The sequence below is a fragment of the Micropruina sp. genome, assembly GCF_047606365.1.
In the GTDB taxonomy this organism is placed as follows: domain Bacteria; phylum Actinomycetota; class Actinomycetes; order Propionibacteriales; family Propionibacteriaceae; genus Micropruina.
Window position 1 is genome coordinate 1 of record NZ_JASGEN010000129.1, and the last position, 57,495, is coordinate 57,495.

A 57,495-nucleotide genomic window follows, 5' to 3' on the forward strand; every position below is an offset into this window, starting at 1 on the left:
CGGCGGTCTTGCGCCCGCCGTCCACCACCAGCCCGGCGACGAGCAGCAGGGCGACCACGGTCACCAGCACGAACACCGAGAGCGCCTGGCCGCGCTCGTCGCGTCCGTTGCCTCGCATGTCGTTCAGTGTGCACCGAGCGGCACCCGGGTGGGTGGTTGTCCACAGGCTTCGCGGCAGATTGTCGCCCACACCTCGGCGGCGGCGGTCCGTTAGGCTGACTCTCACATCTCGCCTGCCAGAAAGGCCCAATTCATGGTTCAGAAGGTTGCCCTGCTCACCGCCGGTGGATTCGCCCCCTGCCTGTCCTCGGCCATCGGTGGCTTGATCCAGCGCTACACCGAGGTGGCGCCCGAGGTCGAGATCATCGCCTATCGCTACGGCTATCAGGGGCTGCTGACCGGCGACTTCCTCGAGGTCACCCCCGAGGTCCGCGCGAAGGCCCACCTGTTGCACCTCTACGGCGGTTCGCCGATCGGCAACTCGCGGGTCAAGCTGACCAACGCCAAGGACCTGGTCAAGCGCGGACTCGTGGCCGAGGGCGTCGATCCGCTCAAGGTGGCCGCCGACCGGCTGGTCGCCGACGGGGTCGACGTGCTGCACACCATCGGCGGCGACGACACCAACACCACCGCCGCCGACCTGGCCGCCTACCTGGCCAGCAACGACTACGGCCTCACCGTGGTGGGCCTGCCCAAGACCATCGACAACGACGTGGTGCCGATTCGGCAGTCGCTCGGCGCCGACACGGCCGCCGAGATGGGCGCCCGGTTCTCCCGTAACGTGCTGGCCGAGCACAACGCGGGCACCCGGCTGCTGATCGTGCACGAGGTGATGGGCCGCAACTGTGGCTGGCTCACCGCCGCCACCGCCCGCAAGTACCGCGAATGGCTGACCGCCGCCGAATGGCTGCCCGAGATCGGCCTCGACTCCAAGGCCTGGGACGTGCACGCGGTGTTCGTCCCCGAGGCCGAGATCGACCTGCAGGCGGAGGCCGCCCGGCTCAAGGAAGTGATGGACACCGTCGGTTGCGTGAACATCTTCGTCTCCGAGGGCGCCGGCGTGGAGAGCATCGTCGCCGAGATGGAGAAGGCCGGCCAGGAGGTGCCGCGCGACGCGTTCGGCCACATCCGGCTCGACAAGGTGAACCCGGGGGCCTGGTTCGGCCAGCAGTTCGCCGAGATGCTGGGCGCCGAGAAGACCCTGGTGCAGAAGTCCGGCTACTACGCCCGTTCGGCCGCCGCCAACCAGTTCGACCTCGACCTGATCCATTCCATGACCGACCTCGCGGTCGCCTCGGCGCTGCGTGGCCAGCCCGGGGTGATCGGTCACGACGAAGAGAACGACGACGTGCTCAGCGCCATCGCCTTCGACCGGATCAAGGGCGGCAAGCCGTTCGACATCGGCCAGGACTGGTACCTGCAGCTGCTGTCCGAGATCGGTCAGCCCGAGCCCGTGGCGGCGCCGCCCGCGGCCCACTGACGCGATTCTCCACCCGCACATTCCCGATGCCCCCAATTCTTCGGGGGCATCGGTGCGTTCAGGACACATTCCCTACTGGTTCGCGCAACGTTCACCTGGCCACCTCTTGAGCTCCGAATCGATTCTGAAATAGGCTGCCGCGCGTCCGAATCGATTCGTATCGCCAGCGACGGCAAACGGATCGTCCGATCGTCATGGAGGCCGATATGACCGGGGCGCAGCCGGGCTCGTCCAGCCCAGCAGTTCTCACCACCAGTGGTTTCGACGAGGTCGACACCCCGCAACTACGCAAATTCCAGCGCCGGGTCACCCTGCTTTCGGCCGGCGGCACCTTCCTCGACGGCTTCGACCTGACCGTCATCGCGGTCGCGCTGCCGATGATCAAGGAAGAGTGGCACATCACCGCTCTCGATCAGAGCCTGATCGTGTCGTCGGCGATCATCGGTTCGCTGATCGGAGCCAGCTGGCTGGGCAACCTGACCGACAAATACGGCCGCAAGGCGATGTACGTGGTCGACCTGCTCGCCTTCGTCGTATTCGCGACGCTCACCGCGTTCGCCTGGGACATCTGGCCGCTGATCATCTTCCGGTTCCTGCTCGGCGTCGGGATCGGCGCCGACTATCCGATCTCAGCCACCCTGGTGTCGGAATTCAGCTCCAACAAGCGCCGCGGCATGCACGGCACCTCACTGGCCGGCATGTGGTTCGTCGGCGCCGTGGCCGCCTACATCTTCGGTCTGCTGCTCGCGCCGCTGGGTGACTTCGCCTGGCGCGCGCTGCTGCTGCTCGGCGCCGTGTTCGCGCTGGTCGTCTTCATCTTCCGGGTGAAGCTGCCCGAGTCGCCGCGCTGGCTGGTGGCGCACGGACGCGAGGCCGACGCCCGCGAGGTGCTTCGCAAGGTCACCGGTGTCGAGGTCGACCCGAACATCTCGCTGGAGAAGCCGCCGGTCATTCCGGTGCGCGACCTGTTCAAGGGCGAGTTGGGACGCCGCACCTTCTTCGTCTGCGGGTTCTGGTTCTGCTACGCGACCGCGTACTACGGCATCTCGATGTACACCCCGACGATCCTGGCCCCGTTCACCGGCAACGACCGCACCTTGACCATCATCGGCAGCGGCCTGGTTGCCGTGCTCGGCCTGGTCGGCTCGATCATCGGCATGAACGTCGTCGACCGCTGGGGACGCCGTCCGCTGATCATCACCAGCTTCGCCGGCCTGACCGCGTCCCTGGTCATCCTGGCACTGAACACCGACCCCGGTCTGGGCTTCCTGATCGTCATGTTCAGCACCGCGGTGCTGTTCTCCAACGCCGGTGGCGGCATCCTCAACTTCGTCTACCCGACCGAGTTGTTCCCCACCTCGATCCGGGCCAGCGCGGCCGGTCTGGCCACCTCGGTCAGCCGCATCGGCTCGATCATGGGCGTGCTGGTCTTCCCCAACTTCGTGGCTCTGTGGGGCGCGAACGCCGCGCTCTGGTTCTTCGCCGTGATCGGCCTGGCCGGGCTGGTGATCTGCATCGCGCTCGCACCGGAAACCCTGCACCGGAGCCTGGAGGAACTCGACCCGACCAATGCCAAGGCTGCGAAGAATGCCTGACCAGGGTTGGACGACGTCGGCTCGGATCGAGCGCGTCGGCGAGTACGACGGAGGTTACGTTCCGCTGCGCCCGGCACCGGGGGAAGCACACCGCGATCGCACCGAGTTCGGCACCGGTGAGGGCTGGGGCGGGTCGACGCGGCTGCTCAGCCTGCTGCACATCACCGACTTCCAGTTGGCCGACCTGCTCTCCCCCAGCCGCACCGAGTTCCTGCAACGCTTCGACGGTGAACCGCGCTGGCAGCGGATGCTGCCGGCGTACCGTCCGCAGGAGTTCCTGGAGCTGCAGGCGCTGGCGGCCGTCGCCGCCACCGCGCGACAGGCGTCCGAGCAGTGCGCGGTGGACGTGCTGGTCACCACCGGCGACAACACCGACTCGGCGCAACGCAATGAGGTCGAGGCCTACCTGACCGCGCTCGACGGTGGCGAGATCCGGCCGGACGACCTGGGCGTCGGTCACCCGGCCAGCCCGACCGGCGGCACCGACGACAGCTTCTGGCATCCCGAACCGGGCAGCACGGACGCCTGGAGCGCCCGCGGCCTGCCCGACGTCCCGGGTGCCCTGGACGCGGCACGCACGCCGTTCGTCAGTGCCGGGGTGGGCGTGCCGTGGTTGAGCGTGTACGGCAACCACGATTGCCTATTGCAGGGCCGGACGCCGTTCCCGCCCGACTACGACGCCTTCCTGACCGGCCCTGCCAAGCCGGTGCTCCCACCGTCGGACTACCTGCCCGACAGCGACGCGATGGTCGACTACATGGCCGATCCGTGGGTGGTCAGCACCGGCACCCGCGCTCCGATCGAGCGCGACGAGCGGCGCGGCAGCGTCACCAAGACCGAGCATGTCGCGGCACATTTCCGGCAGGGCGCCGACCCGGACGGGCACGGCTACACCATGGACAATGTGGCCTCCGGCACCGCGTACTACGTCTGGGACGGCGTGCCCGGCGTCCGGCTGATCAGCCTCGACACCACCAACCCGTACGGCGACGTCAACGGCTGCGTGGACGACGTCCAGTTCGGTTGGCTGGCGGACCGGCTGGCCGAGGTCGGGCCCGATTCGGACGATCCGCGGCTGGTGCTGCTGCTGTCCCACCACGGTCTCGACACCATGGACAACGCCACCGGTCCGGACGACGCGGGGCTTCACCTCGCCGGCGACGTCCGGGCGCTGCTGCACCAGCACCCGCAGGTGGTGGCGTGGCTGTCCGGGCATGTCCACGTGAACCGGGTGGTGGCCCGTCCTGCGGCCACCGGTGGCGGATTCTGGGAGGTGATCACCAGCGCCATCGCCGAATGGCCGGTGCAGTTGCGGCATCTCGCCCTCGACGTCACCGAGCAGGGTGCGGTGATCACGGCCACCATGATCGACTCACTGGCGCCGGTGGACTGGGACCTCACCACGGCCGGCCTGGCCGGACTGCACCGCGAGGTGGCCGCCAACGATCCGGGCAGCGTCGGCGGCATCCATGCCGAAGGCACCCCGGACGACCGCAACGTCGTGCTGCGGGTGCCGCTGCCGTCCGAACTGACCCGGGCGCTGCGCGGAGACTGAGCGTTGACCATCGCTGGTCGAGCTCGTCGAGACCTCGGTCGAACCGGCCCTGGCAAGGGTTTCGACAAGCTCGGCCAACGGTGCCGCGTCGGTCGGTACAGTGGTGTTCTCATCCGCGGCGACGAGGCACCACGATGACCAAGCCGAACCCTGACCGGGTCACTTTGAAGATGGTGGCGCAGGCCGCGGACGTCTCGGTCTCCCAGACCAGCATGGCGCTCAACGACCGTCCCGGGGTGGCACCCGAGACGCGGGCACGCGTGGTCGCCGCCGCCCTCGAACTCGGCTACGTGCCCGATCCGATCGCGCGGGAGTTGCGCACCGGACGCAGTGCCGTCTTCGCCCTGGTGGTGCGCAACGTGGCCAATCCGTACTTCAACGACGTGCTGTCGGGGATGCAGGCGGCCGCCCTCGAGCACGGCGTCGCGGTGATGATGATGGACTCCGACTACTCCGAGGACCACGAGCGGCGGCACATCCGCTACCTGCTGTCGCGGCGGGTCTCCGGGCTGGCCATCGCACCGGTCGGTGTGGCGGCGGCCGTCGACGAGTGGCGGGCCGCGCAACCCGAGGCTCCGGTGGTGCTGCTGAACTCGAGCGTGCAACCCGACGCCGGGATGGACCATGTCGCCCCCGATCCGGCTGCTGTCGACCTGGCCTTCGATCACCTGTGGGAGCTGGGCCACCGCCGGATCGGCTTCCTCACCGCGCCGTACAGCCTGATGTCCGACGGTGATCGACTGGAGCGCTACCTCGCCCGCTGCCGGCAGAACGGCATCGCGCCGCTCACCCTGCACACCGAGTTGCGCGGCGCCGCCATCACCACGCGGCTGCTCGACGCCCTCGCCGACCCGCTGGAGCGGCCGAGCGCGGTGATCGCCAACTCGGACTGGTCGGCGCATTCGGTGTACCGCGCCGCCCGCGACTGCGGTCTGGAGATCGGGCGTGACCTGTCGGTGGTCGGCCACGACGACCTGACCAGTTCCGAGTTCCTGGCACCCGCACTGACCACCGTGCGCCTGGACCGGCGCGCGGTCGGCGCCGAAGCCGTCCGTCACCTGCGGGGTGAACGCGCCGGGGACTATCTGGCCCCCGTCGAGCTGGTGGTGCGCGACTCCAGTGGTCCACCCCGCTGACCACGGCGTGGTGCCCACCGGTACGTCATCCCGGCGAACGCCGGGATCTCCGTCGCCTGCCCCAGCTTGTCGAGACCCCCACCACCGTTGGTCGAGCTTGTCGAGACCCCCACCGTTGGTCGAGCTTGTCGAGACCCCGCGTAAAGGTTTCGACAAGCTCAACCAGCGGGTGACTACGGCAGGGGCAGCTCGAGTGCTTCGTGCAGGGCGCGCTGCCCGGTGTGCAGTGATTCCTCACGAAGATCCAGTTCCAGCGCGATCAGCGCCAGGTAGCCGTCGGCCGGTTCACCGGCCTGGCTGGCCCGGACGGCCTCGGTGGCCAGGTAGGTCTCGGCGACCACCGTGTCCTGGTGCTCACCGAACGACTCGGTGACCTGTTCCCAGGCCTCGGCCAGGGTGCGGGCGTCGTCGCCGAAGGCAGGTATCAGCGCCTCCGAGCAGTAGCGTGCGGCCTTCGCGGCCTTCCGCACCTCGTGCCAGCGGTGGGCGTCGTCGTCGATCTCTGCGGCCCGCTCGGTGAGCCGTCCGACCCGATCGACGGCGCCGGCCAGCAGGTCCGGCAGCACCTCGGCACCCTCGCCACGCGCGGATTTGCGCACCGGCGGGTCGGCGAGGAAAGCGGCGAGCGCGTCGCGGAGCGCTGTGTAGCGGTCGGTCGCCATCGACTCCACCAGCGAGGCGTGGGCACGGGCATGGGTCTCATCCAGCGAGGCCGCCAGCCGGTCGGCGATGGGCCCGTAGGCCGGGTCGACGGGCAGGGTGGCGAGCGCGGCCAGCAGTCGTTCCTTGAGCACCTCGGCGTCGCGCGGCGCACCCAGATGGTCGGCGTGCCAGGCCAGTTCGTTGCGCAGCGCCCGCAACGGCGGACGTCGGAACAGTGGCGCGAAGGTGCGCAGTGCGCTGCGCGAACGCCGCGTCGCGACGCGGCTGCGGTGCACCGCGTCCGGGGCGTCGACCCGGACGTCGTCGGCGCGACCGGCGATCACGTCGCCCTGGATGCGTAGATAGTCGAGGACGACGTCGGAGGCTGTTGTCACTGGTTGCTCGCGTTCTCTTCGGTGCGGACGACGCCCAGGTCGTCGACGACCTCGCGCTGCTCGGGTTGCTGAGGGGGGCCCTGCCGACGACGTCGGCGGGGTTGCCGGGGTGCGGCCTCTTCGTCGGGGCCGAGGGCCGAGCCGAGCAGGATCGGGGTGACCGCCGCGAAGGCCCAGACGGCAAGCGCGGACGGCGACCGCAACGCGAGCGCGATCGGCACCGTGTCGCCCGGCTTCGCGGCAGCCAGCCGCTCGTCGAACGGGACGCCGCCGAGAATCTCGCCGAGCTGCCAGCAGATCAGTCCGGCCAGCAGCCCCAGGCCGGCGGCCAGGAAGGCGCACGGCCAGCCGATGCCTTTGAACCGGCGCCAGCTCGCAATGCCCAGCCCCGCGCCGACCACCACCCCGATCACGGTGTACCAGGCGTCTCCGGCGAAGAACTCGGTGAGGGCCCGCTCACTGACCGTGGCCGAGCCGTCCGGTTGCACGACGTAGGCCGGCAGGTGCACCACCAGCCGCCACAGCACGGCCCCGGCGACGCCGGCGATCACCGCGATGCCAGCCATGATGGCGGCCGCGGTGCGGTCGTCGCGGCGCGCCGCAACCGCCACCTGGCCGGTGGGAGTCGGAGTCGGCGCGGCACTCACCCGGCACAGCCTAGTGGGAGGCCGCCGGCACTCACACGCTGACGCACGACGGTCCGAGCAGCGCCTTCAGGTCGGCCATCAGCGGCGGGGAGGGCAGCACCCGCAAGGTCTCCTCCAGCTTCCACACCGTGGTCCGGTTCGACGTGGTGAGCCGCACCCGCACCTCGGTGGTGCCCGGATGGCTGGTCAGCACCGTGCGCAACTGCTGCACAACCACCGGGGTGCAGCGTGCCGCCGGCAGTGAGATCACCACCGGCCCGGACGGCCCTTCCGAGACGTCCGGGAAGCTCACCTCGGTGGCGCGGATCTCGACGCCCTCGTCCTTGCCGACCACCCTGCCCTTGATCCGGACGATGGTGTCGGTGGCCAGCTGCAACGCCACCGTGTTGTACACCTTCGGGAACAGCAGCACCTCGACCGAGGCGTCCAGGTCCTCGACCGACAGGATGGCCCACAGGTCGCCGTTCTTGGTCTGCTTGCGGGTGACCTGGGTGATCATGCCGGCGATGGTGGTCTGGATGTCGCGCGGGCCGTCCTCGGCCATGATCTGGCCCACCGAATGGTCACGGTTGGCCAGCAGCACATGTTCCAGGCCGAGCAGCGGATGGTCCGACACGTACAGGCCGAGCATCTCGCGTTCGAAGGCGAGCCGGATCCGCTTCTCCCATTCCTCGACGTCGGGCACCGGGGAACTGACCAGCGCCTCTCCCCCGCCGAAGTCGCCGAACAGGTCGTCCTGGCCGTTGGCCTGGTTGCGCTTCAGGTCGATGACCTCGTCGACCTTCTGCTCGTAGCACTCCATCAGCGCGCGGCGGGTGTGCCCCAGCGAGTCGAAGGCGCCGGCCTTGATCAGCGATTCGATCACCCGCTTGTTGCACACCACCAGCGGCACGTTGTCCAGGAACTCGTTGAAGTCGGACGCCTTGCCGTTGGTTTCGCGGCCCTCGACGATGCCCTTCACCACGTTGTCGCCGACGTTGCGGATGGCGCCGAGACCGTAGCGGATGTCGTTGCCGACCGGGGTGAACATGCCGTCGGACTCGTTGACGTCGGGCGGCAGCACCTTGATGCCCATCCGGCGGCATTCGGCCAGGTAGATGGCCGATTTGTCCTTGTCGTCCTTCACCGACTGCAGCAGCGCCGCCATGTATTCGGCCGGGTAGTTGGCCTTCAGATAGGCCGTCCAGTACGAGATCAGCCCGTAGGCGGCGGTGTGCGCCTTGTTGAAGGCGTAGTCGGAGAACGGCACCAGGATGTCCCACAGCGATTTGATCGCCGAGGCGGAGAATCCGTTGGCCTGCATGCCGGATTCGAAGTTGACGAATTCGGCGTCCAGCACCTCTTTCTTCTTCTTGCCCATCGCCCGGCGCAGCTGGTCGGCCGCACCCAGGGTGTAGTTGGCCACCTTCACCGCGATCTGCTGGACCTGCTCCTGGTAGACGATCAGGCCGTAGGTGAGGTCGAGGATCTCGGCCAGCGGTTCGGCCAGTTCGGGATGGATCGCGGTGATCGGCTGCTTGCCGGTCTTGCGCAGCGCGTAGTTGGTGTGGCTGTTGGCACCCATCGGACCGGGCCGGTACAGCGCGAGCGCCGCGGAGATGTCCTCGAAGTTGTCCGGCTGCATCTGACGCAGCAGGACGCGCATGCCGGAGCCGTCCAGCTGGAAGATGCCGAGGGTGTCGCCGGAGGCCAGCAGTTGGTAGGTCTTGGCGTCGGTCGGGTCCTTGCTCAGCTCGTCCAGGTCGAGGTCGATGCCCTGGTTCGCCTTCACGTTGGCGATCGCGTCGTCCAGGATGGTCAGGTTGCGCAGGCCCAGGAAGTCCATCTTGACCAGGCCGAGCGACTCACAGCTCGGGTAGTCGAACTGGGTGATGATCTGACCGTCGGACTCCCGCTTCATGATCGGGATGACGTCGAGCAGCGGCGCCGACGACATGATCACGCCGGCGGCATGGACGCCCCACTGCCGCTTCAGGCCCTCGATGCCCATCGCCGTGTCGACGACCTCTTTGACCTCGGGCTCGGACTCGTACATGGCCCGGAACTCGCCGCCCTCGGCGTAGCGGGCGTGCTGCGGGTTGAACACCTCGGGCAGCGGGACGTCCTTGCCCATCACCGGCGGAGTGTAGGCCTTGGTGATCCGCTCGCCCAGGCCGAACGGCTTGCCCAGCACCCGGCCGGCGTCCTTGATCGCCTGCTTGGCCTTGATGGTGCCGTAGGTGACGATCTGGCAGACGTGGTCGTCGCCGTACCGCTCGGTGACGTAACGGATCACCTCACCCCGCCGACGCTCGTCGAAGTCGATGTCGAAGTCGGGCATCGAGGGACGTTCGGGGTTCAGGAAGCGTTCGAAGATCAGTCCGTGCGGCACCGGGTCGAGGTCGGTGATCCGCAGCGCGTAGGCGCACATCGAACCGGCACCGGAACCACGGCCCGGGCCCACCCGGATGCCGTTGTTCTTGGCCCAGTTGATGAAGTCGGCGACCACCAGGAAGTAGCCGGCGTAACCCTTGCCGATGATGACTTCCTGCTCGAACTCGGCCTGGTCGGTGGCGTAGTCCGGGACGCCTTCGGGGAAGCGGCGCTCCAGCCCGCGGCGCACCTCTTTGGCGAACCAGGACTCCTCGGTCTCGCCGGCGGGCACCGGGAAGCGGGCCATGTAGGTGCCGGTGCCCTCGTCGAAGTGCGTCTCGCAGCGTTCGGCGATGGCCAGCGTGTTGTCGCAGGCCTCAGGCAGCTCACGCCAGATCTCGCGCATCTCGGCCGGGCTCTTCAGGTAGTAGCCGTTGCCGTCGAATTTGAACCGGTTCGGGGTGTCCCGGTTCGAGCCGGACGACACACACAGCAGGGTGTCGTGGGCTTCGGCGTCATTCGCGTGCACGTAGTGCAGGTCGTTGGTGGCGACCAGCGGCAGCTTCAGGTCCTTCGCCAGCCGCAGCAGGTCGTGCCGGACGCGGCGCTCGATGTCGAGGCCGTGGTCCATCAGTTCGCAGTAGAAGTTCCCGGCGCCGAAGATGTCGCGGAACTCGGCGGCCGACTCGACGGCCTGCTTGTACTGGCCGAGCCGCAGGTAGGTCTGCACCTCACCGGACGGGCAGCCGGTGGTGGCCAGCAGGCCTTTGGCGTAGCGGTGCAGCAGTTCCCGGTCGGCGCGCGGCTTGTAGAAGAACCCCTCCAGCGAACTGAGCGAGCTCAGCCGGAACAGGTTGTGCATGCCGTCGGAGTTCTGCGCCCACATCGTCATGTGGGTGTAGGCTCCCTTGGACGCGACGTCGTCACCGGTGCCGTCACCGAACTGGACGCGCTTGCGCTCGCTGCGGTGCGTCTTCGGGGTCAGGTACGCCTCGAGCCCGATGATCGGCTTCACCGCACTGCCCTTGGCCGCCTTGTACCACTCGTAGGCGCCGAACAGGTTGCCGTGGTCGGTGACCGCCAGGGCGGGCATGCCCATCTGTTCGCAGCCCTTGACCAGGTCTTTCAGCCGCGCGGCGCCGTCCAGCATCGAGTACTCGGAATGGCAGTGCAGATGCACGAACCCATCGGCCATCGGCGGTTTCGACCTCCATGAGTCAGGTGGTGGACCGGGCGGATCGCCAGGGGGAAGTCCAGCGGAGAGCCCTACCCTAACCCCGCCCGCCGACGGTTCTCGGCGACACCCGGATCGGACGCCGTCCGCTCGGCGTGTCGCCCCGGCCGTCCAGCACTCCGACGTCGCGACCAGTCAACCCCGCCATCGTCATCCCGGACTTGATCCGGGATCTCTCCCGCCTGAGATCCCGGGTCGGAGCCCGGGATGACGTGAATGGATCAGCGCTTCCTTCGGGAACGGCCTTGGGTGGCGGGCGTACCGGAGGCGGTGACGAAGAAGGTCAGTCGCCAACGACGGCCGCCGTGGCGGCGGCGACCAGCCGCAGATTGTGCGGCAGGGCGCCGTCGAATCCGGGCGTGGACATCGTCATGATCACCGTGTCCAACCGGGGGTTGTTCACGAATTTCGTGCTGAAGAACCCCTGCCAGGAGTAGGCACCCGGACCGCCCAGGTAGTGCAGCGAACCCGCCGGCGCGTTCTCACCGGCCTGGATATCTAGCATGTAACCCCACTTGTTCTGGGTCAGCTGCCAGTTGCTCAGCTCGCCGATCTGATTGCTGGTCATCAGTCGCACCGACGCCGGACTGAGCACCCGGACGCCGTCCAGCTCGCCGTTGTTGAGCAGCATCTGGGCGAACCGGAAGTAGTCGGCGGTGGTGCCGTGCAGGCCACCGGCGCCGCTGAACAACGTCTTGTGCTCACTGAACGTGTACTGCGGACCGAGCTTGCCCAGGCCGAGTGGTGAGGCTTCGGTCTGCTTCTCGTCGCGGCCCGCCCAGTAGACGGCGGCGATCCGGTGCCAGACGTCCTCGGGCGGGAAGAACCAGATTTCGCGCATACCCAGCGGTTCGAAGATGTTCTTGGTCAGGTAGCTGTTGAAGTCCATCCCGGAGACCACCTCGACCAGCCGGCAGAGCACGTCGACGCTGTTGTTGGAGTAGTCGAACATGGTGCCCGGGTCGGCGATCAGCGGCAGCGAGGCGATCAGTTCGGTGTTCGCCTGCAGCGTGGTGGGTGGGGTGTTCAGGTCGTCGACCAGCCCGGCCTCGTGGTACAGCTTCGGCACCACCCCGTAGATCGGCGGTTCGAACATGCGGTACCACCAGGTGTTGGTCATGCCGCCGGTCATCGTCAGCAGATCGTGCGGGGTCAGCTCACGACTCGCGGTGCGCAACTGGGTGACCTGCCAGTCCTTGACCACGGCCACCTTCGGGTCGGCGAACTCGGGTAGATGCACCGAGAGCGGTTCGTGCAGGGCGATCAGCCCACGCTCAAACAGCTGCATGACCGCGGCCGCCGCGACCACCTTCGACATCGAGGCCAGCCGGAAGATGCTGTCGGTCGCCATCGGCACCTCTTCGTCGGCCTTGCCGAAGGCCTTGAAGTAGCAGACCTTGCCATGCCGGGCGACCAGCACCACCGATCCCTGATAGGCGTTCTGGGCCAGGAATCTGTCCTGCAGAGCGTCGATGTTGCGGAGAGTGGCGCTGGAGACGCCGACCTCTTCGGGATCCACCTGGGTGTAGGGCGCGGCGGTCATCGGCCGTCCTTCCTAGTCGTCCCCGAGCCGTTCGACGGTTCACCACGGTGTGAACCCGGCCGGGAGGCTTCGATCGAAGCCTAGGGCAGCTCGTCGTGAGGGAAGCACTGATCCTTCACGTCGTCCCGGGCCTCGACCCGGGATCTCCGGCGGGGAGAGATCCCGGATCAAGCCCGGGATGACGATGGGGAGGCCTCGATCAGCGCGCCCCCTAGCGGGCCGGCCAGAGATCGACGACGAAGCGCTCGATGCCACGCAGGGTGGTGCCGTGCCGCTCGTAGTAGTCCATCGCGTAGTCGTCGAGGGACAGTCCCCGGGTGCTCCGGTAGCCGACCGCGACCCGCACCAGATAGCGCCCGCCCTTCACCTCGGGCAGCGTCACCGTCTTCTTTCCGGGAGTGCCGTCGAGGCTCCACACCCGCAATTCGCGGTCGTGAATGGTGACCGGCCAGACCCCCAATGTCTCCATCGGCACATCGCTGGGGCTCTCCACCGGCGGCGGCTCGGCGAGATAGGCACTGACCTGGACCTCGGGCGCATGAAGGTCGGACGCCGATTCGAGCTCGATCCGGTCGGGCTGAATGCGCACCGGCCCGTCCTGCTCCTGCTCTTCGTCGTAGTCGGCCTCGTCAGTGGCGATCAGGATCGCCCGGTAGCCGGCGCCCACTTTCCGCTCGATCAACCGGGCGGCCGGGCCTACCGACTCCCCCGACGACGGCTCGTGACCGTCGCGCTCGGAATCGGTCTGCGGGGAAGCCGGCCAGAGCTCGACGACGAATCGTTCCCAGCCGGCCAACGCCCGGCCGTTCTGCTCGCGATGGGGCCGGATCCGTTCCTCCAGCCCACCCGGGCCGAGGTCGGGATAGACGGCGACCACCCGCATCAAGTACCGGCCGCCCTTCGCCTTGGGCAACCGGAGCGGCCGGCCCCGTCCGCTGTCCGCGGCGTCGCTCCACACCTCGACGCGGCGACGCCCGAATCGCACCGGCCAGGTGCCCAGCGGAACCACCGTCTCCGCACCCGGGATCTCGACCGCCGGCGGTTCGGCCGTGTAGGCGCTCAGCTGAATCTCCGGCCGGTGATCCGGCGCGGCCGACACCAGGCCCACTCTGCCGCGCTGGATCCGGACGCGGCCCCGGTCGCGTCCCCAGGCGTCGCGTCCCGCCGCACTCGCCTCGGCGATCTCGATCGGTCCGTGCCCGGCACTCACCCGCTGCTCGACCACCTGGTCGAACCGCCCGTCCGGCTCGTCCGGTTCCCGATAGCCCACCGGACGGATCGGGCCGGGCTCGAACGACAGTGCCCAGCTGCTCGGCACCGGGGCGGCGAAGGGGTCGGGCCACACGTCCACCACGAACCGCTCCAGGCCGGACGGCTGCTCGCCGTGCCGTTTGCGGTACCCGGCGATCCAGCGCTTCAGCGGCTCGCCGCCGAGATCCCGATAGCCCACCCACACCCGCATCAGATACCGGCCTCCCGGCGAGGGCGGGAGTTCCAGCGGCGGTGCGTCGCCGCAAGCGAGTTCGCCGCCCCACACCTCGACCGTGCGCCGGGGAAAGATGACCAGCCAGGTTCCCAGCACCGTCGAGGGTCCGTCCGGCCCGTCGTCGATCGGCGGCGGACCAGCCTCGTAAGCGCTGAGCCGCACCTCGGGGCGGTGATGGCGGGCGGCGGACACCAGGCCGACCCGGCCACGCTGCACGCGCACCGGTCCGGTGTTCTCGCCCCAGTCGTCGCGGAAGGCCGCCTCCCGGTCCTGGGCGAGTTCGATGATCCCTTTGCGAACGCTCACGCCCCGCTCGACCGTGCGGCTCACCAGCTCCGGCGGTGGCCCGACATCGATGGCCGGATCGGCCGACGGCACCCCGGACACCGTGATCCAGCCGATCTCGAGTGCGTCACCGCCCGCGTGCTGGCCCATCGGTCACACGGCATCCAGCGCCTGGCGCAGATCGGCCCACAGATCCTCGACGTCCTCGAGCCCGACCGAGAGCCGGAGCAGGTTCTCCGGGACCGAGACCGGTTCGGACGGGATCCGCCGCCGGCGCTCGATCAACGATTCGACGCCGCCGAGGCTGGTCGCCGGCACCCACAGCCGGACGGCCTCGACCACCGCCTGGGCGGCGGCTTCGCCACCGGCGATCTCGATCGCCAGCATGGCGCCGAATCCTCGCATCTGGGCTTGTGCCACCGCGTGGCCGGGGTCGTCCGGCAAGCCCGGATAGCGCACCCGGGAGACCGCCGGATGCGCCGCCAAGCGCTCCGCCAGAACGCCTGCGCTGGCCTGGGCCCGGTCCAACCGCACCGGCAGCGTGCGCAGCCCGCGCAGTGCCAGCCAGGTCTCCATGGGGCCGGGAATGGAGCCCTGCACGGTGCGGTACTGCCGCACTCGACCGGCCAGCTCGGCGTCGGCGGCGATCACCACGCCCAGTAGCACATCGGAATGCCCCGACAGGTATTTGGTGGCCGAGTGCATCACCACATCGGCGCCCAGGGCGAGCGGGTTCTGCAGCATCGGCGTGGCGAAAGTGTTGTCCACCCCCACCCGGACGCCGACCTCCCGGGCTGCCGTGCACAAAGCCCGCAGGTCGGCGATCTGCAGCAGCGGGTTCGTCGGCGACTCCAGCAGCAACCAGTCCGCACCGGGCAGCGCCGCCACCACCGCGGCGGTGTCCGAGGCGTCCACGGTGGTCAGCTGCAGGCGTCCGGACGCCGCCCGCTCGGACGCCAGCGCCAGCATGGTGTTGTAGCAGGTGTCGGCCATCACCAGCCGGCCGCCGTCAGGTATCAACTCCAGGATCGCCGTCCCCGCCGCCATCCCCGAAGGGAAGGCGACTGCTCCGTCGGGCGCACCCTCCAGGGCTCCGACGGCCTCTTCGAAGAGCTTCCAGGTGGCGTTGTCCCCGCGGGCATACATCGACTCGCCGTACCCGTAGGGGCCCCACGACACGTAGGTCGAGGAGAACTCGATGTCGGGACTGACCGGGGTGCCCGGCGCCCGGCCGGGTCGTCCGGTGACGACGGCGAGGGTGTCGCGGCTGAGGGCTTCGTGCGCCATCGAGAACTCCTTCGATCGGTGCCCAGAGACTATCGCCGGCGGATCGTCCGACTCACGTCGTCCGACTCACAGCAGCCCGGTGGCCACGGAATGTGGACAGCAAGAAGTGACAGAAAGGGTTGCCGCGGACTCGCCGCCATGGTTGCATTCTTGCTGGACAAAGCGGAGAAGGGAACAAAATATGCAGCAGGTGAGTCTGATCGGCGTACCGACCGATATCGGTGCGTCCACGATCGGATGCCGGATGGGACCGCAGGGTCTGCGGGTGGCCGGCATCACGGCCGCGTTGGAAGCGTTCGGATGCGATGTGCGCGACGTCGGCGACCTCGCCGGACCCGACAACCCGCAGCAGCCTCCGGTGAACGGCTACCGTCACCTGCCCGAGGTGGTTGAGTGGAACAAGGCGCTCTACGACGCCATGTCCGCCGAGCTGGCCGATGGCCGGATGCCGATCGTGCTGGGCGGCGACCACTGCCTGGGCATCGGCTCGATCGCCGCCATCGCCGATCACTGCCGCCGGGTCGGCAAGAAGCTTCGGGTGATCTGGGTGGACGCCCACGCCGACTTCAACACCGCCGAGCTGACCCCGTCGGGCAACATCCACGGCATGCCGGTCGCCTGCCTCACCGGCCACGGCCCCGAGGAGCTGACCCGGATCGGTGAACGCTACCCGGCCATGGATCCGAGCGAGATCCGGCAGATCGGCCTGCGCAGCGTCGACCCGGGCGAGAAGCTGTTCCTGCGCGAGCAGGGCATCGAGGTGTTCGACATGCGCTACCTCGACGAGATCGGTATGCGCCGCACGATGGAGCGCGCGCTGGAGGGCGTCGACGAGAACACCCACGTGCACCTGTCCCTCGACCTGGACTTCGTCGACCCGACGATCGCGCCGGGGGTCGGCACGCCGGTGGTCGGCGGGCCCACGTACCGCGAGGTGTCGCTGTGCATGGAGATGCTGGCCGACAGCGGCCAGCTGGCCTCGATCGACCTGGTCGAGGTGAACCCGGCGCTCGACGTCCGCAACGCCACCGCCCAGCTGGCGGTCGATCTGGTCGAGTCGCTGTTCGGCAAGAGCACCCTGCTCAGGATCCACGAGGGCGACCCGGCCTGAGGTCGAAGGAAGCCATGGTCGATGCGAAGTTTCGCCGGTCGAGCTTGCCGAGACCTCGGGCTACACGGTCCCGATAAGGGGTTTCGACAAGCTCAACCCGCGGCGGTTGCGGCGAGCGCAGACCGGTGACGCGGAGCTAAGGTCGGGGACGTGGACGTCCGGCTGACTGAGGCTGAGTGGCGACCCCGCGCCGATCGGCATGATCAGCGGGTCGCCGCCTGGACCGAGCCGCATCTGCGTCGCCGGTCGCGCAACGAACGCCACCCGGTCGAGGACTTCCTCTGGGAGTACTACTCCTACTCCCCCAAAGCGCTGCGCACCTGGCATCCCGGGTCGGGCGTCGTGCTCGCCGGCGATGTCGCCCGGTTCGGCGCCGTCCGGGGTTTCATGGTGGACGGCGACACGGCCTTCATCGACCCCGCTCTGGCCCACCGCCGAGCTGACCAGGTGCGCTGGATTCGCGACCTGATGACCGCGACGCAGAGCCGTCCGGCTCGGCTGGGCTGCTTCGGGCTGCACGAGTGGGCGATGGTCTATCGGCTGGATTCCGGCGACCTGCGGCATAACCAGGTTCCACTGCGGCTCGGCGCGGCAGGCACGGACGCCGTGGTCGAGAGCCACCGGATCAGCTGCAGCCACTACGACGCCTACCGCTTCTTCACCCCGGACGCCGCACCCCGCAACACGCTGCGTCCGACGCTGGACGACCGGATGCGCAACGAGCAGCCGGGCTGTCTGCACGCCCAGATGGACGTCTACAAGTGGGCGCACAAGCTGGCCCCGTTCACGCCGGCCGACTGGTCGCGGACTGTTTCGAGCTGGCCCGGGAGATCCGCGAGTTGGATATGCGCGCCTCGCCCTACGACCTGACCGACTGGGGCTACTCCCCCGTCACCATCGAGACAGCCGCCGGCAAGGCTGAGTACATCGAAGCCCAGCGCGATTTCGGTGACCGGGCGAGCGCCCTGCGCCAGCAGCTGATCGCCGTCTGTGATCGGGTGCTCGCCGCGGTCAACCCGTAGCTGCGAACGGGGCCGTCGAGTACTCAAGGATGCGCTGATCAAAGCACCTCCAACCGTCATCCCGGACTTGATCCGGGATCTCTCCCGCCGGAGATCCCGGGTCGAAGCCCGGTCTGACGTGAATAATCAGCGCTTCTGCAATCCGGCACTCCCACCCGGATGTGGCGCTAGCGGCGGGCGTCGTCCACCGGTGGCAGATCAAGACTCAGCAAGACTCTGTCGGCAGTGAGCAAGGTGGCGCGCTCGACTCGTGCTTGAGCAAGGATCAGTCGGTCGAACGGGTCATGGCGGACCAACTCGCTGAACACGTCGAGCGCAGCCGCATGATCGATGTCCAGCGCCAGCGGCGTAAGACCCGATCGCTCCAGCTGTCGAGCGACGTCGTCAGGCACATCAAGGCGCCCGAGCATCTTCTTGATGGTGATCTCGGCAATGGAAACCGCTGAGAATGCCACTGCCTCAGCTTCCTCGATCGCCTGCCGGGCCAGCTTGCCTACGCGCTCGGGCGCGTACAACAGCCACAGCGCCACCTGGGTGTCGAGCAGAATCAACGGTCGACCCCCAGATCGCTGCTCCACAATGCGCGCACTTCGGCGTCCGATTCCTCGAATGCGGCATCATCGATGATGACCTGCCCGGCCCCGGCACCGAAGACGATGTCTGGGCGACGGATCGCCACCAACTCCACCAGCGGCTTGCCGGCACGTGCGATGGTGATGCGCTCCCCAGCCTGGGCTCGCTCCACCAGACGTGACAGATGCGTCTTTGCTTCCTGAATGTTCACCGTGGCCATCTACTGATGGTAGCTGACCAGACCAGACCAGACTGCATGCATCCGTTGGTACAGGGTCTCAACAAGCTCGACCGACGGGAACTCGACAAGCTCGGCAGACGGCAACCCCGGCAACCCCGAGCCGACCAGCTCGGCCGGGATGAGGCAGCTTGCCTCAGTCCTCCACCGCATCGGACGCCGCGAGGGCGGCGGGCGACGGCCCCTTGATGTAGCTGGCGGCGCTGATCGTGCCGCCACGAGACACGTTGGTGTCGGCGGCCGGGGCGATGTCGGTGTTCTGGCAGCTCACCCCGAGCCAGCTGCCGTCGGCCAGTTTCACCAAGGTGGCGCTGATCACACCGCGGCGAGGATCGACCGGCTCGCCCTCGGGGTCGACCTGACCGGTGATCTGCCAGCGGGCGATCACCACGGCGGCATCGTCGCCCAGGAAGCGCTGATGTACCTCGATCAGGTCCAGTTCGGCGTCGGCGAACGCGGTGGTGAAACCGAAACGCTGGGCCTTGACGATGGAGTGCCGTCCGGTCCAGCGCAGACCGACCACGTTGATGAAGTCGGCATCCTCGACGAACAGCCGTCCGATCGCGTCGGCGTCCTTGGCGTCCCAGGCCTTCACGAACGCCTTGATCAGGTCCATCGGCGCCTCGAGCGGCGGATCCGCCGGCGAGCGGTCGGGGAACGGCAGGTAGCTCAGCTCATGGGCACGCTTGAGAATCTTCTTCAGCTTCTTGGCCACCTGGCCTCCTCATCCGACGGGGGAAGGTAAGCCTTGCGGGCAGTGCCCGGCCCGGTCAAGGCGGGGCGGACGCGTGGGCCGCTGAGAGAAGCGCTGATCACCCACGTCGTCCCGGGCTCTCAGGCGGGAGAGATCCCGGATCAAGCCCGGGATGACGAGGGAGGTGCTTTGATCAGCGCTTCCTCAGACCATCAGCTGTCGCTCGGTGGGCAGGATCGGCTTCGGCAGCCGGGAGCTGCCCTGCAGGTAGGCGTCCACGCCGTTGGCGCAGGAACGGCCCTCGGCGATCGCCCAGACGATCAGCGACTGGCCGCGTCCGGCGTCGCCGCAGGCGAAGACCCGGGGCACCGAGGTGGCGTAGTTCTCGTCACGCGCCACGTTCCCGCGTGGATCGAGATCGACACCCAACTGCTCCACCAGGCCGGCCTTCTCCGGCCCGACGAAGCCCATTGCCAGCAGCACCAGCTCGGCCGGGATCTCCCGTTCGGTGCCCGGCACCGGCTCGAACCGGCCGTTGTTGAAGGCCACCTCGGAGAGTCGCAGCTTCGCCACGTTGCCGTCGGCGTCGCCGACGAACTCGCTGGTCGACACCGAGTAGACCCGCTCGCCGTCCTCCTCGTGGGCCGAGGAGACCCGGAAGATCATCGGGTAGGTCGGCCACGGCTGGTTCGCCGGCCGCTGCTCCGGCGGCATCGGCAGGATCTCCAGCTGGGTCACCGACGCCGCACCCTGACGGATGGACGTGCCCAGGCAGTCGGCACCGGTGTCGCCACCGCCGATGATCACCACATGCTTGCCGGTCGCGGTGATCTGGTCGGGCACCTCGGTGCCCAGCGCGACCCGGTTGGCCTGCGGCAGGAACTCCATCGCCTGATGGATGCCGTTCAGTTCGCGGCCGGGCACCGGCAGGTCGCGGGCGACCGTCGAGCCGATCGCCAGCACCACCGCGTCGAACCGATCGAGCAGCTGCTCACCGGTCAACTCGCCCTCGCCACCGATCCGGCGGCCGGTCTTGAACACCGTGCCCTCCAGCCGCATCTGCCGCAGCCGGCGGTCCAGGACGGCCTTCTCCATCTTGAACTCGGGGATGCCGTAGCGCAGCAGGCCGCCGATGGCGTCCGCCCGCTCGTAGACGACCACCGTGTGACCGGCGCGGGTGAGCTGCTGTGCCGCGGCCAGCCCGGACGGGCCCGAGCCGATCACGGCAACCGTCTTGCCGGTGTGCCACTCCGGGGTGACCGCGGTCACCCGGCGATCACTCCAGGCCCGGTCGATGATCGCCACCTCGACGTTCTTGATGGTGACCGGGTCGCGGTTGATGCCGACCACGCACGCCGTCTCACACGGTGCCGGGCAGAGCCGTCCGGTGAACTCGGGAAAGTTGTTGGTGGCGTGCAGCCGGTCGGTCGCGCCGCGCCAGTCGTCACGCCAGACCAGGTCGTTCCATTCCGGGATCAGGTTGCCCAGCGGGCAGCCCTGATGGCAGAACGGGATGCCGCAGTCCATGCAGCGTCCGGCCTGCTTGGTGATGATCGGCAGGACGGCCTTGCCGGGCGAACCCGGGTAGACCTCGTTCCAGTCGTGCACCCGTTCGGCCACCGGACGGCGCTCGGCGACTTCGCGGGGGGTGGTCATGAAACCTCGGGGGTCAGCCATGTGCGGCCTCCATCATCATCGCGGTGGTTGCCTCTTCGTCCAGTCCGGCCTGCTCGGCCTCGACCCGGGCGGCGACCACCCGGGCGTAGTCGCGCGGCATCACGGTGGTGAACCTGGTAGCCAGGTCGTCCAACGCCAGTAGCCGTTCAGCCACCGCCGATCCGGTCTCTTCGACGTGCTTCACCAGCAACTGCCGGATCCTGGTCACGTCACCATCGGTGGGATCGAGCGGGTCGACCATCTCGGTGTTCAGCCGATCGCGGTCCAGGTCGAGCACGTACGCCACGCCGCCCGACATGCCGGCCGCGAAGTTCCGTCCGGTGCGGCCCAGGATCAGCGCCTCACCGCCGGTCATGTACTCGCAGCCGTGGTCGCCGACGCCTTCGACGACGGCGGTGGCACCCGAGTTGCGGACGCAGAACCGCTCGCCGACCTGGCCGCGGATGAACAGTTCACCCGAGGTGGCGCCGTAGCCGATCACGTTGCCGGCGATGATGTGCTCTTCGGCGACGAAGGCGACCCCGTCGGCGGGCCGCACGGTGAGCCGTCCGCCCGAGAGTCCCTTGCCGAAGTAGTCGTTGGCGTCGCCGACGAGCCGCAGCGTGACGCCGGCCGGCAGGAAGGCGCCGAAGCTCTGCCCGGCGGTGCCGCGCAGGGTCAGGTCGATGGTGTTCTCGGGCAGCCCCTTGCCGCGGGTCGCCTTGGTCACCTCGTGACCGAGGATGGTGCCGACCGTGCGGTCCACGTTGCGCACCGCCAGATCGGCCCGGACGAGTTCACCCTTGGTCAGCGCCGGCTGGGCCAACTCGATCAGCTTGGTGTCGAGCTTGGCGTCCAGGCCGTGGTCCTGCACGGTGATCCGGTGCAGCGGCTGGTCGGTGTCGACCCAGTGCAGGATCGGCTCCAGGTCGAGGCCCTGCGCCTTCCAGTGGTCGATCGCCCGGCGGGCCTGCAGCACCTCGACGTGGCCCACCGCCTCCTCGATGGAGCGGAAGCCCAGCGAGGCGAGGATCTCGCGCACCTCTTCGGCGATGAACTCGAAGAAGTTGACCACGAACTCCGGCTTGCCGCTGAACTTCGCCCGCAACTCCGGGTTCTGGGTGGCGACGCCGACCGGGCAGGTGTCCAGGTGGCAGACCCGCATCATGATGCAGCCCGACACCACCAGCGGTGCGGTGGCGAAGCCGAACTCCTCGGCGCCGAGCAGGGCGCCGATCACCACGTCGCGGCCGGTCTTGAGCTGGCCGTCCACCTGCACCACGATCCGGTCCCGCAGGCCGTTGATCAGCAGGGTCTGCTGGGTTTCGGCCAGGCCGAGCTCCCAGGGTCCGCCGGCGTGCTTGAGCGAGGTCAGCGGCGCCGCGCCGGTGCCGCCGTCGTGGCCCGAGATCAGCACCACGTCGGCCTTCGCCTTCGAGACGCCGGCCGCGACCGTGCCGACGCCGACCTCGGCGACCAGCTTCACGTGCACCCGGGCGACCGGGTTGGCGCACTTCAGGTCGTGGATCAGCTGCTTGAGGTCCTCGATCGAGTAGATGTCGTGGTGCGGCGGCGGGCTGATCAGGCCGACACCCGGGGTCGAGTGCCGGGTGCTGGCCACCCACGGGTACACCTTCTGGCCGGGCAGCTGGCCGCCCTCGCCGGGCTTGGCGCCCTGGGCCATCTTGATCTGGATGTCGGTGGCGTTGGTCAGGTAGTCGGAGGTGACCCCGAACCGTCCGGACGCCACCTGCTTGATCGCCGAGCGGCGCTCGGGATCGTAGAGCCGGTCGACGTCCTCGCCGCCCTCACCGGTGTTGGACTTCGCGCCCAGCCGGTTCATCGCGATGGCCAGGTTCTCGTGCGCCTCGCGCGAGATCGAGCCGTACGACATGGCGCCGGTGGAGAACCGCTTGACGATCTCGCTGACCGGCTCGACCTGATCGATCGGCACCGGCTTGCGGTCGGACGCGAACTCGAGCAGCCCGCGCAGCGTCATCAGCCGCTCGGCCTGGTCGTTCACCCGCTCGGTGTAGGCCTTGAAGATGTCGTAGCGCTTCGACCGGGTGGCGTGCTGCAGCCGGAACACGGTTTCGGGGTCGAACAGGTGGGGTTCGCCCTCGCGCCGCCACTGGTATTCACCGCCGACGTTCAGGGTGCGGTGCGGCAGGGTGATCCGGTCGCGGGGGTACGCCTGGGCGTGCCGTGCGGCGATGCCCTGGGCGATCTCGTTCAGCCCGATGCCCTCGACCCGGCTCGGGGTGCCGGTGAAGTAGCTGTCGACGAACTCGGAGCTGAGCCCGAGCGCCTCGAAGATCTGCGCACCGGTGTAGGAGGCGATGGTCGAGACGCCCATCTTCGACATCACCTTCAGGACGCCCTTGCCGAGCGCCTTGCGGACGTTGGCGACCGCCTTGTCGGGGTCGACCTTGACCAGCCACTCGCGACGGGCCAGGTCCTCGGCCGACTCGAAGGCCAGGTACGGGTTGACCGCCGCCGCGCCATAGCCGATCAGCAACGCCAGGTGGTGCACCTCGCGGACGTCGCCGGCCTCGACGATCAGGCCGACATGGCTGCGCTTCTTCTCGCGCACCAAGTGGTGGTGGACGGCCGCGGTGAGCAGCAGCGACGGGATCGGCGCCAGGTCGGCGTTGGAATGCCGGTCGGACAGGATGATCGTCCGGCAGCCGCGTTCGATCGAGTTGGTGACCTCCTGGCAGAGCTCGTCCAGGGCGGCCTTGAGACCCTCGGCACCCTCCTCGACCGGGTAGAGCCCGCGCACCACGTGGGTGTCGTAAGCGGGCATGGTGCCGTCGCGGTTGATCCGGACCAGCTTGGCCAGCTGGTCGGAGTCGAGCACCGGGTAGCCAATCACGATCTGCTTGCAGGAATCCGGACCGGGCTCCAGCAGGTTGCCCTCGGGTCCGAACGTCGAGCTGAGCGAGGTGACCAGCTCTTCGCGGATGGCGTCCAGCGGCGGGTTGGTGACCTGGGCGAACAGCTGCGCGAAGTAGTCGAAGATCAGCCGTGGCCGCTTGCTGAGCACCGCCAGCGGCGTGTCGGTGCCCATCGAGCCGATCGGTTCGGCGCCGTTGTTCGCCATCGGCGCCAGGATCAGCTTCAGCTCCTCGTGGGTGTAGCCGAACATCTGCTGCCGGCGCAGCACCGAGGCGGCGCTGTGCACCACGTGCTGGCGCTCGGGCAGGTCCTCGAGGTCGACCCGACCCTGCTCGAGCCATTCCTGGTACGGGTGGGCGGCGGCCAGCGACGACTTGATCTCGGCGTCGTCGATCAGCCGGTGCTCGGCCAGGTCGACCAGCAGCATCCGGCCGGGCTGCAGGCGTCCCTTGGCGATCACCGACTCCTGCGGCAGATCGAGCACACCGGCCTCCGAGGCGAAGACCACCAGGCCGTCGTCGGTCACCCAGTAGCGGCCCGGACGCAGACCGTTGCGGTCCAGCGTGGCGCCGATCAGCGAGCCGTCGGTGAAGCAGACCGCGGCCGGGCCGTCCCAGGGCTCCATCAGCGAGGAGTGGAACGAATAGAAGGCTCGGCGAGCCGGATCCATCTCGGCGTTGTTCTCCCAGGGTTCCGGGATCATCATCATCACCGCGTGCGGCAGCGAGCGCCCGCCCAGATGCAGCAACTCCAGCACCTCGTCGAACGACGCCGAGTCGGAGCCGCCCGGGGTGCAGATCGGGAAGAGCCGCTCCAGGTCGCCCGGGATCAGGTCGCTGGCCAGCAGCGCCTCACGCGCCCGCATCCAGTTGCGGTTGCCCTTGACAGTGTTGATCTCGCCGTTGTGGGCAATCAGCCGGTACGGATGGCTGAGCTCCCAGGCGGGGAAGGTGTTGGTGGAGAACCGCGAGTGCACCAGCGCGAGCGCCGAGGCGATCCGCTCGTCGGTCAGGTCGGGGAACACCTCGGCCAGCTGCTGGGTGGTCAGCATGCCCTTGTAGACCGTGGTCCGGGCGGACAACGAGGCGAAGTAGATGTCGGCCTCGTTGCGGGCACGCTGCCGCAACGGGTAGGCCAGCCGGTCGAGGTCGATACCGGTCTCACCGCCGGGTGAGGACAGGAAGAGCTGCTCGAAGACCGGCATCGCCTCACGCGAGATCGGGCTCAGCGTGGAGTCGTCGGTGGGCACCGCACGCCAGCCGAGGACGTCCAGGCCCTCCTCGATGGCGATGTACTCGATGGTGCGCTTGGCGCCGGCCCGCTTGACCGGCGAGGTGGGCAGGAACGCCATGCCCATCGCGTAGCTGCCGGCTTCCGGCAGCTCGAAGTCTGCGACGGCGCGCAGGAAGGCGTCCGGAACCTGCAGCAACATGCCGGCACCGTCGCCCGCGGCCGCGTCCGCGCCGGTAGCGCCGCGATGATCAAGATTCTCCAGCGCGGTCAGGCCCTTGGCCACGATGTCGTGGCTGGCCTCGCCGCTGAGCTGGGCAACGAAGGCGACGCCACAGGCGTCATGCTCGAAGGATGGGTCGTAAAGACCCTGAGCGGGTCTCGCGGGCATCGATGTTTCGGCCATACGGCGTTCTCCTCATCATTCCGGGTGCGCAGGCTCGCAGCCGGGGTGCGAAAAAGAACGTCCGCCGCCCGGCGTCGACGCTGCACGCCTGCGCAGCATACAGACGCCAACGTTTCGGCAAGGTTACGGACGCTTGCATCTTGGACGAGCAAGCGCTGACGTTCGCCGACGGGCCTGGCCGTCAAGTTTGTCGCCTCGAGGCTGAAATGACCATCAGAACGACAAATCTTCACATCACCGTCACATCCGGCGACTGCCTCGACGCCGCCGCACAACCCGCCTACCCTGTCTGCATGACAGCCCTGGAATGGCAGTCGGTGACCGACGCCAACGAGGCTTCCTTCACGGTCGATCTACCGGCCGGCTGGAGCCACGACGTCCGGCTGCTGCGGGTCGGACCAGCGCTGCGACGGGTGGTGCGGGCGGTCTCCCCCGACAGTTCACTGCGGTTGAGCCTGCACGATCCGGATCTGCCGGACTTCTACGAACCGTGGTCGGGCATGTTCGTCCAGCAGGGCGTGCAACAGTTGGCCGGCTACGTCAGTGCCGAGGTGTTCCTGCCGCAGTATCTGAGCCAGCGGTTCGGCGCGGCGCCCGGGCTCCGCGTCGACCCCGTCCACGCCGAACCGGAGTTGGTCGAAGCGACGCAACGACGGGCCGTCGAGTACGGAGTCCAGGTGCGGTGCACAGGCGCCTCGGCACGGTTCGGTTTCACCGATCAGGGACGTGCCGTCGAGGCTCTCGCGATCGCTTCGACGAACTCGTTCGGCCCCAGTTGGATGGCCGACGTGTGCATCCTCTTCGCCACCGGCGGCGAGCCCGACCCGGCGCTGCTGCACCGGGCCATGTACTCGGAGCGGACCAGCCAGCAGTGGCAGGCCGGGCAGAATCAGTTGTTCGCGAACCAGCAGGCGATCAACGCCCAGCAGAGCGCGATGTGGACCAACCTCAACCAGACCATGCACAACCAGCGGATGGGCGACATCGCCGCGGCAGGTGCGGCCAACACGGCGATCCACGAGCAGCGGGTCGCGATGGGCGAGGCGAGCACCGCTGCCTTCCTGGATCGGCTGAATCAGCCCGTCGCCGGCGGCGGGACCGAATCGCCCGGGCTGGACGCGCAGCACTCGTGGGTCAACATGATGCGCGAGGAGGAGACGGTGCGCACGGCGTCCGGCGAGGACGTCCAGGTCGACGCGGGCGCCGACCGCTACTTCATGGACGAGCGCAACCGGCGCTGGGTGGGCACGTCCGGATCGGTGGACGCCAACGACTTCCGGGCCGCCGGACTGAACCCCGACGACTTCCAGGAGGGTCAGATCCGCCGCTGACGCAAGCGGCGCTGGTCGAGCTTGCCGGAGGAGACCGCTGGTCGAGCTTGTCGAGACCCTTCCGCAGCAACAGATCCTCAGCTGCTCGGAGAGCCCTTGCTCTCCGAAGCCGGCACCTCGGCGTCCGACTCATCAACCGCGGCGTCAACCCCATCCTCCGCGGCCGCCTCGGTGCCGTCCGCCGGCGGATTCCCGCCGGCCGGGGCGTCCAGCGACACCGACTCCTCGCGTCCGGGACGGTTCTTCACCAGCCAGATCAGCAGCGAGACGCCGATCAGGCAGATCAGCGCGGCGACGGCCTGGTTGAACCGGATCGGGCCGAAGGTGTCGTAGGAGAAGTCCAGTCGGATGCCTTCGGTGAAGAAACGGCCGAATCCGTACATCGCGATGTAGAGGGCGAACACCTTGCCGCGGCCGAGACGGAAACGCCGATCGGCCCAGATCAGGGTGAAAGCAACCAGCAGGTTCCACAGTGATTCGTAGGCGAACGTGGGCTGGAAGGTGGCGTACTGCTCGAAGCCGGGGACGCGGTGCGCCGGGTCGATCTCCAACCCCCAGGGCAGGTCGGTGGGCAGACCGTACAACTCCTGGTTGAACCAGTTGCCGAACCGGCCGAGGGCCTGACCGACCGCGATTCCCGGCGCCAGCGAGTCGGCCAACGAGCTGAACCGGACGTTGTAGCGTCGGCACATCAGCCAGGCGGCGAGCGCGCCGCCGCCGATGGCGCCGTAGATGGCGATGCCGCCCTCCCAGATCCGCAGCGCGCTCCAGGGGTCGATGCCGGGCGCGAAGTAGTCGCCCAGGTGAGTCAGCACGTGGTAGATCCGGGCGCCGACGATGCCCACCGGGATGGCGACCAGCACGATCGTCTCGAACTGCTCGGGCTTGCCGCCGCGAGCCTGCCAGCGCCGGTTGCCGATCATCCAGGCAGCGACCATGCCGGCGATCAGGCACAGCGCGTAGATGTGCAGGAAGAACGGGCCGATCTGCCAGCCGCTGATCGGCGGGGACGGGATGGACAAAAGCACGCGCCCATCCTGCCTCATCGGCGGAACCCCACGGTGCGGGCCGGTGGGTGGACCGGCCGCGGGTGACCCGGGCGGGCGGGAGCCGGCTCAGCCGGTGCGTTCCAGCAGCACCAGGGTGACCGGATAGCCGGGATCGACGGTCAGGGTCCGGACGGGGTGGAAGCCGAGGCGCGCGAAGGCGGCCTCGGTCTCGGGCAGTCGCCAGCCCTTGTCGGCGAAGATCCAGACGCGCTGCACCGAGTTCAGCCGGTCGGCGATCTTGCGGACCGGTCGTGACGGCTGCTTCAACTCCTCCGCACGCCATCCGTCACCGGTGTCGGCACCCACGTTGTTGAGTTGTCGGACCGCGTCCGGGAACGACCAGGACAGCGCGTGCCGGTCGTACCGGACGATGTACAGCCCGTCACCGGGCCGGCTGTTCTCGGCGAGCACGGCGATGGCGGCCGCCACGGTCGGTTTCGCCTCCGGCAGCCGCGAGGTCACCAGCGGTGGCAGGCAGGCGACCGCGTAGACGACGAGCGCAGCGGTCAGCCGCCGTCCGGACAGTCGGCTCAGCAGCAGGCCGATCACCAGGGCGAGCGCCGGCACCGAGAAGGCCAGATAGCGCGGATGGTAGACGGCGGCGAAGGCGCCCACGGTGCAGAGGATCACGCTCGGCAGCACCAGCCAGCCGAGCACCCACACCACCGGTGCCCGCAGCGCGGGCTCCTTCCACAACCGGACGGCGTGGCCGACGGCGACCAGGGACAACCCGACCCCCACCCAGGCCAGCCAGTCGACCTGGCCCCAGAAGGCGTCCGCGATGATCTGTGGCGGGCCGTAGTGATAGTCCTCGAGCCAGGACACCTGAGCGGCCTGTCCGCTGACCCTGAGCAGCAGCGGCACCGTCAGCGCGGCGGCTACCACGGTCGACACACAGGCCACCAGCCGGGCCCTCGCCGGTAACCAGATCAGCATCACCGCGAGCACCACATAGGCCAGCGCGGCATAGAGGAACACGTAGATGCTGGCCGCCGCCAGTACCGCGTAGCAGACCCACCACAGGTAGCCCTGCCGCCGTGTCGCGAGCCGGAACGCGAGCATCGCCGCGGTGACCAGCGCCGCGGCGAGCGCGTAGGAGCGGGCTTCGGACGCCGCACCGGTGAGTGCCGGCAGCAGCGCGTAGCCGAGCCCGGCCCACAACGCGGTGGCACGATCGAACAGTTCGGCACCGAGCAGGGTCATCAGAGCGGCACTGACCGCGAGGGCCAGCACCGAGAGCATCCGCAGGCTCAGAATTGATTCGCCGAACTGATGCTGCCAGACCCGGATCAGCAGGTAGTAGCTGCCGTGCACTGCGTCGATTCGGTCGAGCATCGACCACAGCTCGGGCAGGGTGCGCTCGTTCGCCATGTGGGTGGCGGCCTCGTCCCGCCAAGGCCGCGGCACACCGACGGCGATGGCGTTGAGGACGAAAGCGAGCAGGCCGATGAACCCCGCGAGACGCCGGGTGGGCGGGCCGAAACGCTCCGGGCGGAGGGCGCTCGGGGATGATCGGTCCGTGGTCAGGGGTGGGTGGCCGACGGTCACCCTCGCGACTCTAGTTCGCCCGCACCAACCCGGGCCCTCGCGCACGCCGGGGACGGTTCTTCCGCATGCGAAATTCGAACGTCGAAGAACCGTCCCCCGATGTCCGAGGTTCGGACAGCCCCGACCAACACGGCCCCCGTTCAGCCCTGGGTGGAGGCGAACCGGTCGAAGTCGTCCTTGTAGGTGCCGATCGAAGTGCCCTGGGTCCAGACCAGGCGGCCCTTGCGGGCCTGATCGAAACCGATCACCTGGGTGGAGTGGGTGACCTCGTAGCCGCCGTCCGGGGTCTTGGTGGTGCCCTCGATGACGACGCCCATAGTGGCGGCGATCTTCTTGATCTCGTCCAGTGAGCCGGTCAGCCCGATGAAGGTCGGGTCGAACCGGGCCAGGTAGGCCTTCAGCACCTCGGGGGTGTCGCGGGCCGGGTCGGTGGTGATCAGCAGCACCTGGATCTTGCCGCGAGTCTCCGGGCTGACCCGGTTCAGGGCGCTGGCCAGGTCGGACAGCGTCGTCTTGCAGATGTCCGGGCAGTTCGTGTAGCCGAAGAACACCACCACGACCGGCTTGTCGCTGCCGGTGCGCAGCCCGAACTTCTGGCCCGTCGAATCGGTGAGGGTGGCGTCCGGCATGGTGTACGGCTCGGTCAGTTCGGCGCCGCCGTACAGCGTCGCGGTCGGACTACCCACCGGACGGACGACCGCCGCCGGCCCGCCGCAGGCCGCCAGAGCGACCGCGGCGATGCCTGCGACGATCAGCCGCGCCAGCCGTTTCATCGCCGGACGCCGGCCACCAGGTCGGTGAGCAGGGTGCGCAAGCCGTCGAAGTCGCCGGGGGTTCCGGCATCGTCGGCGGCCACCATCAGCTTCACGAACGCCGAGCCGACGATCGCCGCATCGGCGAAGGCCGCGACGTCCGCCGCCTGGTCGCCGTTGGAGATGCCGAGGCCGACGCCGACGAGGGTGTCGGGGGCGAGTGCACGAATCCGGGCGACCAGCTCCGGGGCCGCCGACGACGAGGCCGTCCGGGTGCCGGTGACCCCCATCACGGCGGTGGCGTACATCCAGCCCCGGCAGGCGTTCGCGGTGGCCACGATGCGCTCGTCGGTGGACGACGGCGAGACCAGAAAGATCCGGTCCAGGCCGTGCGCGTCGGACGCCTCGAACCAGTCGGACGCCTCGTCCGGCACCAGGTCGGGGGTGATCAGCCCCGCTCCCCCGGCGGCCGCCAGGTCGCGGGCGAAGGCGTCCACGCCGTAGCGGTCGACCAGGTTCCAGTAGGTCATCACCACCGGGGTGGTGCCGGTGTTGGCGACCGTCTCGACGGCGGCGAAGACGTCCTTGGTCCGGACGCCACGGGCCAGCGCCCGGGTGCCGGCCCGCTGGATCACCACCCCGTCCATCACCGGATCGGAGTACGGCAGGCCGATCTCGATCAGGTCGGCGCCGGGCTGGTCGCCCTCGCCGCACAGGGTGCGCAGCACGTCCAGTGAGCCGGGGACGTCGGGAAAACCGACCGGGTAGTAGGCGACCAGTGCCTTGCGGCCCTGTTCGGCGGCGGCCTGAAAGGTCCGCCCGGAGATGCCCGCGCTCACTGTTCCCCTCCCACGCTGGCGTCCGCCGAGCCGTCCAGTCCGAACCACTTGATCGCGGTGTCCACGTCCTTGTCGCCACGACCCGAGACGCAAACCACGATGATCGGCTGGGCGTCGGGGTACTTGGCGGCGACCCGCTTGCCCAGCCGGATCGTCCCGGCCAGGGCGTGCGCGGACTCGATGGCCGGCATGATCCCCTCGGTCTGGGTGAGCAGCTTGAAGGCCTCCATGGCCTCGGTGTCGGTCACCGGCTCGTAGGTCGCCCGTCCGGTCTTGGCGAGCCACGAGTGCTCGGGGCCGACGCCGGGGTAGTCCAGGCCGGCCGAGATCGAATGCGACTCCAGGGTCTGGCCGTCCTCGTTCTGCAAAATGTAGGTGCGCATGCCGTGCAGCACGCCCACCGAGCCGCCGTAGATGGCGGACGCGTGCCGTCCGGTCTCCACGCCGTCACCGCCGGCCTCGAACCCGTACAGCGCGACGGTCGGGTCGTCGATGAAGTCGGCGAACATGCCCATCGCGTTCGAGCCGCCGCCAACACACGCGGTGACCGCGTCGGGCAGCCGTCCGTACCGTTCGAGGACCTGGGCCTTGGCCTCGGTGGAGATCACCCGCTGCAGTTCGCGGACCATCTTCGGGAACGGGTGCGGGCCGGCCACCGTGCCGATCAGATAGTGGGTGTTGTCGACGCTGGCGACCCAGTCGCGCATTGCGTCGTTCATCGCGTCTTTCAGCGTCTGGCTACCGGATTCGACGGCGATCACCTCGGCGCCGAGCAACTGCATTCGGGCCACGTTGAGCGCTTGCCGGTCGGTGTCGACCTTGCCCATGTAGACCCGGCACTCCAGGCCGAGCAGGGCGGCGGCGGTTGCGGTGGCGACACCATGCTGGCCGGCGCCGGTCTCGGCGATCACCCGGGTCTTGCCCATCCGCTTGGTCAGCAGCGCCTGGCCCAGCACATTGTTGATCTTGTGCGAACCGGTGTGGTTCAGGTCTTCGCGCTTGAGCAGCACGATCGCGTTGCCGCAGTGTTCGGCGAACCGCTTCGCCTCGGTGAGCGGGGTGGGGCGTCCGGAATAGTTGCGGCGCAGATCGTCCAACTCGCGCCAGAAGGTCTCGTCACCCATCGCCTTGTCGAACTCAGCCTCCAGTTGGGCGAGTGCGGCGTACAGCGCCTCGGGGACGTACTTGCCCCCGAAGATGTCGTAATGCCCCGCGGCATCGGGTAGCGACACGATCAATCCTCGGTTCTTGATGGGTGTGGACGCCCCACTCTACGCATCCGGCGCCGGTCCGGTCGCCACCCTCTCGACCGGCGACCCTTGATCTGCCGGCGGCGTCCTCCCCCGAGCTGACGTCGCCCCCGTTCGGGGTGATCGCCTCTGTTTGAACGGGTGCGATCACGCCAAAAGAGGGCAGTGTCCTCACGGCGTGCTGTCGAGGTCGTCGAGGAAGTCACGCTGGCCCTGGGTTTCAGGCACCCGGACGCCGCGGGCGCGGCCGATCGTCGCCCAGGCCTCGGCCGGTCGGACGCCCTCGAGTCGCAACACAACGGCGGCCAGCAGCGAGGAGCGCCCGATGCCGGCCCGGCAATGGATCGCCACCCCCTTGCCGGCCAGCAGGTCGTCGCGAAGTTCGCGCGCCACAGTCAGTGCAGCGTCGCGTTTCGGGACACCGAAATCGGACGTCGGCAGCTGCACGAACCGGACGCCGGCCCGTCCGGCGAGGACGCCCTCGTCCGCCAAACCGAGGACGGCGGCCTCACGTTCGTCGAGCAGGCTGACCAGAGTGCTGACACCCGCTCCGCTCAGTGCCGCGATCTGCTCCCCCAGCCGGTCGTCGCCCTCCGGCGCCGCCATCGTCCACAGCCGTCCGGGCCCACTGCGCGAGATCGGATACAGCCGGGGTGTGCTCACCACCACCTCACTCTCCCCCACCGCAGCCAACGACGGTCAGCGCTGGGAACGTCCGCGCGCCCGACGGGATGCCGGGTTCACGACGATCTCCGTCAATCGAGGCAGAACTCGTTGCCCTCCACGTCCTGCATCACCAGGCACGACTCGTCGTCCTCATCGGCGGGCAGCAGATAGAGGCGCTTCCCACCGAGCGCGACCAAGCGCGCGCACTCCGCCTCGAGCGCCGCCACCCGCTCGTCCCCGACGAGCCCGCTGCCGACCCGCACGTCAAGATGCAGCCGGTTCTTCACGACCTTGCCCTCGGGAACCCGTTGGAAGAACAACCGCGGACCGGCACCCGACGGATCGGTGCAGGCGAACCAGGCGCCCCGCTTCTCAGCCGGCAACGTCCGATCGAACTCGGCCCAGCTGGCGAATCCCTCCGGCGCCGGAGGCGGAACGTAGCCCAGCACCTCACACCAGAAGCGACCCACCCGCTCGGGATCCGCGCAGTCGAAGGTGACCTGCACCTGCCTGACCGATGCCATCGGGCCACGATAGCGCTGCCGCACGTCGTGCTCAGTCGCACTCGACCTCACCGTTGACCACCTTGCAGGTCTGTCGATCCGCGGTGCGCTGGATGTCGGCCGGGATCGCGTTCACGAGCCTGCGCTGCACGCCCGTGCTGAGCTCGAACTGCTCCCCGACGAACGGCACCAGCCGCATGAAGCTGCGCTCACCGATGACGTCGCCGGTTTCGGGGTTGATGACCAACTCGTTGTGGCTACCGAAGATGTCGTTGCGCCCGATCGCCACGCCACTGCGGCCGTCCGCTAGCTTCACTTGGCGGTCGGTGACGGTCGTGCCCGGAATGGTCTTCAGCACGTTGTAGAGGGTTGCTCGCAGGTCGGCGGGCACCACACCCGAACGCAACACGTCAGCGATGTAGATGAACGCTTCGTCATCGTGGTTGCTGCCATGGCCCTCGGTGTCGGCGTACAGCCGGGCGCGCAGCCTGTCGACGTCACGAGGCAGGCTCGCGAACCAGGACGGCGAGGGCTCGCTCCACCAGGCGGGTTTCTGCTCCGGGCTGAGGTTCGTCGTCCAACTGAAGCCACGGCCGCGGCCCCCGCGATCCTGCGTTGGACCGGACACCTGCCGAATGGTGGACGCCGGTCGTCGCACGAACCAGCTTGGCCGTCGGCCGTCGACCGCGACGTAGTCGATGTGAGTGGTCCTGACCAGATATGTCCGTTCGACCTGGCCATCACCACCGTCGTACAGGTTGGTACCGATGCGGGTGATCTCCCAGAACTGGCCGGGCTTGGCGGGTGGATCGGACGCATGGATCGCCGCCTGGCCGAGCACATCCGCGGCCTGGGCAGCGCCGACGCTCGCCGTGATCGACTGGTAGCCCAGCCCGCTCGCCACCAGCGCCGCGCACGCCGCAAGCAGCATCCGGACACGGCGACGCCGGGGCAGCGGAAGTGGCGCGACATCCATCGCCTCCGTCATCGCGGCATCCAGCAGTCGACGACGTGCGTCGGCATCGTAGGGGCCCACCTCGGCGGCCGGGTCGGCGGCCCGGAGCCTGTCTTCGAACAGCATGGTCATCGGTTCCTCCTCAGTGCCGCGGCGAGCACTGCTCGGCCGGTGTGGGAACGGGATCGGGGACGGTGTCGCGCAGTTGCGTGAGGTACAGCTCCTGTGCACGCCGCCGGGCTCGCATCAGTCGGGTCCGCGCCGCCCCTGGGGTGATCTCGAGCACCACGGCGATCTCGGACGGGGTGAGTTCGTCCCAGACGGTCAGCCGAAGGATCTCGGCCTCGGTCGCCGGTAGCTCGCCCAGCACAGCCTCCACCAGCACCCGCGCCTCATCCTCGGCGGATGGGGCTGCGTCCGGCAGCGTCTGGTTTCGGACCGACGCATGGAGAGCGGTTCTGCGCGTCGTGTTGCGGAGGTGATGCATGACGGCGTGCCGAGCGGTCTGGAACAACCAGGCGAGCGCCGGTTCCGGGACCGCATCACGTCGGCGCCAAGCTGTGGTGAAAACCACTGAGACCACATCATCGGCAGCGTCCTCACCCACCCGGCGGGTGGCGAACGCCCTCAAACGCCGGCTATGCAGGTCGAAGAGCTGCTCGAGCCAGGCCCGATCGCGGTCTCCGGTGATGCGTCTCATGCCCTGTAGTTCCCGCCCAGGCTGTCCGCGTCACAGCCTGATTGTGGGTGGACCGAAAAGAACCGTCCCCGAAGATGCGAATCTCGCACGTCCGGGGACGGTTCTGCGACGTTCGAAATTCGAATGCGGAAGAACCGTCCCCGGGCGTTCGAGAGTGACCAAAGGAACCGACCTTGGTGACCAAGAGAACCGTCCCCGGTGACCGAACCATCCCCGGTGACCGAAGGAACCGTCCCCCGGGATTCAGGAGCCGGCGGCGATGAAGTCGGCGACGGCGGTGCGGGGGTCGCCGTGCTTGACCAGAGCCTCGCCGACCAGGATGACGTCGGCACCGGCGTCGGAGACGCGGCGGACGTCGTCGACCGACAGGATCCCGGATTCGGCGACCTTCACCACGTTGCCGGGGATCAGGCCGACCAGACGCTCGAACTGGGCGAGGTCGACGTCAAGGGTCTGCAGGTTGCGGTTGTTGACCCCGATCAGGGACGCCCCGGCGTCGACTGCCCGGCGGGTCTCGTCGGGGGTGTGCACCTCGACCAGTGCGGTCAGGCCCAGCGATTTCGCGGTGGCCATCAGCGCGGCCAACTCGTCGTCGGTCAGCGACGCCACGATCAGCAGTGCCAGGTCAGCACCGGCGGCACGCGCCTCCCACAGCTGGTAGTCGGTGACGATGAAGTCCTTGCGCAGCAGCGGGGTGTCGACGGCGGCCCGGACGGCCTCCAGGTCGGCCAGCGAACCATTGAACCGGCGCCGTTCGGTGAGCACTGAGATCGCGGACGCTCCACCCGCGGCGTACTGCGCGGCCAGCGCGGCCGGATCGGGAATGTCGGCCAACGCACCCTTGCTGGGGCTGGACCGCTTCACCTCGGCGATCACTGCCAACGGCGCGGCCCGGAAGGCCGGCATCGGGTCGCGGGTGCCGCTCATGGTGGCCACCACCGCGGCCAACTCGTCAAGGCTGCGGCGCGCGCGACGTTCGTCGAGATCCTCGCGAACGCCGGCGACGATCTCGTCCAGCACACCCATCGTCAGGCCTGGCCCAGACCCATCTTGCTCATGATGCCGCCGACGACGGCGCCGGCGAGGATGACCGCCACCGACACCCAGACGAAGATCCAGTTGGGGCCCATCAGGAAGGCGATGGTGCCGAGCAGGAAGCCGACACCGGAGATGATGCTGCCGGTCCAGGCCGCGGGCGTGCGGCCGTGGTGATAGTGCTTGCCGCCTTCGGCCATGGTGCTCTCCTGCGTCCCTCGGATGTGGTGCGCCCTATTCTGGCCGCTTCGCCGCCTCTTCGCCACCCTCGCCACGCACGGAACCCGTAGTGGGGTCCTCTCCGGCGTCCAGCGCCTTCCAGGCATCGAGTGCCGGGTCGGGCGTCGCTTTGACCCGTGCCGCCGGACGTCCGGCGAACTGCAGCAGGACCGCACCGGCCGCCGCGAGCACACAGCCGGCGAGGTAGACCCAGCGCCACGGCGTCGCCACCAGGGTGAAGGCATCGCCCAGCGTGCTGCCCGGCAGCGTCGGCACGACGGCGTTGACCGCCACCATCACCCCACCGACCGCCAGCAACGCGACGATGCCCAGCACGATCCGCCGCGCCACCGGCCGCAGCCAGTTACCCAGGAACGCACCGGCGGCAGCGGCGAGGATCACGGCCAGCGCGGCACCCGAGGTGGCCTGGGTCCCGCTGACCGACGTCCGCTCCCCCGCCGACCACCACGGCTGGGTGGTGCCTAGTAGCGCGGCAGCGCAGCCGAGCCACAGGACGACGTTCGCCCATCTGCGCATATGTCAGTCCCGGTCGAGCCGGCGCAGTCGATGCGCGCCCTCGATGGCTCTGATCACGGCCGCCGCCTTGTTGCGCACCTCGAGCTCCTCGTTGCGTGGAATCGAGTCGGCGACGATGCCCGCGCCGGCCTGGACGTGGGCCACCCCGCCGGCCAGCACCGCCGTCCGGATGGCGATCGCCACATCTGAGTTGCCGGCGAAGTCGAAATAGCCGACGCCGCCGCCGTACAGGCCGCGCCGCGACACCTCCAGCTCGTCGATGATCTCCATCGCCCGCACCTTCGGTGCCCCGGACAGGGTGCCTGCCGGGAAACAGGACAGCGTCACATCGAGCGCGCTGCGGCCCGGCGACAGCTCGCCGACCACGGCGGCTTCGAGATGCATGATGTGGCTGTAGCGCCGCACCTTCATGAACTCGACCACCTCGACCGATCCCGGACGGCACACCCGGCCCAGATCGTTGCGGCCCAGGTCGACCAGCATCAGATGCTCGGCGCGCTCCTTCGGGTCGGCCAGCAGTTCGGCCTCCATCGCGGCGTCCTCGGTCGCCGAACTGCCCCGGGGCCGGGAGCCGGCGATCGGGTGCGTTTCGGCGCGTCCGTTGCTGACGGTGACCAGCGCCTCGGGGCTGGAGCCCACCACGGCCAGGCCCGGCAACCGCAGCAGATACAGGTACGGGCTGGGGTTGGTGCGGCGCAGGATGCGGTAGACGTCGAGCGCATCGGCGTCGGTGTCGATGTCGAATCGCTGACTGGGCACGATCTGGAAGGCCTCACCGGCCTTGATCTCCTCGACGGCTGCCAGTACCGCCGCCTCGTACTCCTCCGGAGTCCGCTGCCGCCGGATCTCCGGAGCGGACGCGTCCGGGTCGACCACCGCGACCGCAGGGGTCAACGGCTCCGACAGCTGCGCCGCCATCGCCAGCACCCGGTCGCGGGCGTCGGCCCAGGCGGCGTCTGCCCGCTCGGCCGAATCGTCGAAGTTGAACGCGTTCGCCAGCAGCCACACCTCGCCGGTGTGGTGGTCGAGGATGGCCATGTCGCTGACCATCATCATCACCAACTCGGGCAATTCGAGGTCGTCGGGGTTGCCGTCGGGCAGCACCTCGAGGCGCCGGACGACGTCATAGGCCAGATAGCCGACCATGCCGGACGTCAGCGGCGGCAGGTTCTCGTCGGCCGGCGTGTGCAGGATCTGCAGGGTCTCGGCGAGCACCTGCAGCGGATCGCCGCCGGTCGGCAGTCCTTCGAGGGGGCGTCCGGTCCAGTGCGCCTCGCCGCCGGACTCGGTCAGCGTGGCCACCGAATGGACGCCGACGAACGACCAGCGCGACCACATGCCGTTGTCGGCCGACTCGAGCAGGAAGGTGTGATCGCGATCGCCGCACAGCCGGTGGTACAGCCCGACCGCGGTCAGGTCGTCGGCGAGCAGCCGGGTGTAGACCGAAATGACCCGGCGTTCACGGGCCAACTCCAGAAACTCGTCCAGGTCGGGGGTGACGGGCAGGTCGGTCATCGGCCCTCCTCGCTCAACAGGGTGCGGTCGGTGAAGCAGGTCCGGGTGCCGGTGTGGCAGGCGGGGCCGGTCTGGTCGACGAGCACCAGTAGGGTGTCGCCGTCGCAGTCCAGCGACACCTGCCGGACGTGCTGGGTGTTGCCCGAGGTCTCGCCCTTCACCCAGTACTCATTGCGGCTGCGCGACCAGTAGGTGCCGCGTCGGGTGGCCAGGGTGCGGGCCAGCGCTTCGTCGTCCATCCAGGCCAGCATCAGCACCTCGCGGGAGGTGGCGTCCTGGACGACGGCGGGCACCAGTTGGTCGGCATTCCGCTTGAGCCGTGCGGCGACGGCAGGGTCGAGACTCACCGGCTCATTGTGTCAGGGCCTGCGGATGATCCGCCCTGGGGCCCAAGCCGCGCAGGGCCGCGCAGCACCCACGTAGACACGCACTAGTCTGAGCGAATGCCAGCCGTGAACGAGCGAGCCCGGGTCGAACGAGCCCACACCTGCGACGCCCTGCTGGCGGTGGGGCCAACCGCCCCCACCCTGTGCGAGGGCTGGGCGGCCAACGATCTGCTCGCCCACCTGATCATCCGCGACGGTGAAGTCTCCAACGCCATCGGTGCCGTCATTCCGGCATTCGCCGACCGCTATGAGGCACGGGTGGCCGAGTTGAAGAGCAGCGACTACGCCCAAGTCGTCGAGAAGCTGCGCCAAGGTCCGCCGCGCGGATCGCTGTTCGCGATTCCGGCCATGGACGCGGTCGCCAACTCGACCGAGTTCCTGATCCACGGCATGGACGTCCGGCGCGCTAACGACCTGCCCGAACCGGCCCGTGACGAGGAGTTTCAGTCCTGGGCATGGTCACAACTGACCCGCGTTGGCAAGCTGATGCTGCGCCGTCCCCCGGTCGCGCTCGCCCTGGAATGGTCCGGACGCCCCGAGCGCGTCGTCCGGGCAGGTTCCGGCAATCGCGTGGTCACCGTGATCGGCGAACCGAGCGAACTGCTGCTCTACGCGTTCGGACGCCGGGCCGCGGCCGACGTCCGCTACGTCGGGTTGGAATCGGCTGTCGAGGAAGCGCGCCGCTGAAGCATGGCGCACGTAGTGGGTGAACTAGCCGACAACCTTCGAATTCTGCACTGGTGTTCGTTGTTCTCTGCACCTACAGGCGTGCTGTGTAGTGACGTCAGGATCAATCTTGGAGCGGCTCGCCGACAACCATCTCATATACTTCTCGGAGATCCCCAGTAAGACTCTCCACGCGATCCAGGCCCTCCATATCAAGTCCCCGAACCACGCCCGGATCCTCCCTGACGTCTCGATAGGTTCGCTCACCCTGCAGGATAATCCATCCTCGAACATCCTCAAATACATCATCTGAAACGAAGCCCAAGCGCGCATTGGCCGCATCCCAGATCGCTGGCTCAGATAGCGCCCGATTGAGTTCCGTCCACCAAGCGCCGAACACCAGCATCGACGATTCCCGAAAAGTCGCGACATGCGCCACTAGGGTTCGACACAGATCCTCCATCGACTCAACATCCACAACACTGCGCGCGGCATCTACCATCCTCCAGCAATCTGCGACACTACGAACATCGGGGAGAGCCTCGAGTGGATCAATAGCGGCTAGATCTGCCGCATAGATTTGAAGTGGCGGGCGCAGTGCCGGTGACGACAGTTGGATCCGACCATCGGCCAGCCAGGAGTACTCGACGCCTGGCTCAAATTGAGCAAACGCTTCAGCGCCCCCTTTCACTGCCTGCCAGTGGCCGAGGGATACGCGCCCACCACCTCTAACAACAGCCCGCATGGTGCCACCCCTCACACTTCCTCGATAGTCAAGACGAAGCCACCGATGGTGCCCCTGACGACGAACGACAGCCGTCTGGAACGACAATTGATAGCCCTCCGCTTTCCAATGCCGGCTCAAAGCCCTTCCGAGCTCCCGCAGGTCGGATTGACCCTCGCCCGCTCGGATCTCTAGTGCGGACACAAAATCGGCGGCAACCCGAGCGGCAAGATCAGCATTGTCCAAGGTGCTCGCGCCTTTACATGAGACCAAATAGGCCCGCCCCTGCTCGCAGGGCGATACCTCGCTGACCTTATTTCCGGGAATTAGTTCAAGCACTGGCCAGGAATCGGCTATCCGTCGTTCAAGCAGCACAGGTGCCGCGAGTTCACACAGCACGCGGGCGGCCTTAGCATATGCATCGACGTCGCGGTTTCGATGCCATCGATCGCCTGCGCCGGACCGCGGTATACACGAGAGCGCAAGCAGCGGCACGATCGGCACTGGGCCTTGGAAGCAGCAATGTGCACTCAATTCTGGAATAGTCTCATCGATCGCCACACAAAGCCAGCGCCTCAACGCCAAATCCAAAGCGTCGTCATCTGCGATCAAATGCACATCCAGCGGAACATAGACACGTAGCTCGCAGACGATACTCCCACCGACAGCGTGCCGACGAATGCGCCAGGGTTTCTCGCCCCACGAGAACTGAATCTCAAACCGATACACAGTTCCCGGAGCAGTAGCCGCGGAAGCGACAAAGCCTTCAAAATCGACATCCAGGCGATCGCGGGACTGTTCCAAACGACGACGAATTGTATTGAATTTCCTGAACCGATGCCATACTCCATCGATCTGCCTCCCGCGCATCTCGGGGATCTCGAAGAACAGACCGTCGTATTCACCCATTGAAAGCCTACTTCCCGGACACCTGGCGTGACTTCAGAGTTCGGACCTGGATGGATGAGGAATTACTTCCTCGGGCTATCCGAAGGCCGACGCAGGCAAGCCATACCGCGATCTCCATCACGACACCGGACACGTCCCAGATGTCACCGTCGCGACCCGGCAACAGCCAGGCCCGCACGAGTTCGCTGATCACCGCGTGGGCGGCGAACACCAGGGCCGGCCACCAGTTCCGGACCACCAGGTCAGGGTACGCGCCACCGGTTGACGGAGTGCGGTGACATTCCCGAGACCGCTCTGCGCAAGCCCGTCCGGCCTACTCGGAGCCAAGGTCGACACTTCCCCGCACCGCCTTGTCGGACATTTCGGAGTAGCGAACGCCGAACAACTGACCGGCCCACAGACAGTCCAGCCCACCAGTTTGATCTGAGGTCGCCTCAGGAACATGCGTGCAATCCAGCGCCAAGACTTCCTGCTTGAGCTTTGCGAAGGATGGGTGGGTCCACTCGACATAGGCGCTATCGCCGCTGTCACAGCCGACATATCCAGTCAATACAACTCCGGGAACTCGTCGCGCTAACTCATCCGCCCCCTGCAGGAGCGCCGTCTTCTCCTGACCATCACAGCCTCGCTCGCGTCCTTCTCCGGTCAAGGAACAGCCCGCCAACATGGTCAGACCAACACACATCCCTGCGGCCGCAAATCCAACGATTTGGCGGCTCATTTCAACGCTCCGAGGCGCCACTTGACCGAGCTAATTTCCTCGTGCCATCCGGAGGCCGGCGCAGGACCAAGGCAAGCCATGCCGCGGTCGCCACCACTACGCCGGACACGTCGGCGGCCACGTCCCAGATGTCACCGTCGCGACCCGGCAACAGCCAGGCTTGGACGAGTTCGCTGATCACCGCGTGGGCCGCGAACACCACGGCCGGCCACCAATGCCGAATCACCAGCATGGCCAGCAGGGTGGGCGCGGCGAAGCCGAAGAAGTGCAGCACCTTGTCGGAGTTTGGGAACCATTCCGAGGCACCCGGCTCACCCGGTGTGTACAACCCGTACAGGTGGGCGATGAGCGCCAACACCAGCGCAACGACCAGAGCGATCCGTAGCCATCGCGGGCCGGACGGCGCGCTCGCGCGGACGCCCGCGGATGCGTCGGGACGTGTGACGGGATTCGACCGGGTGGGCACCGGCCCAGTGTGCCAGGGTCGCCGACGGCCACCCGTCCCGGCCTGACCGAAAACGGCGGACTGGCGAAGCCCAACGCGCAACGCTGAAAGAATCGACTCATGCGCGTCTACAACTTCTCTGCCGGCCCCGCCATGCTTCCCGAGCCCGTTCTGCAGCGGGCCAAGGACGAGTTGCTCGACTGGGACGGTTCCGGGATGTCGGTGATGGAGGTGTCGCACCGCAGCAAGGAGTTCATTGCCTGCGCCGAGCACGCTGAAGCCACCCTGCGCGCCGTCATGGGCATTCCGGACAACTACAAGGTGCTGTTCCTGCAGGGCGGCGCGATGGGACAGTTCGCCGCCGTCCCGCTGAACCTCGCGGCGGACGGCGATGCCGCCGACTACCTGAACACCGGCGACTGGTCGGCCAAGGCGATTGCCGAGGCCAACAAGTACGTCACAGCGCGGGTGATCGCCGACGAGAAGCCGGACAACTACATCCGGGTGCCGGCCGAGGGCTCCTTCCAGGTGAACGGTGACGCCGCCTACCTGCACTACACGCCGAACGAAACCATCCGCGGCGTCGAGTTCGGCTACATCCCGGACGCCGGCGGCGTCCCGCTGGTCGCCGACCTGAGCTCGACGATCCTGTCCCGCCCGATCGACGTGTCGAAGTTCGGCCTGATCTATGCCGGCGCCCAGAAGAACATGGGGCCGTCCGGCATGTGCGTGGTGATCGTCCGTGACGACCTGCTGGAGCGTGCCCGGCCCAGCACACCGTCGGTGTGGAACTACGCCAAGATGGCCGCCAACGGCTCGATGCTGAACACCCCGCCGACCTTCGGCTGGTACCTGCTCGGCCTGGTCTACGAGTGGGTGCAGGCCCAGGGCGGGCTGCCCGCGATGTCTGAGCGCAACAAGGCGAAGGCCGACGCGCTGTACGGCTTCATCGACGGCTCCGACTTCTACAGCAACCCCGTCCAGCCCGACAGCCGGTCGTGGATGAACGTGCCGTTCCTGGTCGCCAAGCCCGAACTGGAGAAGACCTTTGTCGCCCAAGCAGCGCAGGCCGGTCTCACGAACCTGGCCGGCCACCGAAGCGTCGGTGGTATGCGGGCTAGCATCTACAACGCCATGCCCCTGGAGGGTGTCCTGGCACTCGTCGACTTCATGAAGGAGTTCGAGCGCGCCAACGGCTGACGCTCACAGATCACCATGCCTTTTCGCATTCGTACCCTGAACGCAATCAGCCAGGCGGGCCTGTCGCGGCTGCCCGGCGACCGCTACCTGGTCGGTCACGACATCACCCAGCCGGACGCCCTGCTGCTGCGGTCGGCGAGCCTGCACAACCAGCCGATCGACCCCTCCGTGCTCGCCGTCGCACGGGCCGGTGCCGGCACCAACAACATTCCGATCGCCGAATACTCCAAGCACGGAATCCCGGTGTTCAACACCCCCGGCGCCAACGCCAACGCGGTGAAGGAGCTTGTGGTGGCCGGGTTGTTCCTGGCCGCCCGCAACATCGTGGACGCCGCCGCCTTCGCCCACCGGCTCGAAGGTGACCACGCCACCATGGACAAGCTGGTCGAGGCCGGCAAGAAGAACTACGTCGGCTTCGAGCTGCCCGGACGAGTGCTCGGCGTGATCGGTCTCGGCGCCGTCGGCGTCGAGGTGGCCAACGTGGCGATCTCGCTGGGCATGCATGTGCTCGGCTACGACCCGGGCATCACCGTGCAGCACGCCTGGGCGTTGTCGTCCGAGGTCGAGCACGTCACCTCGCTCGACGACCTGTTGCGGCGCTCGGACATCGTCACCCTGCACGTCCCGCTGGTGGCCGGCACCAAGGGCCTGATCGGCGCTGAGCAGTTCGCCGCGATGAAGACCTCCGCGGTGCTGCTCAACTTCGCCCGCGGTCCGATCGTGGACGAGCCGAGCCTGCTGGCCGCGTTGGAAGCCAACCAGATCCGCGGCTACGTGTGCGACTTCCCCACCCCGACGCTGAACAAGCGGCCGCGGGTGGTCACCCTGCCGCACCTCGGCGCCTCGACCAACGAGGCGGAGGAGAACTGCGCTCGGATGGCCGCCGACGAGCTGCGCTGGTACCTCGAGGACGGCACCATTCAGAACTCGGTGAACTTCCCGGACGCCCGGCTGCCTCGCGGCGAGGGTACCCGGCGGCTGGCGATCGCCAACAGCAACGTGCCGAACATGGTGGGTCAGATCTCCACCATGCTGGCCGACGCCCAGCTGAACATCTCCGACCTGCTCAACAAGTCGCGTGGCGATCTGGCCTACACCCTGGTGGACGTCGAGGGCGCGATTCCGGAGTCCCTGGTGGACCGCATCCGGAACATCGAAGGGGTGCTGTCGGCCCGGCTGCTCTGAGCCTTATGTTGGTCGAGCTTGTCGAGACCCCTCACTGACACACCCGTTGGTCGAGCTTGTCGAGACCCTCAGAAGGATCTCGACAAGCTCGATCAGCGGGGGTCGACAAGCTCGATCAGCGGGGATGGGCGGGTCGTTAGGCAAGGCTCTCCTGCCTTGCGGAGGCGTAGATCGCGCGTAGCGTGGACGCATGAATGCGACCGATTCCACCTTCATGGGCCTGCTCCAGGCCCAGGTCCGCAACGAGTTCTCCGCCAGCCAGCAGTACATCGCGGTGGCGGTCTGGTTCGACGCCAAGGATCTGCCCCAACTGGCGGCGCACTTCTACCGCCAGTCCGTCGAGGAGCGCAATCACGCGATGATGCTGGTGCAGTACCTGCTCGACCGCGATGTGAATCCGGTGATCAAGGGCCTGGACGACCCGCAGACCGACTTCGATTCGGTGACCGCCCCGATCGCTCTCGCGTTGAGCCAGGAGAAAGAGGTGACCGGCCAAATCGAAGCCCTGTTCCGTGCCGCCAGAGCCGAGGACGACGCGTTGGGCGAGCAGTTCATGCTGTGGTTCCTCAAGGAGCAGGTCGAAGAGGTCTCGTCGATGTCGACCCTGCTGGCGGTCGCTGAGCGCGCCGGCGACAACTGGTTCCACCTGGAGGAGTTCCTCGCTCGCGAGGCGGTCGGCGATTCGGGCCATGACAGCTCAGCGCCCGAGGCTGCCGGCGGCGCGCTGTAAACCGCTCAACTCCGACAACACCCGGGACGCGACGGACAACAGTCCTGGCAACACTGAACCGACATCCTGGCGGCACTCGATCCGAAAGGTGCCGCCATGGAGTCCGTCACGCCGCTGTTCAGCCATCCCGACCGAACCGAGCCGGCCAACCGCTCCGGCCTGACCTGGCAGCCGTCCGACTACGAGTCATTGGTGGACGGCATCCGTGAGGGCTTGGACTTGCCCGCCCTGGCCAGCCGGCTCGGTCGCTCCAGCAACGGCGTCTCCACCCGGTTGCGGCGCCTGCTGCCGCTGGCGCAGCGGGACTGCCTGTTCGACCAGGTGCTGCCCACGCTGCGTAGCGCGCTCGCCGATCCCGGCTACGACTGGCGTGCTGAGATGCTGCTCAGCCCGCCTCCCGCACCGATCATCCATCAAGAGGTCATCCGAACCGGATTGGACGGCCTCTCCGACGACCAGGTGGTCACCGTCGCCTACGCACTGCTGGCTTCCGGCGGGCGCGAAGAAGGCGAGTTGCTCGACCAACTCCGCGAACGCCTGAAGACCGATGACCTGATCGAGCGGTTGATCGGCATGCGCGCCCAGCGCGCCGTCCGCTGCTCCCCGTTCTCGATCGACGAAGACTCCGCCTGGGCACATGCCAGCTACTGGGTCCGGGGGCGCAGCAGCTACTCCTCCTGGCAGCGCCGCCGCCGCGCCGAACCCGTCTGGTGAGCCCGCCCGCCGATGCCGTCCGATCCGGTGCCCATCGGCATATCTACACTCTGGGCATGAATCACCCCCAGTCGCCTTGGTTGGCTCGGGTCGCCGTCCTGATGGCCGTCGCGCTCACAACGCTGGCCGGATGCACCCCAGCACCGCAACCAGCCGAGTCTCCGTCACCCTCATCGGCTCCGGTCACCGCCCGAGGTCTCGCCGCCTTGACCGAGCAGCAGTTCGGGGTCGGTTTCGGCGCGTATGCCGACAGCAGCACCGAGGACGCTCCCACCGGTATCGTCGTGCACGCCGCGACGCCGGGGGTACCTGAGTGGTGGGTATCGCTGGCATTCGGGCCCGGTCCCGACTGGGCGACCGGCGAGTCGACGTGCTTCTGGGAGAACGAGCGCGTGGTCAAGTGCGTCGAACGCGACGGTGTGCGGCTGGCCTGGAACCCTGGTGGAACGGTCTACGTGGCGTCGGTCCGCACCGGCGGCGTCGCGGTTGCCACCCTGGCCGGCGACGACCCGGCGCCGAAGACTCCCCCGACCGGAGAACTGTCCGAGTCCGTGAGGAAGCTGATCGCGCTCGCCCAGGATCCCCGTCTCGGGACGACCGCGACACCGCAGGCGCCGGCGACGTCGTGGCGTGACGACCCGGACTGCAAGGCCGCGCCCCGAGCGGAGCTGCTGCCGGCGATACCCGCGACGGGCCAAGCCACCGAGCAGGTCACGCCGCAGGCACTGGTTGCGCTGTTGGCCGAACGGGTCCAAGGCACTTGTGCAGCGGGCGACAGTTCACGAACCGAGGCGGCGGTGAGCGGCACCGTCTACCTGGGTTCCGGCGATGGCGAGAAGGTGACCGCCCAGGTGCGTCCCGAGACCTACGGCTGCAAGGGCATGGACGTCTGCGAGCGGCGCGGCGAGCTGACCATCTCCTGGCAGTTCGACGTACCCGAGGAGTATCCGGCGACCGTGCGGATCACGCGTCCGATCCCCGGCGGGCAACTCGAGATCGCGCATGCCAGCTATCACGCGAACCCCAAGACCAGGGCGTTTCCGGTCCCGCTCGACACCCTGGTGAAGCTCGCATCGGACCAGCGGTTCGGACTCACCGTCGATCCGGCGCTCAACCGGGCTGGTGCCGACCTGCCGCTGTGCTGGCTGCTGACCTCGCGGACCGGGGACTGAGCACCAGACTGCTCAGCGCTCGGACGTCGCCAGCCAGGCCCGCGGTGAACTGCCGACTCGCTGGGTGAACAGCCGCGAGAACGAGCTGCCCGTGTAGCCCAACTCGGCGGCGACCCGGGTGACCGGATCACCGCGACGGAGCAGTTGCTGACCGACCAGGATGCGCCAGCTGGTCAGGTAGTCGTGGGGCGTGCTGCCGACCAGTTGGTTGAACCGCGCTGCGAACGCACTGCGTGACATCTGCGCGGCCTTGCTGAGTTCGGCCAGCGTCCACGGGTGTCCCGGATCGGCGTGCATGGCGGTCAGTGCGCGGGCGAGCTGGGGATCCGCCATACCTTCCAGAAGTCCGGGCGGCAGGCCGGCGTCCTTGGAGTGATCGAGCAGCCAGCGCAGCAGTTTGATCAGGGTGATCTCGAACAGCCGATCGACCACGTGACGATGTCCGCACCGGAAGTCGTCGATCTCGTCAAACAGCAACTCCAGGGATCCGGCCAACCCAGCGACCTCCGCGATCGGCACGGTCACCACGTCGGGAAGTGCCCTGACCAGTGGATTGTCGTCGCCGCCGCTGAACTCCAGCGTCGCGCAGGCCAGATCGACGCCGATGCCCTCGGTCTGGAAGACATGGTCGTGGCTGCGCGGGTAGAACAGCACGCTCGGTTCGGCGACCAGCCGGCGTGCGCCGTCCGGGCCGTCGAAGATGGTCAGCTCGCCCGCCCGCAGGATGTGCAGGAACCCACGCCCCGCGACCGCCTCGAACCGGCGCCGGCCACACAAGGGACCGGTGTGGAACTGGCGTGCCCGCACGGTGAACCTCACCAGCAGATCATCGAGCCGATCAATGGGTGCCATGGACGGAATGCTAGACGATCAGACAACTAATACGGACTATCCGTGCCACAACGTCCAACCCGTCCGGCCAGAGTGGGAACAGGCCGCATCGGAAGCGGCGTCCAACGAAAAGGAGATCCCATGTCCCGAGTTCCTCTCGTCGACCCCAGCACCACCGACGGACAGCGCCGAGCCAGCCTCGATCGGATCGGGGCCGCGTTCGGCACCGTGCCCGCCATGTTCCGCGCCGTCGCGAATTCACCGGCGGCGCTGCAATCCATGTGGGCAGCGTTCGGCGCGTTCTCCACGGGCGCCTTGGGTGCAGCCGTGAGCGAGCAGATCGCGGTCGCGGTCGCCGACCGCAACAATTGCCGCTACTGCCTCGCCGCCCACACCGTGCTCGGGTTGAAGGCCGGCGTCAGCGAGCAGCAGCTGCGGGCCGCTCAAGGCACCGAGGTGGACGATCCCCGCGTCCGGGCCCTGCTGGAGTTCGCGGTGGCCCTGGTCAACCGGCGGGGTGCGGTCGACGCCGACGACATCCAGCGGCTGCGTGACCACGGCTGGAACGACGGCGAGATCGTCGAAACCATCGCCCAGGTCGCGCTCAACCTGTTCACCAACTACATCAACATCGCGTTGGACGTCCCGGTCGACTTCCCAGCCGTGCCGCTGCTGGCCGACGCCGACTAGGTCTCCGCCGGTCGAGCTTCTCGAGACCCCCTTGCCCCCGCCGGTTGAGCTTGCCGAAACCCCTTGCCACCGCTGGTTGAGCTTGTCGAAACCACATGCCACCGCTGGTTGAGCTTGTCGAAACCCCTTGCCGCTGGTTGAGCTTTGTCGAAACCACATGCGAGGTCTCGACAAAGCTCGACCAGCGGTGGTTGCGTTGATCCTCCGGCGCGGCGCACTTGGTCGGTAGAGATCCCGGCGTCCGCCGGGATGACGACGCCCGCGGGATGACGGCGCACGTGGCTCAGGCGCTGAGCCGCTCCAGGATCAACTCACGGACGCGGCCTGCGTCGGCCTGGCCGCGCATCGCCTTCATCACCGCGCCGATCAGCGCGCCGGCGGCCTGCACCCTGCCGTCCCGGATCCGTTGCGCCACGTCAGGGTTGGCTGCGATCGCGGCGTCCACCGCAGCGGTGAGCGCAGCGTCGTCCGACACCACGGCCAGGCCGCGGGCCTCGACCACCTCGGACGGCGAACCCTCGCCGGCCAGCACGCCGTCGATCACCTGCCGGGCCAGCTTGTCGTTGATCGTGCCGGCCTCGATCAGGGTCTGCAGTTCCGCCACCTGAGCAGGGGTGATGCCGACGTCCTCGAGCTCGACGCCGGCGGCGTTGGCGCGGCGGGCCAGCTCGCCCGACCACCACTTGCGGGCCGCGCCGGGCGTCGCGCCGGCGTCCACCGTTTCGGCGATCAGGTCGAGTGAGCCGGTGCCCAGCACGTCCCGCATCTCCAGCTCGGTGAAGCCCCACTCGGCGACCAGCCGACGGCGCCGTTGCGCGGGCGGCTCGGGCAGCGTGAGTCGGAGTTCCTCCACCCATTCCGGCGCCGGCGCCACCGGCACCAGGTCGGGTTCGGGGAAGTAGCGGTAGTCCTCGGCCTGTTCCTTGGAGCGTCCGGGCGAGGTCGAACCGTCGTCCTCGTGCCAGTGCCGGGTCTCTTGATGGACGCGTCCACCCGAGGCCAGCACCTCGCCCTGCCGCTGGATCTCGTAGGTGAGCGCACGTTCCACCGACCGCAACGAGTTCACGTTCTTGGTCTCGGTACGGGTGCCCAGCATGTCCGAACCGGACGGCGCCAGCGACACGTTGGCGTCGCAGCGCAGCGACCCCTGCTCCATCCGGACGTCCGAGACGCCGAGCGCGCGCAGCAGTTCGCGCAGCTGGGTCATGTACGCGCGGGCCACCTTCGGTGCGGCCGCCCCTGTGCCCAGCACCGGCTTGGTGACGATCTCCATCAGCGGAACGCCGGCCCGGTTGTAGTCGAGCAGCGAGTATTCGGCACCTTGGATGCGGCCGGTCGAGCCGCCGACGTGGGTGAGCTTGCCGGCGTCCTCCTCCATGTGGACGCGCTCGATCTCGATCCGGTAGGTCACCCCGTCGACCTCGACCTCGGTCCAGCCGTCGAAGCAGATCGGCTCGTCGTACTGCGAGGTCTGAAAGTTCTTCGGCATGTCGGGGTAGAAGTAGTTCTTCCGGGCGAACCGGCACCATTTCGCGATCGAACAGTTCAGCGCCAAGCCGATCCGGATCACCGATTCGACCGCCTTGGCGTTCACCACCGGCAACGCGCCGGGCAGGCCGAGGCAGACCGGGCAGGTCTGGGTGTTCGGCGCGGCGCCGAACGCGGTCGAGCAGCCGCAGAACATCTTGGACGCCGTATTCAGCTCGACATGCACCTCCAGACCCAGCGCGGGATCGTAGGCGGCGAGCACGTCTTCGTAGGCCATCAGCGTCACAGCGCTCCCCCGTTCTCCCGCGTCCACAGTTGGTCGGTCAGCAGGCCACCCCACTGAGATTGCAGCGCACCTTCGAGAGCCGCGCCGACCCGGTAAACGCGGTCGTCGGCGAGCACCGGGGCCATCACCTGGAAGCCGACCGGCAGGCCGTCCTCTTCGGCCAGCCCGCACGGGAACGAACCCGCTGCGTTGCCCGCCATATTGGACGGAATGGTGCACAGGTCGGCGGCGTACATGGCCAGCGGGTCGTCGGTGCGCTCACCGATCCGGAACGCCGTGGTCGGCGTGGACGGCGAGACCAGCACGTCCACCGATTCGAAGGCCGTCTCGAAGTCGCGGGCGATCAGGGTGCGGGCCTTCTGCGCCGAGCCGTAGTAGGCGTCGTAGTAGCCGGAGCTCAGCGCGTAGGTGCCGATGATGATCCGCCGCTTCACCTCGTCGCCGAAGCCGGCGCCGCGGGTGCGGGCCATCACCTCTTCGGCGCCCGCCGTGCCGTCGTCGCCGACCCGCAGGCCGTAGCGCATGGCGTCGAAGCGGGCCAGGTTCGAGGAAACCTCGCTGGGCATGATCAGGTAGTAGGCGCCCAGCGCGTAACGGAAGTTGGGGCAGGACACCTCGACGATCTCGGCGCCCAGCCCGGCCAGGGCGTCCAGTGCCTCACGGAAACGCTGTTCGACGCCGGGCGCGTAGCCTTCGCCGCCGAGTTCCTTGACCACGCCGATCCGCATGCCGGCCACGTCAGCCTGCCGGGCGGCGGCCACCACGTCCGGAACCGGGGCGTTGACCGAGGTGGAGTCCATCGGGTCCCAGCCGGCGATAACCTGGTGCAGCAGCGCGGTGTCCAGCACGGTGCGCCCGCAAGGGCCGGGCTGGTCGAGGCTGGACGCCATCGCGATCACCCCGTAGCGGGAGGTGCCGCCGTAGGTCGGCTTCACCCCGACCGTGCCGGTGACCGACGCCGGTTGCCGGATCGAGCCGCCGGTGTCGGTACCGAGCGCCAACGGCGCCTCGAACGCGGCCAAAGCCGCCGAGGAACCGCCGCCGGAGCCGCCCGGAATACGGTCGTGATCCCACGGGTTCCGGGTCGGTCCATAGCCCGAGTTCTCGGTCGACGAGCCCATTGCGAACTCGTCCAGGTTGGTCTTGCCGAGCACCACCAGCCCGGCGTCCAGGACGCGCTGGGTGACGGTCGCGTTGTAGGGCGGATGCCAGCCCTCGAGGATGCGTGAGCCGGCCGTGGTGGGTGCGCCGGTCATGCAGAAGATGTCCTTGACGGCGATCGGGACACCGGCCAGCGGGCCCAGTTCCTCGCCGGCGGCGCGTCGAGCGTCCACCGCGTCCGCGGCGGCGAGGGCACGCTCGCCGTCGACATGCAGGAAGGCGTGCACCTCGCCGTCGACGGCGGCGATCCGGTCCAGATGCGCCTGGGTCACCTCGCGCGACGACACCTCACCGGCGGCGATCCGCTCGGCCAGGGACGCGGCGCTGGCCCGCAGCAACTCGCTCACTGCTCCTCCCCCAGGATCCGAGGCACCCGGAAGCGCTCGTCCTCGACGGACGGGGCGCCGGCCAGCACCTGCTCGACCGGCAGCGAGGGCCGCACCTCGTCGGCACGGAACACGTTGGTCAACGGGAGCGCGTGGGACATCGGCGGGACGTCGTCGCCGGCCACCTCGGTGACCTGCGCGACCGCGTCGAGGATCACGTCCAGTTGCGGGGCCAGTCGGGCCAACTCCTCATCTGACAACTCGATTCGGGCCAATGCCGCCAGGCGTGCCACCTCGGCTGTGGTCAGGGCCACCAGATGCTCCTCGCTCTCGTCCGACCGCCCATCCTAAGAGGTTCCGCAGGTAGGCGACAGTCGGCTGGCCGTCGTCCCAGCACGCACCTGAGCACTGGAACGACGCCCAACTCGACAGCCCTACCTGCGGAACCTCTAACGGCGAGCCGACGGATCGGAGGCCCCGACCACGGTGCCCGGCGAATCCGTTCCTCAGGCGCGGGACTCCATCGGTTGTAACAAATATGCGGGACAATAGAGCGTGTTTCTGCTGCGCGTGGGATTGCCCGACCGACCCGGTTCGCTGGGTGCCGTAGCGACTGCCCTCGGCACCGTCGGCGCCGACATTCAAGCCGTCGAGATCGTCGAGAAGCACTCGGGTTTCGCGGTGGACGATTTCATGGTGGAGGTGCCGGTGGGCACTCTGCCCGATGCACTGATCACGGCCTGCACCACGATTGAGGACGTCTCGGTGCTGTGGTTCTCGCACTATCCGGAGGGCTGGGGTTTGCAGGCCGATGTGGCCGTGCTGGACGAGATGACCGAGAACCCTGCCGAGGCGGCCTCCATCTTGACCCAGGCCGCTCCCACCGTGTTCCGGGTGAACTGGGCCGCACAGATCGACAGCGGTGACGGCCGAGTGCTCGACCGGACGGCGATGGCCCCCGAGGTGGACCGGCTGCCGCTCGATCCGCTGGCCCATCTCAACTCCTCCGGCTACGTGGAGGTCGACGAAGGATGGTTGCCGGGCTGGCCCGAGATGTTGCTGGCGGCGGCGCCGTTGAAGAACCGGTCGGCGCTGGTCCTGGCCCGCACCGGTGGCCCGGCGTTCATCAAATCGGAACTCGCCCGGTTACGGCATTTGGCTGCACTGACGGGCTGACGCCGATTTCACCGACACCCAATGGGTTGAACCTAGCTCTGCTAAGGTCGCAAGTGGTTCGGGCGGCATTGTGTGCGCTTTGCGCCGCAGATCGCAGTTGATGACGGAATCCGTGCCGCTGATGCGGCACCATTCCCGATCAAGTGTTGATGTTCGCCCGGCCACCGAGGATGGGGGCCGAGGTGGCGGTTGTGTCGGTGGCAGGTAACGGCGTCGATGCAACCGCCGGCCACTCTCAGCCGGCTCCGCCGCTCATCATCGTGAAGATGTACCAGCCGTAGGCGAAGAGCACAGCGGCGGCCCCCACGAAACCCAGCGACACCCACCAGCGGAGCCGCTTCTTCTGTCGAGTGGACGGCACCTCGGCCGGTCCCCACTCCCCCAGCTTGGGCCACACCCGTGGCGGCGCGCCGGCATTGAGATTCAGGTTGCTGTTGAGGCCCTCCACGTCGTGGAGTCTAGTCGGGCGTCGAGTCGTCCGGGCGGGTGCCGAATCGACAACTCGGCGACGTGGATCTCAGGATTCCTTGGCGACGGCGCGGGCGGCGTCCGGACCCTCGGCGAGCAGCACCTCGAAGCCATCGGCGTCCAGGATCGGACGCTTCAGCGCGACCGCCTTGTCGTACTTGCTGCCGGCGTTCTCGCCGACCACGACGAAGTCGGTCTTGGCCGACACCGACGCCGCGGACCGTCCACCCCGCGAGGTGATCGCCTCGGCGGCGCTGTCGCGGGTGTAGCCGGGCAGTGACCCGGTGACCACGATCGACAGGCCGGCCAGGTTCTGCGGCAACCCCTCGGCGGCTTCGGCCTGCTCATCGAACAGCTCACAACCCGCCCGCTGCCATTTGCGGACGATCTCGGTATGCCACTCGACCGTGAACCAGTCGCGGATCGCCGCCACCAGGGTTGGGCCGATGCCCTCGACCGCGCCGAGCTCTTCTTCGGACGCCTCGCGCAGCGCCTCGATGCTGGGGAAGGCGGCGGCGACGTCGGGTGCCACCCCCTTGCCGATGTGCCGGATGGAGAGCGCGACGAGGAAGCGGGCGAACGGCCGGTGCTTGGCCTCCTCGAGGTTGGCCAGCAGTTTCTCGCCGTTCGCGGACAGGTAGCGGCCCTGCGGATCTTCGCCCTTGCGCGGGCCACGGGTGAACATCGGAATGCGCATCAGCTGGTCGGCGTCGAGGGCGAACAGGTCGCCTTCATCGGTCAGCAGCCCGGCCGACAGCAGCGCATCGGCCGCCTGCCAACCCAGTACCTCGATGTCGAGCGCCTGCCGGGACGCCAGATGGAACAGCCGCTCGCGCAACTGCGCGGGACACGAACGGGTGTTCGGGCAGCGCAGGTCGGCGTCGCCCTCCTTCTCAGGGGCGAGTTCGCTGCCGCAGGACGGGCAGTGGGTGGGCATCACCCATTCCGTCTCGGTGCCGTCACGCAGCGCCACCACCGGGCCGACCACCTCAGGAATCACGTCGCCGGCCTTGCGCAGCACGACGCTGTCGCCGATCAACACGCCCTTGCGTTTCACCTCGGACGCGTTGTGCAGGGTGGCCTGCTCGACCGTCGAACCCGCCACGAACACCGGCTCCATCACCGCATACGGCGTGACCCGTCCGGTGCGTCCGGTGTTCACCCGAATCTCCAACAGCTTCGTGGTGACCTCTTCGGGCGGGTATTTGAAGGCGATCGCCCAGCGTGGTGCCCGGGAGGTGTTGCCCAGCTGGTCCTGCAGCTCGCGATCGTCGACCTTGATCACCACGCCGTCGATCTCGTGCTCGACACCGTGCCGGTTCTCGCCGTAGTGGTCGATATAGCCCCAGGCATCTTCGATGGTCGGCACCACCCGGTAGTGGCTCGAGACCGGCAGGCCCCAGGTCGCCAGCAGTTCGTAGCCGTGTGACTGGCTGTCGATCGTCACACCGGACACCTCGCCGAGCCCGTGGCAGAGGAACTGCAGGTTGCGGGACGCGGTGACCCGGGCGTCCTTCTGCCGGAGCGACCCGGCCGCCGAGTTGCGCGGGTTGGCGAACGGCGCCTTGCCGGCCGCGACCAGCCCCTCGTTGAGCAGCGCAAAGTCTTCGGGGCGCATGAACACCTCGCCGCGCACCTCGACGACGTCGGGGACGTCGCCGGTCAGACGGGCCGGGATGGAGGCGATGGTGCGCACGTTGGCGGTGACGTCTTCACCGACCCTGCCGTCGCCGCGGGTGGCCGCGCTGGCCAGCCGTCCGCCCCGGTAGACCAGGTCGAGCGCGAGCCCGTCGATCTTCAGCTCGCACAGCCAGGCGGTGACGGTCAGTTCCTTGGTGGCCCTGGCGGCCCACTTCTCGAACTCCTCGTGCGAGAACACATTGTCGAGACTCATCAGCGGCCGCAGGTGGGTAACCGGCGCGAAGGTGGCGGACGGCGCACCGCCGACCTTCTGCGTCGGCGAATCGGGCGTGCGCAGTTCGGGATGCGCATCTTCGATCGCCTCCAGCTCGCGCATCAGGACGTCGAAGTCGCCGTCGCTGATCGTCGGGGCGTCCGTGATGTAGTACCGGAAGCGGTGCTCCTCGATCTCTTGAGCCAACGCGGCGTGCCGGGCACGGATGTCGTCTGCGATCACGGTGGAAATCTATCGTCCGGGTCTGACAGTTCTGCCCGGTGCACCTGTCAGCCGCTGACAACCGCTTCGGTAAGGTGTTCGCGTGTCGGCCCTGGTTCTCCCGGTCTTCTCGTGCAGCTTGGACCCTCGCAGCAAGAGCCGTGAACTCGCCGTCACCTCAGTGGCGCTGCTGCGCGAAGCCGGCCACCACACCGAACTGGTCGACCTGGCCGCCACCGGACTGCCGACGTTCGACAATGACCGGGTCTTCGACACCGCACTCTTCGCCCGACTGCACGAGACGATCCGCGCGGCGGACGGGATCGTGCTGTCCTTCCCGATCTACAACTGGGCACCGGGAGCCACCGTCAAATGGCTCATCGAATCCACCGGCGCCACCGGAGATGGCGAACACACGGCGGCGTGGTTCGACAAGGTCGTCACATTCGTCTGCGCGGCGGGACTGCCGCACAGTTACATGGCCACCACCTCGATCGGTCAGTCGTTGATGGCGGACTTCAAGTGCATCATCAACCCGTACGTCGGCTATGTCTCGGGCCGGGATTGGGTGGACGACCAACTGTCGGACGATCGCGGCTACCGGCTGGAGAAGACCCTCCGGGTACACGTCGAACTCGCTCAGCTGCTGCGGGCCCGCAGCTACTCGTCCGACTGGGAGGTGTGACGCCGGTCCGGGCATCGCCAACCGGCCGCGCACTCAGCGGAAGAGGCCGACCACCATCACCACGATGCCGATGCCACCCATCACGAAGCCCAGGTACTGCAGCGGCACGAAGAACAGTGAATGCCGGTTGGTGAGCGCGGCACGGACCTTCGCACTCTCCTGCTTCAGCACGTACTCACCGACCGCCCAGGGGTCGGCCAGCTGTCCGGGTCGCTGCGGGTCGGGCACATTGTTGTACGCCCCGCCGCGCACCTGGGCGGCGACCTCCTCGCGGCGGCGGGCATACCAGCCGTCGAACTCGGCCACCGGTCGCTTCTGGTTGAGGTAGTCACCGAGGAACCAGGTGCCCACACCGCCGCCGATCAGCATCAGGCCGATGAAAATCGGGCTCAGCGCCGGATTCACCACCGAGATCGCCGAACCCAGCCCTGCCGCGAGACCGCCGATCAGGATCGCCAGAATTCCCCAGCCACGCCAGATGATCATGCGGGCGACTATAGGCAGACGACGGACCAACGGGCCGAGGCGTCCCGCGGCGTGACCGGTCCCGGCCCATCGACACCCGGGCGGGCCGCGAATAGTGTGGCCCGATGGGCACGCCGACGTCCGTCCTCGGCGGTGGGATCGCGCGGCACCCGCCGGACGCCGTCCGTGTCTGACGCGGCCTGGGGCGAGCGTCTGGAGCGGCATCGCGCCGCCGGATTCGTCGGACGCGCGGCCCCGCTGGCGGCCATCAAGGATTCGGTCGACGGCATCCAGCCACACCGGGTGCACCTCGTACACGGCCCGGGCGGCATCGGGAAGACCACGCTGCTCGACGCGGCACAACGGGTGGGTCACGCTGCGACCCGCACCGTTCTGCGGCTGGACGCCCGTGACGTGGTCGGTTCGGTGGATTCGGTCATGCGTTGGTACCAGCCGGCCACACGCGCCGAGATGCCGGCGTTGCTGCTGATCGACGGTTACGAACTGCTGGCGCCACTGGACGAGTGGTTCCGGGCCGTCTTCCTGCCCGCGCTGCCGTCCGAGACGGTGACCGTGCTGGCCGGACG

General features: G+C 68.2%; 54 protein-coding genes (1 of these 54 only partly in view). 18 read left to right on the plus strand and 36 right to left on the minus strand.

Translation table 11 applies throughout. The features are described 5' to 3' along the window. Positions 1-253: 253 nt before the first annotated feature. The 4 genes from QM624_RS14740 to QM624_RS14755 all read left to right on the plus strand — a co-directional run bounded on the left by QM624_RS14740 (position 254) and on the right by QM624_RS14755 (position 5,766). Positions 254-1,480 (plus strand): pyrophosphate--fructose-6-phosphate 1-phosphotransferase, encoded by a 1,227-nt coding sequence (locus tag QM624_RS14740; RefSeq protein ID WP_415093107.1) that lies wholly within the window; start codon positions 254-256, stop codon positions 1,478-1,480. A 206-nt stretch (positions 1,481-1,686) separates the two neighbouring features. Next, positions 1,687-3,075, plus strand: a complete 1,389-nt coding sequence (locus tag QM624_RS14745) for an MFS transporter (RefSeq protein WP_415093109.1) — start codon at positions 1,687-1,689, stop codon at positions 3,073-3,075. Beyond that, positions 3,068-4,630 carry a hypothetical protein gene (locus tag QM624_RS14750; protein ID WP_415093111.1) on the plus strand — a complete coding sequence of 521 codons (1,563 nt, stop codon included), beginning with the start codon at positions 3,068-3,070 and terminating at the stop codon, positions 4,628-4,630. Before QM624_RS14745 ends, QM624_RS14750 begins: the two co-directional genes overlap by 8 nt. A gap of 134 nt (positions 4,631-4,764) precedes the next feature. Then, positions 4,765-5,766, plus strand: coding sequence for a LacI family DNA-binding transcriptional regulator (locus tag QM624_RS14755; RefSeq protein ID WP_415093113.1), 1,002 nt, complete (start codon positions 4,765-4,767; stop codon positions 5,764-5,766). A 173-nt stretch (positions 5,767-5,939) separates the two neighbouring features. Here QM624_RS14755 and QM624_RS14760 read toward each other — a convergent pair whose 3' ends face one another. The 6 genes from QM624_RS14760 to QM624_RS14785 form a co-directional block, all read right to left on the minus strand. Next, entirely contained in the window at positions 5,940-6,803 is an 864-nt protein-coding gene (locus QM624_RS14760) for a CHAD domain-containing protein (protein WP_415093115.1), read from the minus strand. After that, positions 6,800-7,450, minus strand: a complete 651-nt coding sequence (locus QM624_RS14765; RefSeq protein WP_415093117.1) for a hypothetical protein — start codon at positions 7,448-7,450, stop codon at positions 6,800-6,802. The genes QM624_RS14760 and QM624_RS14765 overlap by 4 nt, the downstream gene beginning before the upstream one ends. A 31-nt stretch (positions 7,451-7,481) precedes the next feature. Further along, positions 7,482-10,997, minus strand: coding sequence for a DNA polymerase III subunit alpha (gene dnaE, locus QM624_RS14770; protein ID WP_415093119.1), 3,516 nt, complete (start codon positions 10,995-10,997; stop codon positions 7,482-7,484). 322 nt (positions 10,998-11,319) lie between these two features. Then, positions 11,320-12,579 carry a serine hydrolase domain-containing protein gene (locus QM624_RS14775; protein ID WP_415093121.1) on the minus strand — a complete coding sequence of 420 codons (1,260 nt, stop codon included), beginning with the start codon at positions 12,577-12,579 and terminating at the stop codon, positions 11,320-11,322. A 211-nt stretch (positions 12,580-12,790) separates the two neighbouring features. Beyond that, positions 12,791-14,500, minus strand: coding sequence for a hypothetical protein (locus tag QM624_RS14780; protein WP_415093123.1), 1,710 nt, complete (start codon positions 14,498-14,500; stop codon positions 12,791-12,793). A 3-nt stretch (positions 14,501-14,503) separates the two neighbouring features. After that, the gene (locus QM624_RS14785) at positions 14,504-15,637 is read right to left on the minus strand and encodes a trans-sulfuration enzyme family protein (RefSeq protein ID WP_415093125.1); all 1,134 of its coding nucleotides are present in this window, start codon (positions 15,635-15,637) and stop codon (positions 14,504-14,506) included. A gap of 181 nt (positions 15,638-15,818) precedes the next feature. Here QM624_RS14785 and rocF point away from each other — a divergent pair, with 181 nt between their 5' ends. The 3 genes from rocF to QM624_RS14800 all read left to right on the plus strand — a co-directional run bounded on the left by rocF (position 15,819) and on the right by QM624_RS14800 (position 17,770). After that, entirely contained in the window at positions 15,819-16,748 is a 930-nt protein-coding gene (rocF, locus tag QM624_RS14790; protein WP_415093127.1) for an arginase, read from the plus strand. Positions 16,749-16,898: 150 nt separating this feature from the next. Beyond that, on the plus strand, positions 16,899-17,618 hold the full coding sequence (locus QM624_RS14795) for a 3-methyladenine DNA glycosylase (protein WP_415093129.1): 720 nt from the start codon (positions 16,899-16,901) through the stop codon (positions 17,616-17,618). Further along, positions 17,594-17,770 carry a hypothetical protein gene (locus tag QM624_RS14800; RefSeq protein ID WP_415093131.1) on the plus strand — a complete coding sequence of 59 codons (177 nt, stop codon included), beginning with the start codon at positions 17,594-17,596 and terminating at the stop codon, positions 17,768-17,770. Before QM624_RS14795 ends, QM624_RS14800 begins: the two co-directional genes overlap by 25 nt. A 167-nt stretch (positions 17,771-17,937) precedes the next feature. Here the strand turns inward: QM624_RS14800 and QM624_RS14805 are convergent, their stop codons facing one another. The 5 genes from QM624_RS14805 to gltB all read right to left on the minus strand — a co-directional run bounded on the left by QM624_RS14805 (position 17,938) and on the right by gltB (position 25,465). Beyond that, entirely contained in the window at positions 17,938-18,321 is a 384-nt protein-coding gene (locus QM624_RS14805) for a type II toxin-antitoxin system VapC family toxin (protein ID WP_415093133.1), read from the minus strand. Then, positions 18,318-18,563: a type II toxin-antitoxin system Phd/YefM family antitoxin gene (locus tag QM624_RS14810; protein ID WP_415093135.1), complete on the minus strand. Its 246-nt coding sequence runs from the start codon at positions 18,561-18,563 to the stop codon at positions 18,318-18,320. The genes QM624_RS14805 and QM624_RS14810 overlap by 4 nt, the downstream gene beginning before the upstream one ends. Positions 18,564-18,717: 154 nt before the next feature. Further along, positions 18,718-19,296 carry an SgcJ/EcaC family oxidoreductase gene (locus QM624_RS14815; RefSeq protein WP_415093137.1) on the minus strand — a complete coding sequence of 193 codons (579 nt, stop codon included), beginning with the start codon at positions 19,294-19,296 and terminating at the stop codon, positions 18,718-18,720. Between the two features lie 183 nt (positions 19,297-19,479). After that, positions 19,480-20,952 (minus strand): glutamate synthase subunit beta, encoded by a 1,473-nt coding sequence (locus QM624_RS14820; RefSeq protein WP_415093139.1) that lies wholly within the window; start codon positions 20,950-20,952, stop codon positions 19,480-19,482. Further along, positions 20,945-25,465, minus strand: coding sequence for a glutamate synthase large subunit (gltB, locus tag QM624_RS14825; protein ID WP_415093141.1), 4,521 nt, complete (start codon positions 25,463-25,465; stop codon positions 20,945-20,947). The genes QM624_RS14820 and gltB overlap by 8 nt, the downstream gene beginning before the upstream one ends. Positions 25,466-25,758: 293 nt before the next feature. Here gltB and QM624_RS14830 point away from each other — a divergent pair, with 293 nt between their 5' ends. Beyond that, on the plus strand, positions 25,759-26,796 hold the full coding sequence (locus QM624_RS14830; RefSeq protein ID WP_415093143.1) for a hypothetical protein: 1,038 nt from the start codon (positions 25,759-25,761) through the stop codon (positions 26,794-26,796). 77 nt (positions 26,797-26,873) lie between these two features. Here the strand turns inward: QM624_RS14830 and lgt are convergent, their stop codons facing one another. The 14 genes from lgt to hisI all read right to left on the minus strand — a co-directional run bounded on the left by lgt (position 26,874) and on the right by hisI (position 38,711). Then, entirely contained in the window at positions 26,874-27,824 is a 951-nt protein-coding gene (gene lgt / locus QM624_RS14835; RefSeq protein WP_415093145.1) for a prolipoprotein diacylglyceryl transferase, read from the minus strand. 87 nt (positions 27,825-27,911) lie between these two features. Beyond that, positions 27,912-29,393: a glycosyltransferase family 39 protein gene (locus QM624_RS14840; protein WP_415093147.1), complete on the minus strand. Its 1,482-nt coding sequence runs from the start codon at positions 29,391-29,393 to the stop codon at positions 27,912-27,914. Between the two features lie 140 nt (positions 29,394-29,533). Further along, positions 29,534-30,166, minus strand: a complete 633-nt coding sequence (locus QM624_RS14845; protein WP_415093149.1) for an SCO family protein — start codon at positions 30,164-30,166, stop codon at positions 29,534-29,536. Further along, the gene (trpA, locus tag QM624_RS14850; protein WP_415093151.1) at positions 30,163-30,984 is read right to left on the minus strand and encodes a tryptophan synthase subunit alpha; all 822 of its coding nucleotides are present in this window, start codon (positions 30,982-30,984) and stop codon (positions 30,163-30,165) included. The genes QM624_RS14845 and trpA overlap by 4 nt, the downstream gene beginning before the upstream one ends. Next, positions 30,981-32,222, minus strand: a complete 1,242-nt coding sequence (gene trpB / locus QM624_RS14855; protein ID WP_415093153.1) for a tryptophan synthase subunit beta — start codon at positions 32,220-32,222, stop codon at positions 30,981-30,983. The genes trpA and trpB overlap by 4 nt, the downstream gene beginning before the upstream one ends. Positions 32,223-32,405: 183 nt before the next feature. Then, entirely contained in the window at positions 32,406-32,897 is a 492-nt protein-coding gene (locus QM624_RS14860; protein WP_415093155.1) for a hypothetical protein, read from the minus strand. Between the two features lie 92 nt (positions 32,898-32,989). After that, positions 32,990-33,424 (minus strand): VOC family protein, encoded by a 435-nt coding sequence (locus QM624_RS14865; RefSeq protein ID WP_415093157.1) that lies wholly within the window; start codon positions 33,422-33,424, stop codon positions 32,990-32,992. A gap of 31 nt (positions 33,425-33,455) precedes the next feature. Next, a complete protein-coding gene (locus tag QM624_RS14870; RefSeq protein ID WP_415093159.1) occupies positions 33,456-34,490 on the minus strand; it encodes a CU044_5270 family protein in 1,035 nt (344 codons plus the stop codon). Positions 34,491-34,500: 10 nt separating this feature from the next. Then, positions 34,501-35,058 carry an RNA polymerase sigma factor gene (locus QM624_RS14875; protein ID WP_415093161.1) on the minus strand — a complete coding sequence of 186 codons (558 nt, stop codon included), beginning with the start codon at positions 35,056-35,058 and terminating at the stop codon, positions 34,501-34,503. Positions 35,059-35,301: 243 nt separating this feature from the next. Next, positions 35,302-36,084 (minus strand): indole-3-glycerol phosphate synthase TrpC, encoded by a 783-nt coding sequence (gene trpC / locus QM624_RS14880; RefSeq protein ID WP_415093163.1) that lies wholly within the window; start codon positions 36,082-36,084, stop codon positions 35,302-35,304. A 2-nt stretch (positions 36,085-36,086) separates the two neighbouring features. Beyond that, a complete protein-coding gene (locus QM624_RS14885; protein WP_415093165.1) occupies positions 36,087-36,293 on the minus strand; it encodes an HGxxPAAW family protein in 207 nt (68 codons plus the stop codon). 34 nt (positions 36,294-36,327) lie between these two features. Continuing rightward, positions 36,328-36,849, minus strand: a complete 522-nt coding sequence (locus QM624_RS14890; protein WP_415093167.1) for a hypothetical protein — start codon at positions 36,847-36,849, stop codon at positions 36,328-36,330. Positions 36,850-36,852: 3 nt separating this feature from the next. Further along, positions 36,853-38,364 carry an anthranilate synthase component I gene (locus QM624_RS14895; protein ID WP_415093169.1) on the minus strand — a complete coding sequence of 504 codons (1,512 nt, stop codon included), beginning with the start codon at positions 38,362-38,364 and terminating at the stop codon, positions 36,853-36,855. After that, positions 38,361-38,711: a phosphoribosyl-AMP cyclohydrolase gene (gene hisI / locus QM624_RS14900; RefSeq protein WP_298133729.1), complete on the minus strand. Its 351-nt coding sequence runs from the start codon at positions 38,709-38,711 to the stop codon at positions 38,361-38,363. Before hisI ends, QM624_RS14895 begins: the two co-directional genes overlap by 4 nt. A 96-nt stretch (positions 38,712-38,807) precedes the next feature. Here hisI and QM624_RS14905 point away from each other — a divergent pair, with 96 nt between their 5' ends. Continuing rightward, complete coding sequence (locus QM624_RS14905) at positions 38,808-39,437, plus strand: TIGR03085 family metal-binding protein (RefSeq protein WP_415093171.1); 630 nt, start codon at positions 38,808-38,810, stop codon at positions 39,435-39,437. Between the two features lie 103 nt (positions 39,438-39,540). On the opposite strand, the gene QM624_RS14910 is transcribed toward QM624_RS14905, so the two are convergent. From QM624_RS14910 to QM624_RS14925, 4 genes are all read right to left on the minus strand, one after another. Continuing rightward, positions 39,541-41,049: a DUF4240 domain-containing protein gene (locus tag QM624_RS14910; RefSeq protein ID WP_415093173.1), complete on the minus strand. Its 1,509-nt coding sequence runs from the start codon at positions 41,047-41,049 to the stop codon at positions 39,541-39,543. 7 nt (positions 41,050-41,056) lie between these two features. Next, on the minus strand, positions 41,057-41,287 hold the full coding sequence (locus QM624_RS14915; protein WP_415093175.1) for a hypothetical protein: 231 nt from the start codon (positions 41,285-41,287) through the stop codon (positions 41,057-41,059). A gap of 75 nt (positions 41,288-41,362) precedes the next feature. Continuing rightward, entirely contained in the window at positions 41,363-41,770 is a 408-nt protein-coding gene (locus QM624_RS14920) for a hypothetical protein (RefSeq protein WP_415093177.1), read from the minus strand. Between the two features lies 1 nt (position 41,771). Continuing rightward, the gene (locus tag QM624_RS14925) at positions 41,772-42,236 is read right to left on the minus strand and encodes a hypothetical protein (protein WP_415093179.1); all 465 of its coding nucleotides are present in this window, start codon (positions 42,234-42,236) and stop codon (positions 41,772-41,774) included. Between the two features lie 99 nt (positions 42,237-42,335). Between QM624_RS14925 and serC the strand changes: the two genes are divergently transcribed. The 5 genes from serC to QM624_RS14950 all read left to right on the plus strand — a co-directional run bounded on the left by serC (position 42,336) and on the right by QM624_RS14950 (position 47,216). Further along, positions 42,336-43,415 carry a 3-phosphoserine/phosphohydroxythreonine transaminase gene (gene serC / locus QM624_RS14930; RefSeq protein ID WP_415093181.1) on the plus strand — a complete coding sequence of 360 codons (1,080 nt, stop codon included), beginning with the start codon at positions 42,336-42,338 and terminating at the stop codon, positions 43,413-43,415. A 15-nt stretch (positions 43,416-43,430) separates the two neighbouring features. After that, entirely contained in the window at positions 43,431-44,600 is a 1,170-nt protein-coding gene (locus tag QM624_RS14935) for a phosphoglycerate dehydrogenase (RefSeq protein WP_415093183.1), read from the plus strand. Between the two features lie 190 nt (positions 44,601-44,790). Continuing rightward, a complete protein-coding gene (locus tag QM624_RS14940) occupies positions 44,791-45,330 on the plus strand; it encodes a ferritin (protein ID WP_415093185.1) in 540 nt (179 codons plus the stop codon). A 96-nt stretch (positions 45,331-45,426) separates the two neighbouring features. Then, positions 45,427-46,044, plus strand: coding sequence for a hypothetical protein (locus tag QM624_RS14945; protein WP_415093187.1), 618 nt, complete (start codon positions 45,427-45,429; stop codon positions 46,042-46,044). A gap of 206 nt (positions 46,045-46,250) precedes the next feature. Continuing rightward, positions 46,251-47,216: a hypothetical protein gene (locus QM624_RS14950; protein WP_415093189.1), complete on the plus strand. Its 966-nt coding sequence runs from the start codon at positions 46,251-46,253 to the stop codon at positions 47,214-47,216. A gap of 12 nt (positions 47,217-47,228) precedes the next feature. Here the strand turns inward: QM624_RS14950 and QM624_RS14955 are convergent, their stop codons facing one another. Continuing rightward, positions 47,229-48,068, minus strand: a complete 840-nt coding sequence (locus QM624_RS14955; protein WP_415093191.1) for a cupin domain-containing protein — start codon at positions 48,066-48,068, stop codon at positions 47,229-47,231. Between the two features lie 120 nt (positions 48,069-48,188). Between QM624_RS14955 and QM624_RS14960 the strand changes: the two genes are divergently transcribed. Next, entirely contained in the window at positions 48,189-48,737 is a 549-nt protein-coding gene (locus QM624_RS14960; RefSeq protein WP_415093193.1) for a carboxymuconolactone decarboxylase family protein, read from the plus strand. A 283-nt stretch (positions 48,738-49,020) separates the two neighbouring features. Here QM624_RS14960 and gatB read toward each other — a convergent pair whose 3' ends face one another. Genes gatB through gatC form a run of 3 tightly spaced genes read right to left on the minus strand, consistent with a single transcriptional unit; the run spans position 49,021 to position 52,312 of the window. Further along, entirely contained in the window at positions 49,021-50,502 is a 1,482-nt protein-coding gene (gene gatB, locus QM624_RS14965) for an Asp-tRNA(Asn)/Glu-tRNA(Gln) amidotransferase subunit GatB (RefSeq protein WP_415093195.1), read from the minus strand. 5 nt (positions 50,503-50,507) lie between these two features. After that, positions 50,508-52,019 carry an Asp-tRNA(Asn)/Glu-tRNA(Gln) amidotransferase subunit GatA gene (gatA, locus tag QM624_RS14970; RefSeq protein ID WP_415093197.1) on the minus strand — a complete coding sequence of 504 codons (1,512 nt, stop codon included), beginning with the start codon at positions 52,017-52,019 and terminating at the stop codon, positions 50,508-50,510. Next, positions 52,016-52,312, minus strand: a complete 297-nt coding sequence (gatC, locus tag QM624_RS14975) for an Asp-tRNA(Asn)/Glu-tRNA(Gln) amidotransferase subunit GatC (RefSeq protein ID WP_415093199.1) — start codon at positions 52,310-52,312, stop codon at positions 52,016-52,018. Before gatC ends, gatA begins: the two co-directional genes overlap by 4 nt. A 241-nt stretch (positions 52,313-52,553) precedes the next feature. Between gatC and QM624_RS14980 the strand changes: the two genes are divergently transcribed. Then, positions 52,554-53,174 carry an ACT domain-containing protein gene (locus tag QM624_RS14980; protein WP_298135024.1) on the plus strand — a complete coding sequence of 207 codons (621 nt, stop codon included), beginning with the start codon at positions 52,554-52,556 and terminating at the stop codon, positions 53,172-53,174. Between the two features lie 235 nt (positions 53,175-53,409). On the opposite strand, the gene QM624_RS14985 is transcribed toward QM624_RS14980, so the two are convergent. Both QM624_RS14985 and ligA read right to left on the minus strand, forming a co-directional pair. After that, positions 53,410-53,622 (minus strand): hypothetical protein, encoded by a 213-nt coding sequence (locus tag QM624_RS14985; protein ID WP_298135022.1) that lies wholly within the window; start codon positions 53,620-53,622, stop codon positions 53,410-53,412. Between the two features lie 69 nt (positions 53,623-53,691). Further along, positions 53,692-55,779 (minus strand): NAD-dependent DNA ligase LigA, encoded by a 2,088-nt coding sequence (ligA, locus tag QM624_RS14990; protein WP_415093201.1) that lies wholly within the window; start codon positions 55,777-55,779, stop codon positions 53,692-53,694. 82 nt (positions 55,780-55,861) lie between these two features. On the opposite strand from ligA, the gene QM624_RS14995 reads away from it, so the two are divergent. After that, complete coding sequence (locus tag QM624_RS14995; RefSeq protein ID WP_415093203.1) at positions 55,862-56,443, plus strand: NADPH-dependent FMN reductase; 582 nt, start codon at positions 55,862-55,864, stop codon at positions 56,441-56,443. A gap of 33 nt (positions 56,444-56,476) precedes the next feature. On the opposite strand, the gene QM624_RS15000 is transcribed toward QM624_RS14995, so the two are convergent. Next, positions 56,477-56,929 (minus strand): hypothetical protein, encoded by a 453-nt coding sequence (locus QM624_RS15000; RefSeq protein ID WP_415093205.1) that lies wholly within the window; start codon positions 56,927-56,929, stop codon positions 56,477-56,479. A 165-nt stretch (positions 56,930-57,094) separates the two neighbouring features. Here QM624_RS15000 and QM624_RS15005 point away from each other — a divergent pair, with 165 nt between their 5' ends. After that, a protein-coding gene (locus QM624_RS15005) for a hypothetical protein (RefSeq protein ID WP_415093207.1) crosses the window boundary here: on the plus strand, positions 57,095-57,495 show its start. Its footprint extends 1,669 nt past the window's final position; only the first 401 of its 2,070 coding nucleotides appear in the window; it begins with the start codon at positions 57,095-57,097; its stop codon lies off the right edge, out of view.

Bases quoted from the DNA above. Each gene is read 5' to 3' on its own strand.
- QM624_RS14740 (WP_415093107.1), top strand. From the start codon at position 254: ATGGTTCAGAAGGTTGCCCTGCTCACCGCCGGTGGATTCGCCCCCTGC.
- QM624_RS14745 (WP_415093109.1), top strand. From the start codon at position 1,687: ATGACCGGGGCGCAGCCGGGCTCGTCCAGCCCAGCAGTTCTCACCACC.
- QM624_RS14750 (WP_415093111.1), top strand. From the start codon at position 3,068: ATGCCTGACCAGGGTTGGACGACGTCGGCTCGGATCGAGCGCGTCGGC.
- QM624_RS14755 (WP_415093113.1), top strand. From the start codon at position 4,765: ATGACCAAGCCGAACCCTGACCGGGTCACTTTGAAGATGGTGGCGCAG.
- dnaE (WP_415093119.1), bottom strand. From the start codon at position 10,997: ATGGCCGATGGGTTCGTGCATCTGCACTGCCATTCCGAGTACTCGATG.
- QM624_RS14775 (WP_415093121.1), bottom strand. From the start codon at position 12,579: ATGACCGCCGCGCCCTACACCCAGGTGGATCCCGAAGAGGTCGGCGTC.
- QM624_RS14780 (WP_415093123.1), bottom strand. From the start codon at position 14,500: ATGGGCCAGCACGCGGGCGGTGACGCACTCGAGATCGGCTGGATCACG.
- QM624_RS14785 (WP_415093125.1), bottom strand. From the start codon at position 15,637: ATGGCGCACGAAGCCCTCAGCCGCGACACCCTCGCCGTCGTCACCGGA.
- rocF (WP_415093127.1), top strand. From the start codon at position 15,819: ATGCAGCAGGTGAGTCTGATCGGCGTACCGACCGATATCGGTGCGTCC.
- QM624_RS14800 (WP_415093131.1), top strand. From the start codon at position 17,594: ATGCGCGCCTCGCCCTACGACCTGACCGACTGGGGCTACTCCCCCGTC.
- QM624_RS14810 (WP_415093135.1), bottom strand. From the start codon at position 18,563: ATGGCCACGGTGAACATTCAGGAAGCAAAGACGCATCTGTCACGTCTG.
- QM624_RS14820 (WP_415093139.1), bottom strand. From the start codon at position 20,952: ATGGCTGACCCCCGAGGTTTCATGACCACCCCCCGCGAAGTCGCCGAG.
- gltB (WP_415093141.1), bottom strand. From the start codon at position 25,465: ATGGCCGAAACATCGATGCCCGCGAGACCCGCTCAGGGTCTTTACGAC.
- QM624_RS14830 (WP_415093143.1), top strand. From the start codon at position 25,759: ATGACAGCCCTGGAATGGCAGTCGGTGACCGACGCCAACGAGGCTTCC.
- QM624_RS14845 (WP_415093149.1), bottom strand. From the start codon at position 30,166: ATGAAACGGCTGGCGCGGCTGATCGTCGCAGGCATCGCCGCGGTCGCT.
- QM624_RS14865 (WP_415093157.1), bottom strand. From the start codon at position 33,424: ATGGCATCGGTCAGGCAGGTGCAGGTCACCTTCGACTGCGCGGATCCC.
- QM624_RS14870 (WP_415093159.1), bottom strand. From the start codon at position 34,490: ATGACCATGCTGTTCGAAGACAGGCTCCGGGCCGCCGACCCGGCCGCC.
- QM624_RS14875 (WP_415093161.1), bottom strand. From the start codon at position 35,058: ATGAGACGCATCACCGGAGACCGCGATCGGGCCTGGCTCGAGCAGCTC.
- trpC (WP_415093163.1), bottom strand. From the start codon at position 36,084: ATGGGTGTGCTGGACGAGATCGTCGCCGGCGTTCGCGAGGATCTCGAC.
- QM624_RS14885 (WP_415093165.1), bottom strand. From the start codon at position 36,293: ATGGCCGAAGGCGGCAAGCACTATCACCACGGCCGCACGCCCGCGGCC.
- QM624_RS14890 (WP_415093167.1), bottom strand. From the start codon at position 36,849: ATGCGCAGATGGGCGAACGTCGTCCTGTGGCTCGGCTGCGCTGCCGCG.
- QM624_RS14895 (WP_415093169.1), bottom strand. From the start codon at position 38,364: ATGACCGACCTGCCCGTCACCCCCGACCTGGACGAGTTTCTGGAGTTG.
- QM624_RS14905 (WP_415093171.1), top strand. From the start codon at position 38,808: ATGCCAGCCGTGAACGAGCGAGCCCGGGTCGAACGAGCCCACACCTGC.
- QM624_RS14910 (WP_415093173.1), bottom strand. From the start codon at position 41,049: ATGGGTGAATACGACGGTCTGTTCTTCGAGATCCCCGAGATGCGCGGG.
- QM624_RS14920 (WP_415093177.1), bottom strand. From the start codon at position 41,770: ATGAGCCGCCAAATCGTTGGATTTGCGGCCGCAGGGATGTGTGTTGGT.
- serC (WP_415093181.1), top strand. From the start codon at position 42,336: ATGCGCGTCTACAACTTCTCTGCCGGCCCCGCCATGCTTCCCGAGCCC.
- QM624_RS14935 (WP_415093183.1), top strand. From the start codon at position 43,431: ATGCCTTTTCGCATTCGTACCCTGAACGCAATCAGCCAGGCGGGCCTG.
- QM624_RS14940 (WP_415093185.1), top strand. From the start codon at position 44,791: ATGAATGCGACCGATTCCACCTTCATGGGCCTGCTCCAGGCCCAGGTC.
- QM624_RS14945 (WP_415093187.1), top strand. From the start codon at position 45,427: ATGGAGTCCGTCACGCCGCTGTTCAGCCATCCCGACCGAACCGAGCCG.
- QM624_RS14955 (WP_415093191.1), bottom strand. From the start codon at position 48,068: ATGGCACCCATTGATCGGCTCGATGATCTGCTGGTGAGGTTCACCGTG.
- QM624_RS14960 (WP_415093193.1), top strand. From the start codon at position 48,189: ATGTCCCGAGTTCCTCTCGTCGACCCCAGCACCACCGACGGACAGCGC.
- gatB (WP_415093195.1), bottom strand. From the start codon at position 50,502: ATGGCCTACGAAGACGTGCTCGCCGCCTACGATCCCGCGCTGGGTCTG.
- QM624_RS15000 (WP_415093205.1), bottom strand. From the start codon at position 56,929: ATGATCATCTGGCGTGGCTGGGGAATTCTGGCGATCCTGATCGGCGGT.